Here is a 53,144-nt window from a genome sequence, read left to right on the forward strand (position 1 = left end):
TGCTGGGCGGCGGCCACTTCGTGGTGATGCTTTTCAACCGTGACTCCCATTTCGGCAAGCACGGTCAGCATTTCAGAGCGCATGTCCTGGCAACTGTCGATCGGCGGTACCGGGAAGTAGCCGCCCTTGATGCGCGGACGATGGCCGAGGTTGCCGGTCTCGTATTCGGTGTCGTCGTTGGACGGCAGTTCGGACGAATCAAGCTTGAAGCCGGTGTTGTACGGGTCGGCCTTGTACTTCACGTCGTCGAACACGAAGAATTCTGCTTCCGGACCAACGAAGACCGTATCGCCGATGCCGGAGGCCTTGAGATAGGCTTCCGCCTTCTTCGCCGTGCCGCGCGGGTCGCGGTTGTAGGATTCGCCGGAAACCGGATCGAGAATATCGCAGAGAATGACCATGGTCGACTGAGCGAAGAATGGATCCATGTGAGCCGTTTCCGGATCGGGCATCAGCACCATGTCGGACTCGTTGATGGCCTTCCAACCGGAAATCGAGGAGCCGTCGAACATGACGCCGTCGGCGAACATGTCTTCGTCGACGCAGACGACGTCCATCGTCACATGCTGCAGCTTGCCCTTCGGGTCCGTAAAGCGAAGGTCGACGAACTTGACGTCGTTGTCCTTGATTTGCTTCAGAACTTCACTCGCAGTCGTCATTTGTTGTAAATCCCTGTTTTGAGATGACGAGGTTTGAAAAAATCGGGGCCGGACGGCCCCCCAGGATCTGATGGCGTGATTAGATGGCGTCGAGGCCGGTTTCGCCGGTGCGGATTCGAATGACTTCTTCCACATTGGACACGAAAATCTTTCCATCGCCGATGCGGCCGGTCTGCGCGGCATTGCGAATGGCCTCGATTACGGCCTCTGCGTTTTCGTCCGCCAGCACCACTTCGACCTTTACCTTCGGCAGGAAGTCCACCACATATTCGGCGCCCCTGTAGAGCTCCGTGTGTCCCTTCTGTCGTCCGAAGCCCTTGGCTTCCGTGACGGTTATCCCCTGCAGGCCGACTTCCTGAAGGGCTTCCTTCACTTCGTCGAGCTTGAAGGGTTTTATGATCGCTTCGATCTTTTTCATGAGAAAATGTCTCTCCGCTTCTCCCTTTAAAGCAGGTTCATGCCCGCTCGGCCTCCAATATGCACGTAGCGTGCCAGTTTTGTCGCGGAATAAAACCCCGGATAGTGAATTTTCACAGCTTGATTCGGAGACGGGTGGGATTGCGCCGTGCCTTCCCGGTCATTCTGCCTATTTTTTATGAAGTTTCGTGGTTTGATGCCAGTAATCGTGCTGCGTCAGGCGCCACAAGCACGTTATTTGAGCACCAATAATGTGCAAATGCATAAAAAGTACTCATTTCGTTTATTCTCGCGCCTCCTTGCTTTGGGCGCCTCGGCGCGGTTAGATCTGCTTCATGCTTGACGCGCTCCAAGACGTTCTGGTGACACCCGCCGAAATGACGGCGATCGACAAAGCGGCCGCCGATTCGGGCATCGATAGCTTCACTCTGATGCGTTCAGCCGGAATGGCGGTGTCGGCGGCGGCCTTGCGGCTCTTTCCGGAGGCGCTTCGCTTCGTCGTGCTTTGCGGACCTGGCAACAATGGCGGCGATGGCTATGTTGCCGCGTCGGCGCTCGCGGACGGCGGCGCCGATGTGGCCGTGTTTGCGCTCGGCAAGCCGGAGGCATTGAAAGGGGACGCGGCGCGAGCGCAGCGCGCCTGTCCACTCTCGGTGCAGCCGCTCATCGCTTACGAGCCGCAGCCCGGTGACGTCGTCGTCGATGCCTTGTTCGGGGCAGGGCTTGCCCGCGATCTGCCGGAAGAGGCGTATAAAACTATCGAGCGGGTGAGCGAGGGCCGAATACCGGTAATCGCGGTTGATCTGCCCTCGGGCGTGGACGGGCGCACGGGAGAGGTCCGGGGTACGAGCTTCACTGCCGCACATACGGTCACGTTCATGGCCAGGAAACCCGGCCATCTGCTGATGCCCGGGCGCGTCCGTTGCGGCGCCCTGGAGGTATTCGACATCGGTATTCCGGCGCGGCTGGTCAGCGAGAGGGCCGGCGACCTGCGGCTCAATACACCAGCCGCATGGGGATCGCACGCCAGCGCTCTGGATCCTGCCACGCACAAGTACCGGCGGGGCCATCTGGGTGTGCTTTCGGGCGGTTCGCTCTCGACTGGCGCAGCGCGCCTGTCAGCCGCCGCTGGCCTCGCAGCGGGTGCCGGTCTGGTGACGCTTGCATCGCCGGCGGAAGCGCTCGCCGTCAATGCGTCCCACCTTACGGCGGTGATGCTCAGGGAAATTCGGGACACGGAAGACCTTGCGGCATGGCTCAATGACAAGCGGGTGAACGCATTCGTGCTCGGACCGGGCTTTGGCGTCGGGAAGAAGACGAGGGACTTTGCCCTGATGCTTTGCGATCGAGCGCTGGTTCTCGATGCCGACGGAATGACGTCTTTCGAGAAGGCAAGGGCGGAACTCTTCGAACGAGCAGCCAACAGCGGGGGGCGACTGGTGATGACGCCGCACGAGGGCGAGTTCGCACGGTTGTTCCCCGAGATTGTCGCGGATGCTGCGCTGTCCAAGATTGAAAAGGCGCAAGCGGCTGCGCGACTGAGCCACGCCGTCATCGTTTACAAAGGCCCCGATACGGTTGTCGCCGCTCCATCAGGGCGTGCTATCGTCAATGCCAATGCTCCGCCATCACTCGCCACCGCGGGATCGGGTGATGTCCTTGCCGGAATTGTCGGCGCTCATCTGGCGCAGGGCATGCCGGCCTTCGAGGCTGCCGCCGCCGCGGTCTGGCGCCACGGAGAGGCCGGCACGCGCGCAGGTCGCGGCATGACGGCGGAGACACTCATCGAGAACATCCCGCCGCTTCCGTGACTTACACTCTACGCAGCATCAGCCGCGCGTGCCCTTGGCGATCGGCTCCTGATAGGTGAAGCCCATGTCCCACGGGAAATAGATCCAGGTATCCTGGCTCACCTCGGTCACGAAAGTGTCGACGAGCGGGCGTCCCTTCGGCTTGGCATAGACGGCGGCGAAATGGGCTTTAGGCAGCATTGCGCGCACTTCGGCGGCGGTCTTGCCGGTGTCCGTCAGGTCGTCGACGATCAGCACGCCTTTACCGCCGTCCCTGGCGATTTCCGGAGAGATACCCTTGAGGACCTTCATCTGTCCCTGCGTGTCGTAATCGTGATAGGAGGCGATGCAGACGGTCTCGATCATGCGGATGTTGAGTTCGCGGGAGACGATTGCCGCCGGAACGAGGCCCCCGCGGGTGATGCAGACCATCGCACGCCATTCCTGGCCGTTGTCGGCCAGCCGCCACGCGAGCGCGCGGGCGTCGCGGTGGAACTGGTCCCAGGTTACTGGAAAGGCTTTATCTGGAAGAGACATGTGCGGGCTCCGGCTTCTCGTCGAACACAGGTTGCGAAGTGCGGCGGCAGACCATGGGTTCGCAGAGCGCGCTTCGTTACGATTTGAATATGCAATACTGAAAATGAAGCCCGGAGCGCAAGGGCCGGACAGGCTTGTCCGGAAATCCGTTCCTCCGCTCGTTGGCTTTGTCGAACGCTGAACGACGGATGCCGCTAGCGGGCGCCGGTGATTGTCTCGATCATCGCCATGACATCGGCTTCGGCGGCAGCGAGCACGGCAGCATCGCGAGCACGGATGACGATATCGGTCGAGAAGCTCTTGCCGTCGAATTTGGGGTAGGAACCGATGCTCGTTTCCGGATGCCGTCTTTGAACCTCCGTCAAAGGGCCGCCAATATCGCCTTCGCCATAAGGCGAGCGGACCGTACGTGACAGCACCGGCGTGCCGGTCTGGAGGCCAGGCAGCAAGCTGTCGAGCATCGCCTGAAAGACCTGCGGCACACCGGCCATGACGTAAACATTGTCTATCCTGAAGCCGGGCGCCGTCGAAACGGGATTGGAGATATGGACGGCGCCGACCGGCATGCGCGCCATGCGCCTACGCGCATCGGTAAACTCCATGCCGCGTCGTTCATACATGGCGCCAAGCAGCGACATTGCTTCCGGGTCGTAGACGCACTCGACTCCGAACGCCCTGGAGATGGCGTCGGCGGTGATGTCATCGTGCGTCGGCCCGATGCCGCCGGATGTGAAGACATGGTCATAATGCCCACGCAAGGCGTTGACCGCGCCCACAATTGCCTCCTCGTCATCCGCGACGATGCGAACCTCCCGCAGGTCGATGCCGACCATGGTCAGCATCTCCGCCAGATGGCCGATATTCTTGTCCTTCGTCCGGCCGGAGAGGAGCTCATCGCCAATAGCGAGCATGGCGGCGGTGACGATCCTGGCAGTGGTCATGGGGGCTCCCGCGTTGTTGATGATCGTCCGGTGCGATCTCGTCACTGTTGAAGAAAGCTTGACAGTCTGTCGACCGCTGACGTGCTGGCGACGACATGCGTTTTGATAAATCCTCCCTGCGGTCACGATCAAGCTGAATTGCCGGACATCGAAGGAGTAACATAATGGCTAAGGTACTGGTCCTCTACTATTCGGCCTATGGGCATATCGAAACGATGGCCCACGCCGTCGCGGAGGGCGCCAAATCAACCGGGGCAGAGGTTGTCGTCAAGCGTGTTCCCGAGCTTGTGCCGGAAGATGTGGCGAAGGCTTCGCACTACAAGATGGATCAGGCTGCGCCGATCGCCACCGTCAGCGAACTGGCGGATTACGATGCGATCATCTTCGGTTCAGGCACGCGCTACGGCACCGTCGCGTCGCAGATGCGCAACTTCATAGACCAGACCGGCAGCCTTTGGGCACAGGGCAAGCTTGTCGGCAAGGTCGGTTCGGCCTTCACTTCCTCGGCAACTCAGCACGGCGGTCAGGAGTCAACGATACTCGGTCTGATCCCAACGTTGATGCATCTCGGCATGATCGTCGTCGGTCTTCCCTATGCATTCGAAGGCCAGATGGGGCTGGACGAAATCAAGGGCGGATCTCCCTATGGCGCCTCGACGATCACCGGTGGCGACGGTTCGCGCCAGCCATCGGCAGTCGAACTCGAAGCCGCCCGTTACCAGGGCGCGCATGTCGCGAAGATCGCTGCGAAACTTGCGTCCTGACACGTCTGGTTCGAAAACTGCTGGCGCGGTCCGGTCGGACCGCGCCTTGAAGTTCTACCAAGGCTTCAAAAGGCGGCCAAAATCATCGCAGAAGTGGCCTAGCGGCGTTTTTTTGTGCTAACATTGTACCTGTTCGGCATGCAAATGCCATTGATGAGGAGGAAGAAGCAGGACCGTGCGGCAACGGTCCGCCGGGGGCAGACACTGTCCCAGGAATCCAGGGGAGTGAAGAATGGCGCGGATCACTTATTCGATCGTTCAACACGACGGAGGCTGGGCCTATAAGGCAGCCGACGCGTATTCAGAGTCCTTTCCCAGTCGCGAGATGGCACTGGCGGCCGCAAAGGTCGCAGCGGCCGAACAGCAAGTCGGCGGCGACGACGAGGAAATCAGCTTCCAGGATGAAAAGGGAAATTGGCATTTCGAACACGCTGATGGGGGAGATCGACCTGAAGCAACCGTCGAGGATGGCTGATGATGCTTGAAGGGGCAGTTGGGTCTGAGTGTATTCGCCCCTGACGACGCCGTCCCCGTACGCGATGACTACGCGACGGAGGATTTTCAATGCATTATAACGTTCAGATCTTCACCTGGACCGCCCGCTTGGGCGTTCATCAGGTCGGATCGGTCATCGAAGTCGACGCGCCCAATCCGAAAGCAGCGGCGGTTTCGCTGCTTGGGTTGCGGCTGGACGATACCGGAATGTCGTCGAAACTAGCGGTTAGAGTCTGGCGCGGAGAAGACGGCTATAAAGCCGACTGCGATTGTTTTTACTATCACTGACCCGGGATCTCGCCTCGAAGTTTCGTGAGGTCGCGTAAGCCTGCCGCTTCCCGCCGTTCGTGCCGAGCGAATGACGGGGTATTTTGCTTGCGCCTGCGGCGCCCCGGGTTTCATTCATCCGGCGTACAGAGCCTCAGCCGATGACCGTCGGGATCAGGTGGGAAACGATCCCGATGGCCGGCGGCCGAGCAGTCGTGAATAGAATGCCGCACGTTCCGCAGGATTCTGAACATACAGGAGAGGGAGATTGGGCTTCAGCATCATCGTCTCCTTTTCCGATGGCAGGATTATAGGAGTCGCTGCTGTCAGTTTGTGTGAGCATTCTGTGGCCGAGGCAAAACGATCCAGGCGAACTGCTCGCCTACGAAACCTCTATCTCGTTTGCGAGAATAATCACGCAACATATTGATGAGCTGAGATATCAGTCCTTGAAAACGGCATCGATCCCGGCCGAGGATTTACGATTTCTTGCCGAGAACAGGGTCTTCCAGATCGGGTGCCGACCAAGCGTTTGTTGATGATGCAATTCCGCCTGGCGTGCCGCAATAGCGCTTGCAAAGGCTTCCTTCATCGCATCGATGCGACGGCGCTTTTCGTCCCATTCGTCGCGGTTGTGCCGGGCTTCCGCCATCACACGGTACTCCTGGCCTCGCGGGATCTCACGAACGAGCGGCCGGCCATGAGAAGATGGAGCTCATTTGTGGTTCCAGCCTGATAGGCTTCGATGAGCATTCTGCCGTATCTTTGCGCGGGGGCACTGTCGCGCGACCATCGGTGCTCGTTGCAGAGACGGTCGAACACGCGCTGAAGCGTATCCAGGTCTTCTGGAAACAAAGGCACGTCAGATGACGCTTGCAGTGGACGCACGCCGTTACCCTCTGTCAGCGATGCAAGGACAAATTTTCGAGGCAATTCAGCTTGCCAGCAACGGGCGCCGATTGAACCCCTGGCGAATCAGGGGTTCGTATATTTTTTCGCTCGAGATGATGATGCGGTATTCGCCGGGCGTTAACGACTCGCACAGAGGAGTCTCTGCTGCGCCGACGTGGCCACTGCGCTGAAAAACATTTCCTTGACTGAATCCCCTAAGTGTTTGATCTAGGCCGCAGGCGGACGTGGCGAAACTGGTAGACGCAAGGGACTTAAAATCCCTCGGTTAACACCGTACGGGTTCGATTCCCGTCGTCCGCACCAACTTCCCCCGCGGCCGAGCCGCCATCAGCCTGCAATTTTGCGCAGTACCGTCTCAAGCTGACCGAGCTCTGCGATTTCGTGAAAACGCGGATGGTCTTCCGGTTTCTCGTGATGTTCGAACGACCAGGTGAGGGCGTGCGGGACGTAGACGCCCCAGCTTCCGGCTGCGAGGGCAGGGACGATGTCGGACTTCAGCGAATTACCGACCATGAGGCTCCGTGACGGTCCGTCGCCGTGTTGGGAGAATATCCGCTCATAGGTCGACATGGTCTTGTCGCTGACGATCTCGATGGCGGCGAAGAAGTCGCCGAGGCCGGAGGCGGCAAGCTTTCGCTCCTGATCGAAGAGGTCGCCCTTGGTGATCATGATCAGGCGAAAGCGTCCGGCGAGAGCTTCGAGTGTCTCCTGGACATTTGGCAGCGGTTCGACAGGATGGCCAAGCATTTCCCGTCCGGCGGCCAGGATTTCGGCAATGACGGATGGCGGCAGGTTGCCGCCGGTTACCTCGAGCGCCGTCTCGATCATCGATAGGGTGAAACCCTTGATGCCGAAGCCGTAGAGGCCCAGATTGCGCTTTTCGGCTGCCAGCAATCTCGCGGGCAACTCCTCCGGGTCGGTGTGGTCCCGCAGCAATTCGACGAAGCGCGTTTCTGTCACGCGATAGAACCGTTCGTTCTGCCACAGCGTATCGTCGGCATCGAAACCGATTGTCGTAATTCTGTTCGGCATGGGCCTATTGTGCGGCGATCTTGAAGGGCTGGTCGACGGTTGCACTCTTGCCGCTGTTGATATCATTGAAATGGAAGCGCAGCACATAATCGCCGGCCGGAGCGCCGGTGACGTCGATGGTCAGCGTCGAGTAGATCTCCTGATTGCGCAGGTAACCGGTGAACGTGAAATCGCCGAATGCCTTCTGACTGGCGAGAACCTCGCCCTTTGGGTTGAGGATATCGAAATCCACCGTGAAACGCGTCTGGATCTTGCCCTTGACGCTCGCTTCCTTCCAGGTGAGTCCAACCGGCTCGACATAGGAGACGATTGGTTCTCCGGCCTTGAAGGTCGGATCGGCCTTGGGTTCGTACATGGCGTAGCCAGCCGGCTCGGCGGTGACGAAGACCGCTTTACCGATCGCGAACGGCAGCGTTTGGGAAAAGTCGCCCACCGCCTGGCGCAGCGTTTCCCGGGCACCCGCCGCGTCACCAGAGGTCGCCTGCTGTTCCGCTTTCGTTGCCGCATCGGAAAGCGGACCGGCCCGAACTGCCCCTTCGGTCGTGGCCACGATTGCGGCTGTCACTGTTGCAAGCAGGAGCAGGTGTTTCGACATCGCATTCCCCCCATGCCCATTGCGCAAGACTTTCGGTATTTGGCACGCCAAGTCAAGGCACTGGTAGGTCACGACACTCAGTGCTTCCAGAAGATCGGGGTCAGGATGACGAGGACAGTCAGGACTTCGAGACGTCCGAGTAGCATCATCAGCGACAAAAGGTAGAGCTCGGGGTCATCGAGCGTCGAGAAGTTGCCAACCGGACCGATAATGCTGCCGAGGCCGGGACCGACATTGGAGAGGCAGGTGATGACAGCGGACACCGCCGTGACCAAATCATAGCCGAGCGCCCCCATCATCAGACTGCCGAAAACCCAGAGCAGGATATAAGTTATGAAAAACAGGAAGATGGCGCGCTGCGTATCCGCATCGACGGTGTTGTTGCCGTAGCGCACCGCGTAGATTGCATTGGGATAGACGAGCCTGTTCAATCCGGAGCGGATCGCGTTAAAGAGCACGACGAAGCGATAGGCCTTGATGCCGCCGGCGGTCGAACCGGAACAACCACCCATGAAGGTGGCGATAAACGCGGTCATGACGACGAAGGGACCCCAGAGACTATAGTCTTCACTGGCGTAGCCAGTAGTCGAAAGGAGCGAGGTAATGTTGAAGAAGGCGTGTGCCAGCGCCAGATGAAATTCGACGCCGTTTGCAAGCCGATGATAGACGGCGACGGCCACCGAAAACGCGGTGAGATAGCCGAGAAAGACGGTGATCTGCGGATCGCGGAGTGCATCGAGGCGCCCGCGGACGACAAGCACGATCAGGATCGAGAAGGGCAGACTGCAGAGCGTCATGAAGAAGGTGCTGGTCCACAGAAGTGGAATGCTGCCGAAATAGGCAAATGACGCATCGTGGGTTGAAAAGCCACCGGTGGCGACGGTCGTCATCGCGTGGTTGATCGCGTCGAAGCGGTTCATGCCGGTCACGCTGTAGCCGATCGCGCAGAGCAGCGTGATCGTCACATAGATGGCGAGGAAGGCGCGGCTGAAGCTTGCGATGCGGGCGAATGGCTTGTCGCCCGTGTCGGAGGACTCCATCTTGAAGAAGGACATGCCGCCGACGCGCAAGTACGGAATGATAAAGAGGCCGAGAACGACGATGCCGATGCCGCCCAGCCAGCAAAGAAGCGAGCGCCAGAGCAGCAGGCCCGGTGGTGCGTTGTCGAGCCCGACAATGACGGTCGAACCGGTGGTCGTAACCGCGGAAACGGATTCGAAGAGCGCCTGGGCGAAATCGAGATCGAGCGAGGAAAGCCAGAGCGGGATTGCGCCGACGACCGAGAAGACGGACCAGAGCAGGTTGACCAGAAGGAAGCCGAATTTTTTCGAGAACGGCGGAGGTCCCGCGCGGGTCGCCATGAAGGTCGCCGCAGAGAGGCCGCCAGTCAGGAAGGCCGTTACGGCGAAGATCTCCCAGTCCGGATGTCCGTAGTATAGGTCGACGAGAGCGGGGACCAACATCGCGGCGGAAAGATAGAGGCCGAGGATCGCCGCAATGTGGACAGCGTGCCGGAACAGGGTTGCATTCAAGCTTCGATTTCCCGGAAACAATTGTCGAACCGGCCGATGGTCGCCCGGTGCGGCTGCCATAGTGGCTTGCTCGATCGATTCGTGTCAAATCGATGGCCTCGCGCAATGCAATGTGCCATAGCGTCATGCATCGGCAAACGCAACGGATAACCCTACGTGATGAAGCAGGATGTTGAAAATGCAGCGCTCGCGCTCCGTGAAATCTTTCCGGCGACGCCGCTGCAACTCAACGATCACCTCAGTGCCCGCTACGGCGCGAGTGTCTTCCTGAAGCGCGAGGATCTCTCGCCCGTACGCTCCTACAAAATCCGCGGCGCCTTCAATTTCTTTCGCAAGGCGCTTGCCGCAGGAGCGGTCGGGAAGACCTTCGTCTGCGCCTCCGCTGGAAATCATGCGCAGGGCTTTGCTTTCGTCTGCCGTCACTTCGGCGTTCCAGGCGTCGTCTTCATGCCGGTGACCACACCACAGCAGAAGATAGACAAGACCCGCATGTTCGGTGGCGAGTTCATCACGATCCGCCTCGTGGGCGATATTTTCGATCAGTGCTATCAGGCGGCGCGCGACCACGTCGACGCGATCGGCGGCGTCATGGTGCCTCCCTTCGACCATGCGGACATTATCGAAGGGCAGGCGACTGTTGCAGCTGAAATTGCCGAGCAACTGCCGGGGGGCGTCGTTCCCGATCTCGTTGCTCTGCCGGTCGGCGGCGGCGGATTATCCGCCGGCGTCACGGGCTATTTCGCCGACACGCTTTCTGCTGATCGTTTCGTATTTTGCGAGCCGGCGGGAGCGCCTAGTCTCAAGCGGAGCCTGGAGACCGGTGGCGTGGTCACGCTCGACCAGGTGGACAACTTCGTCGATGGAGCGGCTGTCGCGCGCGTTGGCGATCTGAACTTCGCCGCGCTGCGCGCTTTTTCGCCTGAGCAAGTGATGTTGCTGCCGGAGAACGCGATCTGCCTGACGATCATAGACATGTTGAACGTCGAGGGTGTGGTTCTGGAGCCAGCCGGCGCGCTTTCCATCACAGCGCTGGAGATCCTCGGGCGCGAGCGGCTGGAAGGTAAGACAGTGGTTGCCGTCGTATCCGGAGGCAATTTCGACTTCGAGCGCCTTCCCGACGTCAAGGAGCGGGCGATGCGGCATGCGGGGCTCAAGAAATATTTCATCCTGCGCATGGCCCAGCGCCCCGGTGCGCTGCGCGATTTCCTCAATTTGCTCGGCGATGAGGATGATATCGCGCGGTTCGAGTATTTGAAGAAGTCGGCGCGCAACTTCGGTTCGGTTCTCATCGGAATAGAGACCAGGCACGCCGAGAATTTCCCGGCTCTAAAAACCCGGTTCGATGCGGCTGGTCTGCGCTACCAGGACATTACCGAGAACGAGATTCTTGCCAATCTCGTCATTTGATCTGCGCGTCGAACAGGTGGACGGCATCGCCGCGCACTTAGTCTTTGACAGCGCCTGCGGCCACGGCTAACTGTGGAGCATGGCATCGTTTTTCTCGAAATTGTTCGGCCTCGCCGGTGGCTCCGATAAGCAGACGGAACAGGCCGCTGGCAAAACGGAATCCTACGGAGATTGCTTGATCCGCGCGACTCCCATGCGGGAGGGCCCTCAATTTCGCTTGGCAGGCAGCATCGAAAGGACAATTCCTGATGCCGGCTTGAAGGTGCGCACCTTCATTCGCGCCGATCTCTTCGCCTCCGAACAGGATGCGATCGATGCGGCCCTGCGGAAGGGAAGGCAGATCATAGACGAGCAACGCTCCTCGCTTTTCAGCGACGACTCGCCATCCAGGCCGGTGTAACGCCAGGGCCGCATAGTCCCACTCCATCGGTGAATATCCGCGTATAGCGCCGGTTAGAGAGCTTTTCTCTGAGTTTGGAGTAGCTTTCGGCTTCCGGCAACAAGACATGGCGCGCGAGATAGGGCCGGCTTCCTCGCGATGAAGAGCGTGTCCGGCCCGTCTCCACGTTCAGTGTCTCAAAGCCTGATGCGGAATCGAGCGAAACCCTCGGTGCCGTCGCCGGCTTCTTCGATGGTCACGGCTTTCACCTGCGACAGGAACTGTCTTGCCTTGGGGCTGCTGTCGAAAACCACGCTCGTGTCCTTGAGTGGCGCAAAGCTCCAATTCGTGTCTGCCGACGGGTTGATCGTTCCCTGCTCGACGATATAGCGGACGATAACGTCGCGGTTGGTGTCGGGCGCGACGAAGATCACTTTGTCGGAGGCGATATCCGGGAAGTTGCCGCCACCGCCGGCACGATAGTTGTTGGTCACCACCACGAATTTCTGCGCAGGATCGATCGGCTTGCCATCGAATTGCAGGTTCTGAATGCGGCTTGCCGCGGCGTCTACAAGCTTGCCGTCCTTATCGAACTTCGCCGGCTGCGAGAGGTCGATCTGATACGTGACGCCGTCGATCACGTCGAAGTTATAGGACGGGAAGCCCGCGTTGACCAGTTCTGCATCGACGGATCCGGGTGTAACCTGATTGAACATACCAGCCGACATTTCAAGCCAATTGCGTACTTGGTCGCCATTGATGACGACGGCCTGAACCGTGTTTGGATAGAGATAGAGATCGGCAACGTTCTTGATGGCGATGTCGCCCGCCGGCACATCGGTATAGTAGTCGGCACCACCGCGACCGCCTGCTTTGAAGGGAGCCGCCGCCGACAACACCGGCAGATCCTTGTGCTCCGTATCTTTGAGCATATCACGGATGTACCAGGTCTGCGCCTGACTGACGATCTGGACCGACGGGTCGTCGGCGACAAGGGCGAAGTAGGAATAGAGCGGTGCCGAGGTCTTGCCGACCGGCGTGCGGATATAGGCGAGCGTCGCCTCGTGGTCTTTTTGGGCTGCCGCCAGAACCTCTGCCTTGTCGCCGACTTCGGCGATTACTTTTTTCTCTTCCCTGCGATAGATCGGGCGCGCCTCGCTGGTCGAACTGATCACGCGCCAGCGGCCGCCGTCACGCTCGATGAGCAGGTCGATCAGGCCGAGATGCGAGCCCCAGAAGCCGCCCATGACACCCGGCTTGCCGGAAATCAGCCCTTTCGCATTGTCGACACCGGCGAAGCCCTCGAATTTCGGTCCGGGAAAATCGAGGTGGCTGTGACCGGTCACGATGGCATCGATGCCGTCGATCGCAGCCAGGGGCACTGATGCGTTCTCAAGGTTTTCGGCATAGTTCTGTTGACCGATTCCGGAGTGAGAAAGCGCGACGACGATGTCGGCACCTTCCTCGCGCATCTGGGGAACCCAGGCCTCCGCCGCCTTGACGATGTCGCGTGTGTTCGCCTTGCCTTCGAGGTTCTTCGCATCCCAGGTCATGATCTGCGGTGGGACGAACCCGATCAGGCCGATACGAATTGCATGTTCCTGGCCGGCACCATCCTTCACCTTGCGGTCGAGAATGACATAAGGCTTGAGGAAGAGCGCATCCTGACCGGCGTTGGCCGCAAGCGCGCCCTTGGTCAGGTTGGCACAGACGATCGGAAAATTGGCGCCGTTCAGCACGTTGAACATGAAGTCCAGGCCGTAGTTGAACTCGTGGTTGCCAAGCGTGCCGCAATCGTAGCCGAGCACGTTCATTGCGGCGATGATCGGATGCACGTCGCCTTCCTTCATGCCGCGCTTATAGGCGATGTAATCGCCCATCGGATTCCCCTGAAGGAAGTCGCCGTTGTCCACGAGAATGGCGTTCGTCGCCTCGGCGCGGATCGTATCGATGATGGAGGCCGTGCGTGCAAGGCCCACCGTGTCGTTCGGCTTGTCGCCGTAATAGTCATAGGGAAAAACGTGCACGTGCAGGTCGGTCGTTTCCATGATGCGCAGATGCGCCTGGTTGGCTGCGGCTTGGGCGGAAAAGGGATGAAGCATCGCGAGAGCGGAGGTCGCGGCCAGTCCGCCGAGCAAGGAACGGCGTGAAATTGAGTGAAGAGCGGTCATCGATGGCATCGCGGTCTCCATGTTGAAAGAGGTCTTCGGGCGCGCAGTGGCAAGCAGTAGCAACATGCCGTTTTGCAGGCGACTATGGCGGAAGGCGCCCGCAAGGCAAAGCGGCGGATTCTTGCATATTGGCCACGGAGTTGGCGGGCATGAGTAAAGTTTTCTTCAAAGTTTCTTCCTAAGAGACTGGCGAGCGAAAACGGAAATCTCGTGCGCATGCCAAACGCCAATCTTATTCTCTTTGTCGGCGAGGCGCTGGTCTATGTAGCGGCAATGATCTGGCTGCTGCACTTGCGCGGGCGCCTGGGGCTCGGCGTTTTCGTGGCGGCGCTCGGCGTCATGCATTTCATCGAGACCTATCTCGCCGCCGTCTTCTATGTTCAACTTCCGTTCGGAGTGATCTCCCCCGGCTCCGCCGTGTTCTTTTCCGGCAAGCTCATGATGATCCTGCTCCTCTATGTGAAGGAGGATGCGGCGACGGTCCGCCAGCCTATATACGGATTGCTCGCCGGCAATTTTCTGACGGTGGCGTTAAGCTTGCTGCTCAGGCTGCATGACACTGTTGCCGTCGTGCCCAATCGCGTCGCCGACATCGCTTTCATCGACGAAATGGGATGGCTGATGGTATGGGGCACCACGCTTCTCTATTTCGACTCCTTGGTTATCATCCTGCTTTACGAGAGGCTCGGGCGCTGGCTTCGCCGATTTGTCACCGTCCGCTTCCTGATCTGCGGCGTCGTAGTCCTGACGCTCGATCAACTGGGATTTTATGCGGCGCTGCATTGGGTGAACGATGCGCCGGCGGACGTGTTCTGGGGCGGCTGGATGGCGAAGATGTTGGCCGCGCCGTTCTATGCGATTGCCATCGGTCTTTACCTGAATGCATCGCGCCACCCGTTTCTTGCGATCTCCGATCGGCCGCTTGGCGATGTCTTCAATGATCTGACATTCCGGGAGCGCTACGAGGATCTCCTGTCGCGCTCCGGCCAGGACACGTTGACCGGTGCACTCGATCGAAGCCGCTTCGAGGCCGAGGGCCAGCAAATGCTGCGCGACGCTGCCGCGAAGAACACGCCGGTCAGCCTGATGATCATCGATGTCGATCACTTCAAGAGCGTTAATGATCGCTTCGGACACATCGAGGGTGATCAAGTGCTGCAGAATCTGGTCGCAACTGTAAAGGCGACTATCAGGCCGACCGATCGCCTGTTCCGCTACGGCGGCGAAGAATTCGTCGTCCTGTGCCCCGGGCTCGCCTATCCGGACGCGCTTTCGCGCGCCGAGGACATACGGCTCGCGGTTTCCGGCCGCGTGACGACGCCGAATGGTGATCCGGTGACCGCCAGCATCGGCTTGTCATCGGCATTCGGTGACGGAAACGGCATTCGCGAGTTGTTGTCGCAGGCGGACTTGCGCCTCTATGCCGCCAAGAGTGGTGGCCGCAACCGAGTGATCGGACGATAGTCGGGCAGCGAGTGGCGCCGAAGACTTCAAATGCCGACATTCGGCCGGTCGATAACCTCGCGAAGCGAGAAGCTGGAATTGATCTTCACTACATGCGGCAGGGCCGACAGCCAGTCGCGGTGGATCCGCTCGTAATCCTCCAGGTCTTTTGCCGCGACGCGCAGGATATAGTCGTATTCTCCCGACATCAGATAACAGACCAGCACATTGGGGCAGAGTTTTACGGCCGCCTCGAATTCGGCAAGCGTCTTGGCGAACTGGCCCGAAAGCGAGATGTGCACGATGACCATGATCTTGTAGTCGAGTGCCTTGTGCGCGATCCGGGCGTGATAGCCGCTGATCGTGCCCGATTTTTCGAGGATGTCGACGCGCCGGGAGCAGGCAGAAGGGGAAAGGCCGACTTTCGCCGCGAGATCCGCATTGGATATCCTGCCATTCTGCTGAAGGATCCGCAGAATCGCATGATCAATGGTGTCGAGCTGGCTCATTCGGGATTTCCTTCATGATTTTGCTTAAGCGCGCAATAATATTCGAAAGCAATGCGCTGTCAGACATCTCTTTGCAAGGACATTCGCCACACCATCTGTTTTGCTGGGCCCATCATCAATGCGGCGCAAAGCCCACAAACAGGAGAGGAACGCTAGATGCGTGTCGGTTGCCCGAAGGAAATCAAAAACCATGAATACCGTGTAGGTCTGACGCCCGGATCGGTACGGGAATATGTCGCCCACGGTCACGAGGTGATTGTCGAAACCAAGGCCGGGGCAGGGATCGGGGCAGACGACGACACCTACCGCGCTGCAGGAGCGCGGATCGTTTCGACGGCCAAGGAAGTGTTCGAAAAGTCGGACATGATCGTCAAGGTCAAAGAACCGCAGCCTTCCGAATGGGCCCAACTGCGCGAGGGCCAAATTCTCTACACATATTTGCATCTGGCGCCGGATCCCGAGCAGACCAAAGGCTTGCTGAACTCGGGCGTTACCGCAGTCGCCTACGAGACGGTGACCGATGAGCGCGGCGGATTGCCGCTGCTTGCACCGATGTCGGAGGTGGCTGGACGGCTTGCCATCCAGGCCGGCGCTACCTCGCTTCAAAAGGCGAATGGCGGCCGTGGTATTCTCCTTGGCGGTGTGCCTGGCGTGCTCCCGGCCAAGGTCGCGATCATCGGCGGTGGGGTTGTCGGCCTGCACGCCGCAAAGATGGCCGCCGGTCTCGGTGCAGATGTTTCGATCCTCGATCGCTCCATTCCGCGCCTCCGTCAGCTCGACGACATCTTCAACGGCCGCGTTCACACCCGCTTCTCAACGATCGATGCGCTCGAGGACGAAGTCTTTTCCGCCGATCTGGTCATCGGCGCCGTGCTCATCCCCGGCGCTGCCGCCCCCAAGCTCGTCACACGCGAAATGCTTTCCGGTATGAAGAAGGGCGCAGTTATCGTCGACGTCGCCATCGATCAGGGCGGTTGCTTCGAGACGTCGCATGCGACGACGCATTCCGATCCGACTTATGAGGTCGATGGCGTCGTGCATTATTGCGTCGCGAACATGCCGGGCGCGGTGCCGGTGACCTCGGCACAGGCATTGAACAATGCCACGCTCTACTACGGATTGCAGCTCGCCGACCGTGGTCTCAAGGCAATCGCCGAAGACCGCCACCTGCGTGCCGGTCTCAACGTCCACAAGGGCCGCGTGACGAACAGGCCAGTGGCAGAGGCGCTTGGCTACGATGCCTACGCGCCCGAGGCCGTTCTCAACGTCGCTTGATGCGATTATTGTTCTTTACCCCGGCGTTCAAAGGCGCCGGGCTCTTTTATCAAACGGTTTCGACACGACATTGATAACAGTTGTACTTGGCGGAACGCACATGCACGTAGGCAACGTCCGCCAGGGCCAACAACTCTTCGGCGCGCTCTGCCAGCCTTTCCACCGCAATGACGCCGCCAGTACCGTAGACGATGCGGTCGTCGCTCCCATATCCCCGCAGCAAATAGTCCTTGCTGGATGCGAGGATCGGCGGCAGCGAGTTTTCGTCATGTGCCGGGCATTCGTCGGCATGCAGAAAGATCGGTCCGGTTTCCGCGTAAGCTTGCACTGACGGGAAGGGTCGATACGCGAGAACAAGGTAGGGCTGGCCGCGATCGACGTTACGCAGACAATGCCGGCAGGGAACACCAGTCCCATCCGAAATGCGTCGCTCGGGCGGGTTGCCGTAAGCATCCGGGCCATTGCCACGCAGTCGTTCTGCATCGTCGTCAGGCATCGGGATGTAGCGCAGGGCCATGCCGGTTCTCCTTGTCCGAAAAAATTCTGGAGGAGATGGAATGCGCCGTTTCGCGCCGTTTCGACACCCGAAACTTGCCTGCTGCATGTCTCTTAAGCGGCTCGCTTCACGAAGAAACATGCAGCAATTCACCTGGAAAGACGCACGGCGCTCTCGCCGTCAGAGCTTTCTTGCCAAGGCAAGCAGTTCGGCGTCAGTCAACGGTTCGACAGTTGCCTCCCGCGTCGCGACCGGAGAAAAACCGAACTGCTGATAGAGCTGGAGGGCGCGCGGATGATCGAGATTGTTCGTCGTCACCTTGACCTTGCGCGGGTTCATCGCCCAGGCTGCCAGCAATGTCTGCAGCAGGAACCATTTGCCGAGACCGAGGCCGAGCGCGTGTTCCATGAGGCCGAAATGCGTGAGTTCGATGACCTCGTCTTCGCGTTCGTGCAGCTCGAAGAAGCCGGCCGGTGCACCGTCGACGTAGAGTACGGTGACCGTTGTTGACTTGTTGTGGAGCAATCCCGCCAGTTCCTCGTCGCTCATCCGCAGGCGCTCCGTCCAATGCCAGCGCTTGCCGACGCGAAGGTAGAGGAAGCGGTAATAGGCGAGCGGGATTTCCGATACGCGCAACATGGCCGTGTGTATGTTGACCGGCATCGGCAGGCTTTGTTTCGGCGGTGACGTCATTTCGAGTTCGGTCACATGCGCCGTGATGGCTGCAGGTTTCGATCCTTGCATGGCACTTACTCTCTGCCGGTCGCTACGGGCGTATCGGGCCGTCCGCCCCATTCCGACCAGGAGCCATCATAGAGCGTATTGTCCGTATGCCCCAGCGATTGAAGGGCGAGTGTTATGATCGCCGCCGTGACGCCGGAGCCGCAAGTGGTGACGACCGGTTTCGTCAGGTCAACGCCGGCCCCCGCAAAGGTCTGGCGCAAGGCATCAAGGTCCTTGAGCTTGCCCCCCTCGGAAAAGACGCCGGACGGCAGGCTCTTCGCTCCTGGCATATGTCCCGAACGCAGGCCGGCGCGCGGCTCCGGCTCCTCGCCCGTGAAGCGGCCTGCGCCGCGCGCGTCGGCAATTTGAGCGAGCCGCGTCTCCACGATTGCCTTCATACTCTCGAAGGAAGTGACGGCGGCCGCGTTGAACGTGGCGTTGAAAACGCGTGGCGTCGGGCTGGGGATCTCCCTGGTCGTCGGCCGTCCCTCTGCCTTCCAGCCGTCCATCCCGCCATCGAGAACGAAGACGCGCTTTGCGCCCATGATCCGGAACATCCACCAGACACGCGGTGCGGTGAGGATGCCCGGCCCGTCGTAAACGACGATCGTGTCGTTCTCACCAATGCCCATGGCACCGACAGCTTGCGCGAAAACTTGCGGCGAGGGGAGGGTATGTGGCAGTCCGCTCGAATGATCGGCGATTGCGTCTTGGTCGAAGAATATGGCGCCAGGGATGTGCGCCGCTTCGTATTCTGCCTTCGGGTCGCGGTTCTGCGCCGGCAGGTACCAGGCTGCGTCGAGGATCTTCACCGATGGGTCGCCGAGACGCTGTTGGAGCCAGTCGGCGGAAACGACAAAAGCACTCTTGTTCTCGTTGTTGTTCATTGTCGTCACTCCAGAGATTCAAACAGCCGCACGATCTTCGGGCGTTCCGAAGCGTATCCGAAAACGCCGATTCTCCTTACCCTTCTTTTCAATCTTGGCGATGTGAATCGCTCCTACTTCCTGGGTCTCGGACACGTGCGTGCCGCCGCAGGGCTGGCTGTCGACGGCTGAATCCTTGCCAATGCAGACAAGGCTCACTCGTCCGAGGCCCATCGGCGGACGGACATTCTTCGATTTGACGATGCCCGGATTGGCGGCGAGCTCCTCGTCCGTGATCCATTGCACGTAAACGGGATGGTTCTCCTCGACCAGTTTCATGAGCGCAGCCGTCACCTGATCCTTGTCGATCGTTTCGCTCATGTCGAAGTCGACGCGGCTTTCGTCCTCGCCGACGGCGGCGCCCGTAATCGGGAACGGGCAGACGACGGACAGCAGGTGGCAGGCGGTATGCATGCGCATTAATCGGTACCGCCGCGGCCAATCGATATGCAGGACGAGCTTTTCCCCGATCGCCGGCGAAGGCTGGCCCTCCGCCGGGACATGGACGATCATGTCCTTGGTGGCGCCGTGCCGGGTGCCCGTAATCGCGATTCGGCTTCCGTCGTTACGCTCGAGAAAGCCGGTATCGCCCGGCTGTCCGCCGGAGGTGGCGTAGAAGCAGGTCTGGTCAAGCTCGATCCCGCCGTCCTCGAGAATTCCGGTCACGCTTGCTTCGCAGGTCGAGAGGTAGAAATCTTCACGGAAGAGATCGGTAACGAACTTGGTCATCGCGAATCTTATCCAACTGGCTCGTATGGCACGGTTATGTTCGAAGCGGTCTTCAGCCAGGTTGGGACCGGCAGTCCCTTGGAAGTCAGAAAGTCCGGGTTGAAGAGCTTGGACTGATAGCGGTTACCATAGTCGCAAAGAATCGTCACGATCGTGTGGCCGGGACCGAGCTCCTTGGCGAGCCGGACCGCGCCGGCAATGTTGATGCCGGTGGAACCGCCGACACAAATCCCCTCCTTTTCGATCAGGTCGAAGACATAGGGCACGGCTTCCGAATCGGGAATCTGGTAGGCGAAGTCCGGCGTGAATCCTTCAAGGTTGGCAGTGATGCGGCCCTGGCCGATGCCCTCGGTGATAGAGCTTCCGCTCGCCTTGAGCTCGCCATGCGCATAGTAATTGTAAAGTGCGGCCCCTTCCGGATCGGCAATACCGATCTTGATCGCGGGATTTTTGGCACGCAACCCTTGAGCCACGCCGGCGAGCGTGCCTCCGGAGCCTACCGCGCAGATGAAACCGTCGACCTTGCCGTCTGTGTCACGCCAGATCTCGGGCGCGGTCGTTTCCACATGCGCATCGCGGTTCGCGACGTTGTCGAACTGGTTCGCCCAGATCGCACCGTTCGGTTCCGTCTTGGCAAGTTCGGCGGCCAGCCGGCCCGAAATCTTCACGTAGTTGTTTGGATTTTTGTACGGCACCGCCGGAACTTCGACCAGTTCGGCACCCATCAGTCGCAACGCGTCCTTCTTTTCCTGGCTCTGCGTTTCGGGAATGACGATGACCGTGCGGTATCCGAGCGCGCTGCCGACGACTGCAAGACCGATCCCGGTGTTGCCGGCCGTGCCTTCGACGATGACGCCACCGGGCTTCAATTGTCCGGACTTTTCCGCCTGGCGGATAATCCACAGGGCAGCGCGGTCCTTCACCGATTGGCCCGGATTGAGAAATTCCGCTTTGCCGAGGATGGTGCAGCCGGTGGCTTCGGAAACGGCCTTGAGCCGGATCAACGGTGTGTTGCCGATCGCTTCGAGCACGGACGGAAGAACGGTCATTTTGAGAACCTCACGCTGGACGGAACGGACGCCAGGCCTGAGCCAGGCATTACCTCTGATGGACGACGATCCGATAAACATTTGGTTTACAGGCAAGATCGCCGAAATATTGGCGTGTTTTCGGCTCAGCCTGTGCACTAGGCAAGAAATAGCGTTTCGCAGCTTACCTGTCCCGGGCAAAATTCGTCTCGGCCGTCAAAAACGCTGAGGAAAGTAAAAAGTTCGGGACAAGCGTTGCCGTTGGAGAGGTACTAGGCCCGGGCAGGGGGAGACAGCCACGGGCCTCGGAAGGGGAGGCCCTTCCCGGTCAACGCGAGGACGAAATGACGACCGTATTTACAGCCCGACCCGAGCATGGATTGGTGTGGATAACCGGCGCGAGTTCGGGCATCGGACGCGCTGTGGCGCTCAGGCTGGTCGAGGAGGGTTATTCGGTCGTTGTGACGGCGCGCAGCCACGAGAAGCTAGTCGCGCTTCAGCATGAGGCATCCGGCCCCGGGCGGATCGTCGTTCTCGATGGCGATGTCACCGATCAGCGCGACATGGAGCGGTTGCTCGCGGCCATCGAATATGAACACGGGCGGGTCAGCTTGGCCATTCTCAATGCGGGCGTGGCGATTCCGGTGCGCGGCGATGATCTCAGCCGGGAGGCCTTTGACAAGAGCTTTGCCGTCAACCTTCACGGCATGGTCAATTGCCTTGTGCCTGTTATCGAGCACATGAAGGCGAACGGGCATGGCCAGATTGCCATCATGTCGTCCGTGGCCGGCTACAGCGGCCTACCCATGAGTGCCGCTTACGGCGCGACCAAGGCGGCTCTCATCAACATGGCAGAAAGCCTGAAATTCGACCTCGATCGCATCGGCATACGCCTGCAACTGATCTGCCCGGGCTTCATCGATACGGCCAGTTCGGCCAGAAGCAAGTTTCCACGACCGGCTCTGGTGAGCGTGGACGAGGCGGCGGAACGCATATGTCTCGGGCTGAAATCCGGACGCTTCGAGATCACGTTTCCCAGGCGCTTCACCTACGCGGTCAAACTGCTGCGTTTCCTGCCGTACGGCGCCTACTTCGCGCTTCTCGACTGGCTCGTGCCCGGGCGCGCGGCTGCGACCGCTGCCAAAAAGGACCAAGCGGGTTCAAAAGGTCGGCCGCGTCAGGCGGTGTGAAGCACCAGAACCGCGCCGAAAACCAGTGAGAGGCCGAGCCAGCCGACGGGATTCAGCTTCTGACCGAAGAAAAGGCGCCCGCAGATAGCGGTGCCGAAGATGCCGGTTGCGCCCAGCACCGCATAGGCGATGGCAAGTTCCATACCCTTGACAGCTTCCGCAAGCAGCGCGAATGCGGCAAGTACCAGGAGGATCGACAGAACGCCCCAGCCGCGCCGCGCAAAGCCGTTCGACTTCGTGGAGGCGAGGTTCGCAGCAACGTCGAGGACGCCGGCCATGACCGCGAAAGCGAAATAGAAGCCATCAGCGCTCATTGGGCTGCTTCTCCGGTCACTTGCTTGTCCTTTGCCTCGCCGGCATTGACAAGCAGCATCCCGGCAACGGCCATCGACAGGCCCAGCATCTCACGGCCGCTCAGCACGTGGCCAAAGAAGAACACGGAGACGAGCGTGATGAGGGCGACACCGGACCCTTCCCAGATGGCATAGGCAACGCCGACGGAAATCGTCTTCACGGCCTTCGCAAGGAACACATAAGAAAGTGCGATCGATGCATACATGATTGCATGCCCGGCATAGGAGCCGGACGCGGAGACAGCCTTCATCACGGTGAGGCCGGCGACCTCGGTTGTGATCGCAAGGACCAGGAAAAACCATGCAACACGCATGAGGAACCTTCAGAGGTCTGACTATACCGACGAACAAAAAGAGCCATTCGGGCGTTTGCCGCGAATGGCTCTTTGAAACTGGCTCCCCGGGCCGGATTCGAACCGGCGACCTATCGATTAACAGTCGAGTGCTCTACCGCTGAGCTACCAGGGATCATCTGCGCCGCAGAAGTGAGGCTGCTAATACAAATGCTTTTTCGATTTGCCAAGCGGTTTTTCAAAAAAAATGACGATGCCGGTTGCGAGGCTGTGGAGAAGGCCCCAATTTTGGGAGACGAGCATGAAAGACGGATAATGACGAACGGCAAGAAAGAACGGCATTTCGGTATCGATCCACGAACGCGCGAGATCGTTCTCGGAAAATGGCGTATCGGCTTGCCCGACTCGCCGGTGTTGCGGATTCTGGTTGGCACGCTCCTTATCGTAGGCGGTGTGTTGGGTTTTCTGCCGGTCCTGGGGTTCTGGATGATTCCGCTGGGGCTGCTCGTGCTTTCCCATGACATACCGGCGATCCGCCGCCGCCGCCGCAAGCTGGCGGTCTGGTGGGCGCGCTGGCGCGGCACGCAAAATTCCGGCAAATCCTGACGCGGGCGGGCTTGCGAAACGCGATTGCCTGAGGGCGTAGCCACGCCAATTCGATAGCGAATGCTCGCATGCGGTTCTCGCGATGCTTTGTCGGGGGGCCGTGGCTGCCCGGTAGCATTGTAGACATGCAAAACTGTCGGCAGAGCCGAAATCGCTCCGGGCGAGACCGCGGTTGGAGGCCGCTGGGGAGAACGTGGACGACCTCGCGTCGTCCCGCCTTTTTCGAACCATTCCCCCTTGCACTCCTCATAGATTCGTTCTAAACGCCGGCCATCGCTTGATCGATCGAGCGTGAGAGGCCTCGTGGCGGAGTGGTGACGCAGAGGACTGCAAATCCTTGTACCCCGGTTCAATTCCGGGCGAGGCCTCCAAAGCCACATCTATCCACTTGAATGCACAAATTTTCACGCGGAATCGCGTCATCTGCCACTTGCGGGCAGGTGTGGCAGTCTGTTCCTGCTTTCGCCATTGCTCGATGTCAACAACTTGCCGGCGGCGCCGCCCCAATTGATGCGGGCGATGGCGCATCTGCAAGGCGCGCGCTTTCGGAAGAGGTGGAGGCGGACGGGAAGGAATTCTTCCCCGTCGCTTGCGAGCATGGCTCGAAGCATCCCGAAACGACCGGTGTCAAAGATCTCATCCCGGCGCCGAGACGTTCGTGATCGTAGGATATGAGCCGTCCACCATATCGGGCCGCGATCCGTCACCTGCCGCTGGCGGCGTGCAAGGGGCGATAGCCTCCTTTACAGGTCTTGAGCAACCGGCTGCAGTCATCGGGAATCGGTGAAGCTGTGCGAGTTGTTCGACGAAATCAGGACCGACACCGGCAACGTCGCTGAGGCAAAAGGGCGCGATCTCAATGCAGCCCGCTTGTCGCCGAAGTCGAACATCGCACGTGGACGGATGGTTGAAAGCGCCAGCACCCTTCGTTCAGGCGCATCAAGAAGCGGGCGGATGACGCAGGCATATTTGAGTTTGCTATTTCGCCCGCTCAGGCGGTAACGCGCCTCGCATGCCTCCGCCGGGGATCATTGGTTGTCCCAGGGAACAGTTTCGAGCATCCACGGTTTGGGCGGGAAGCGCGTGAGCATCCGGGAGGAATATGTCAATGAGCGAACCTGTCGCCGTTCATCACGCCCGTGAGACCGATTACGTCTCCGATCTTTCGGCGAGCGCCGCCGTCAACCAAATTTCTTGGGGAGCGGTATTTGCCGGCGTGGCGCTCGCGCTTGCGGTGCAGTTTCTACTGAACCTCTTGGGTGTGGGAATTGGAGCCGCGGTGATTGATCCGGCAACCGCCGACAACCCGAACGCGAGTACGTTTTCGATTGCAGGAGGTCTCTGGTTCGTTATCTCGGGCATCGTCGCGGCCTTCGTCGGCGGATATGTCGCAAGCAGGGTTTCAGGCCGTCCCAGCAGGGCGACAGGAAGTTACCATGGACTGACCAGTTGGGCCGTCACGACACTGGTCGTTCTCTATCTGCTGACGACCTCGGTCGGCGCTGTGGTCGGCGGCGCCTTCAGCGGTTTGAGTGGCATCATTGGGGGCGTCGGAAGGACTGCCGCCATAGCCACGACTGCTGCGGCACCTGCCGTCGCGACATCCGTCGATCCAATGGCCGATATCGAACGGCAGATCAGAAGCGCGACCGGCGGCAACGATCCCGCAGCCCTTCGCGACGCTGCAGTCGCTGCCGTGCGTGCGGCCGTCACTGGCGACGAAGCGACCGCGGAAGAAGCCCGGAACCGCGCTGCCGACGCGATCGCGAGGGCGCAGAGCATTCCGGTGGACCAAGCGCGCACCCAGGTTCAAGAGTACGAGGAAAGCTACAAGGCTTCGGTGGCACGCGCCAAGCAGCAGGCGACCGAAGCCGCCGACACGGCCGCCACCGTCGTTTCCAGTGGAGCGCTCCTGGGCTTCCTATCGCTTGTTGTAGGCGCCCTCGCTGCCTGGTTCGGTGGCGCAGCCGGAACGACACGCACCGTAGCGACGACGGACGCCACCCGCCGGGTCGGCTAGGTGTGACGCCTCAAGAGGTTGCCGTCGGTCATGCCGAGCCTGCCGATTGGCGAGTGCGGTTACCGGTGATCCGGTGGCCGACGCGATCGAAGCGCCTGAGCTTCTTAATGTCGATGTGGATCATCTCGCCGGGCTTTTCGCGTTCGTAGCGGCGCATCGGCTCGGCCGGCTCGATATCCTTCAGCCGCGCAAGACCCATCCGCCTGAGCGCCCGGCTTACTGTCGCCGCCGACACGTCGGTCTCTACGGCAATGTGTCTGCCCGTCAGCCGCCGACGGCGAAGCGTGGCAATTCCCTCTGCAATGCTTTCGGGGGTCGCCATGCCGCGCATTGGGCGATTGACGTGATGCCGCAGGCAGAGCGGTCGCCAAGCGACTGGCTGTCCTCAACTAGTGATAACGGCGAATAAGCCCGACGAGTTTGCCCTGGATCTTGACGCGGTCCGGTCCGAATATCCGCGTCTCATAGGCCGGGTTGGCGGCCTCGAGCGCAATCGATGCGCCCTTCCTACGGAACCGCTTGAGCGTTGCCTCTTCATCGTCGACGAGTGCCACGATGATGTCGCCGGGATTGGCCGTGCTTGTGTTGCGAATGATCACGGTATCGCCGTCGAAGATACCCGCTTCGATCATCGAGTCGCCCTTGATCTCGAGCGCGTAATGTTCGCCGTTGCCGATCATCTCTACCGGCACGGAAATATCATGCGTGTTGTTCTGGATCGCAGAAATCGGAACACCGGCTGCGATTCGTCCCATGACCGGCACCGACACCGTTGCAGAATCACTCGGTGGCGCCGACTTCGCAGTGGCCGCAGGCGCCGCGGGTGGCTTACCGAGGCTGCCTTCGATCACGCTTGGCGAGAAGCCACGCCGAGGCTGCGCACTCGTCGCATAGGCTTCAGGCAGCTTGATGACTTCGAGTGCTCGCGCCCGGTTGGGAAGACGGCGAATGAAACCGCGTTCTTCAAGCGCGGTGATTAACCGATGGATGCCTGACTTGGAGGCGAGGTCCAGTGCGTCTTTCATCTCGTCGAAGGACGGCGGCACCCCGGATTCCTTCATCCGTTCGTGAATGAACAGAAGCAATTCCTGTTGCTTGCGGGTTAGCATGGCGCGTCACTCCAGAGTCGCGAAACAAATCAAGAACAGACACTATCTGTTCCATATGTGTTCCGCAAGTACCTAAAATTCCGTGAATTTTCGCGACTTTGCTCCAGGGACGTCGAATGTTGCAGATCATGAACGTCTGCGGGACTATGATGGTACGTGGTGGTAATAGGTGAATCTCATGAAGGCACGGATCAAATGGGTTGAAGGCCGGACGTTCCTTGGCGAGTCCGGGAGTGGGCACAAGGTTGTGCTTGGGACAGCATTCGGGACGGAGGGAAAAACACCTGGTCCGAGCCCGATGGAGATGGTGCTGATCGGCACTGGGGGTTGCTCGGCCTACGATGTCGTTCACATCCTCGAAAAGGGCCGCGAGGCGATCGAGGACTGCGTCGTCGAGATCGACGCGGAGCGTGCTGCGCAGGATCCGAAAGTGTTCACTCGCATTCATCTCCACTTCGTGGTCAAGGGGCGCAGCCTGGCCGCGAACAAGGTCGAGCGAGCCATTGCGCTGTCCATCGAGAAATATTGCTCGGCGTCGGCGATGCTCGCCAGGACGGCCAAGATCACCCACGACTTTGAGGTCGTCGACACTGCCACGACGACCGTCGCTTAGCCGTAACGACCGGAGCCCCCTCGGATCGTCAGGGGGCGGGGCATCGCTAGTCGATGCCGTGCTCTATCTCCATGAGCCTGGTGAGAGCCTCGGAACTCGCGCGCGTGGCTGCTGTTATTTCCTGGATCAGGACTTGGCTCGCTACGGGAATCGAGACGTCGGGGATCAGTCCCACTTTTTGCGGCGGCACGAGCTCGTGGATATCAAGTTGGCCGGATATATAGATCTTGACGAGCGAACCTGTCTCGAGTTCGATGCGTACTGCCGCACAAGTCCGATGAACTCGCTCATCTAGGCTATAATCCTCCATCACTCTCCTGGATAGGCCTACGAGCGAATGGCAACACTCGGTGGTAAACGGGGCGCGGTTATTCATCAAGCCGACAACGCGGCGCGCAGTTTGCGCCCGACTTCACTTTCCGCATCACGCTGCTCGTACTATCGTGAAGGCCTTGGGGTGGAGATTTAGCAGCATGGCAAAGCTTGTCTTCGGAATGAACCAGTCCTTGGACGGTTACGTCGACCACCTGGAACTGCGGACAGGTCCCGCGCTCTTTCGTCACTGGATAGAGCACGTGCGCGACCTGACCGGCAGTGTGTACGGCCGTCGCATGTACGAGACCATGCGTTACTGGGACGAAGACCGTCCTGAATGGAGTGAGGAGCAACACGAGTTCGCGGCGGTGTGGCGGCGCCAACCGAAGTGGGTCGTATCGCGCTCGTTGAAGTCAGTCGGGCCCAACGCCACACTTGTCGATGATGACATCGAGGCGGTGATACGTGGTCTGAAGGTTCGGCTTGTTGGGGAGATTGCCGTTTCCGGACCAGACCTGGCACGAAGCCTGACCGACCTTGGTCTTATCGATGAGTACCGACTCTACTTCCAACCCATCGTGCTTGGCCGCGGCAAGCCGTTCTTTGCCGGCCCGCGGCCGCCGCTCCGCCTTGTTTCCACCGATCCCGTTGGCGAGGACACGATTAGGCTGACATACGTTCCTGCTTAACGCACGACTCGCCCAACGGACTGCGCCGACAGGTCAGATCCGTTTCGGGGTCGTAAGCTGCCTGATTGCGCTGAACTAGTCTCGAAGACACATCGCGCTATAGCGTAGAATCGGCAGTTCTCCAGAATGCGGTGATCGGCGGCAATATCGAGCTATAGACGGCAATCGGCGACAGCTGGCGGAGGAGGTGGGATTCGAACCCACGGTACGCTTTCACGCACGCCGGTTTTCAAGACCGGTGCCTTAAACCGCTCGGCCACTCCTCCAGTCGATTGAAAATCCAACAATCGTTGGTTTCCTGAAAACGGCAGCTGCTACCGCTTGCTACCCAATCACTCGACGGCTGGCTTTTTAGCAGCTTTGATCGCCGCGTCAACGTGCTCGGCGGCGTTCGCTCGCATGCCCTGCATTACCTGCGATTAGAGGTCCAGCGTGATGCCGATGAGTTTCGCTGAGGCGAGCAGGCGGGTCGCATTTGCGATCATTGGAAGGGATGGCCATAATAAAGCTAAAAGTTGTTCAGTTTGCCATAAATTCTACGCAAGGACAGGCACGCAGCGCTCTGATATTCTGGCGCATCCGGGGGGTGTGCCATGCCAAATCCCAATGCGATTGTTTCGACCCGCATAGATTTCGATCCTCCGCTTGATCGGCCCACTGCCGAGCTGCTGCGCGAGGGGCTTTGGGTCGAACTCGAAGGCGGGCGCCGCGCCCGGCTTGACGCGAGCGACGCCCGATCGAGCGGCTTGGTCCAAGTGCTTGACGGGCTCGCGAGGCGCAAGGCGCCGGTCTATCTGGAGATCGATCCTAACAGCGCGGCAATCACACGGCTGCTCATCCCGCACGTGACGCGCCCGATGAGCATGCTTCCGAGCGACCAGGGCTATGAGGTCATGCTCGAAAGGTCGCACGCCCGCCACGCCCTGAGGCGCGACAATCCCGATTTCGCGACGCTCGAGCCGTTGCTGCGCGCCGCGCTCGACTCGGGGCAGCTGCTTATCATCACCGAGGATGATGCGCACAACATCATTGATATTCGCGCCTACACGCCCGGCCCCGATGACGCGCCGCTGCCGCCTTGGCCCAAACCCGATTCGCTGCCGTTCGAACGGCCGTGGTGGAAGCGTCTGCTCGACTGGATCTGGCGCTGGCCGTTCTGGCCCTGGTGGTGGTTTCGCTGCGTTTCGAAAGCGACCGCCCAGCAGATCTTCGATGCGATGAGCGCGAAGTCTTGCCCGCCGCTCACGGTGCCAGCGCCCTGCATCCCTTTTCTCTATCCCGATGACGGCTGCTGGGGCCGCGCGCACGAGATGTGCCGGCTGATGATCAATATGGGACGCAAGCCGCGCAAGGTGTGGATACAGGGGAGCTTGCACGTCGCCACAAAAAACAATCCCAACTGCTTCGTGAACTGGGGTTGGCATGTCGCGCCGACGCTATGCGTGCGCCAGGGCTGGTTCTGGACACAGCAGATGGTGATCGATCCCTCGCTCTTCGCCACGCCCGTGACGCAGGCAACGTGGAAGGGAGTTCAGGGCGATCCGAGCGCCACGCTGACGCCGAGCGACGCGTCGATCTTCTATCTCTGGGGCAACGTGACTGACCCCACCTATGTCGAGACCAACAAGGTGCTCGCCGATTATCGTCTCCAGCTTCAGAACCGCGCGATCCAGCACGGCCCGCCGCCCTATGCAAATTGTCCGTAGCGGAGCCAGGAATATGAAAAGAGGCTGCACGGCAATTCGGCCGGCCCCCCGCTTGGCGTGGTCGGCGGTCGGAAGTCGCAGCCCACTCGCCTTTCACAGCCGACGAGACGGCTATACCAGCCTTGACGCTGGGTTGAACGGCAAATCTCGCAGTCTTTGCAAGTTTTAACGTGCCCGGCGCTCGGGAAAATTTTTGGTCTTCCGGGAGGAGACCTAGGCTGCGCGAGAGAGGCTCGCGCATGGGTTTATACGATTTGTAAACCATAGCGGAAGATTTTTGCCGCGCCTCAGGCTCCTGTTCGCAATTTTGCCGTCTTGCTGACATGATTAATCGACTGTCTCGTTTCGAGACGCCGAGCTTTCCGCGGGGGCTAGAGCGGAATGTTTTCGAAATACGGCTTTGCGAACGATATTGGGGACAGATGATTTTTAGAAGAGATGCGGCACTTCTTTCGAGGGGATTACGTGTTGCTGCGGTTCCGTTGCTTTGCGCGACGCTTGCCGCCTGCGGATCGGCTTCGAGTGTCAAGACAAGCAAGGCGCGGAGCAAGGAATACTTTGCCGAGTCGGTCTATGGCGTCAAAGCCAGCCCGCGGGTCGCGACCGGGACAAACATCCCGAAGGGTGGTGGGCGTTACCAGGTCGGAAAGGCCTATCAGGTCAAGGGCAAGTGGTATCAGCCGAAGGAGGATTTCGGCTACAACAAGTTAGGCGTCGCGTCCTGGTACGGTTCCGCCTTTCACGGGCGGCTGACGGCGAACGGCGAAGTCTACGACAAGTATCACCTGTCCGCCGCGCATCCGACTTTCCCCCTGCCCAGCTATGCACGCGTCACCAATCTGGAAAATGGCACATCGGTCATCGTTCGCGTGAACGATCGGGGCCCATACGAGTACGGCCGCATCATCGATGTCTCCTCGAAGACAGCCGACATGCTGGACATCAAGGGCAAGGGCAGTGCCAAGGTGCGCGTGCAATATGTCGGCCGCGCGCCGCTCGAGGGCAACGATATGCCCTATCTGATGGCCTCCTACGTCAAGAAGGGTGACCGTAGTCCCGGCGTGATGCCGGAAGGACAGATCGCGACAGGTGTCATGGTTGCGTCGAACGAGCCGTTCCGCAACCAGGTGCCGGATCTCGCCAGCGTGCCGGTCCCTCGCAACGCGACGCTGGATACGGGCGTTCCGATGACCGCGCTCGCCGAGCCGGCGGCGCAAGCCGCCATGCCGCAATCTCTCGGCGAATTTGTCACGCTACCGGAGATCGGGCCGATCCCCACCGTGCGGCCGGAGTTGATCCCGATGCCCGACGGAAACATGGCTTATGCCGCCGCCTATGTCGAAGTGCGCGTCAGCGATAAGGCGTCGCCCTTCGAGGCAATTATGGTCGATTCGAACCCGCTTACGGCCGATTCCATCATCGCCTATGCAAAGCGCCAGAACAGGGATGGTGTTTAGCGCTAGCTTCGGTTGAACAGCTTTGTTCGCGCTGCTATGCCCATGATGAAGCCGGAGTTTCTCATGCGCATAAAGTTGCTCGCGGTCGTGGCCCTTCTTGCGGCGACCGTCTCGACAAATGCGGTCGCCCAGGCGCCCGCGTTCGACACCAAGGCGAAACAAATCTATCTCGTCGATGGGGAGACCGGCACAGTGCTCTTCGCTCGCGGCGAAGACGAGCCCGTGCCGCCGGCATCGCTTGCCAAGCTGATGGCGATGGAGGTGGTCTTCGAGGCGTTGGACAAGGGCGAACTGAGTCCTGAGACGACCTACGAGGTCTCCGAGCACGCCTGGCGGACCGGAGGCGCACCGTCCGGCACCTCGACGATGTTTGCCGCAATCAAGTCGAGGATCCGCGTTGCGGACCTTATTCAAGGCGCAATCGTGCAACTGGCGAACGATGCCTGTATCATCCTCGCGGAAGGCATGAACGGCAGCGAAGCTGCTTTTGCCGAGCGTATGACGGCGCGGGCGCGCGAACTCGGCATGCCCGTCGCGGTTTTCAACAACGCCACCGGTCTTCCTCATCCTGCGAACAAGGTGACGATGCGGGAGCTGGTGACGCTGGCGCGGCATCTGCGCGAGGCTCACCCGGATTTCTATCGGCTCTATTCCCGAGCCGAATTTGAGTGGAACAAGATCCGCCAGCGCAATCGCAATCCGCTGATTGCCGCCAATGTCGGCGTCGACGGGCTGGCGACGGGGTTCGCGGAAGGTTTCGGCTTTTCGCTTGCCGCGTCGATGCAGCGCGGAGACCGCCGCGTCTATCTTGCCATGGGCGGGCTCGAAAGCGACAAGGAGCGCACGGACGAAAGCCGCAGGGTGCTCGATTGGGCGATGACGGCGTTCGAGAAACGGCGCATCTTCGCCGATGGGGAGGCCATCGGCGAAGCAAGCGTCTATGGTGGCGCGACATCGCGCGTCCCTCTTGTCGCGGCCGGGCCGATCGATGTCCTGCTCCCGGTCAACAATCCTGAACGGCTAACCGCGCGCATCGTTTACAAATGGCCGCTGACGGCACCGGTCGCGGCGGGTCAGGAAGTCGGCGTCGTCAAGCTTTGGAACGGCGAGCGATTGTTGCGGGAAGTGCCGGTGAGGACCGGCAGCGCGGTCGAGATTGGCACGCTTACCAGCCGCGCACTCGATGCGCTCCAGGAGCTTCTCTTCTTCTGGCTGTAACAAATGCGCACGCGCCCGTTTCTTCTGGCGAACCAATCGGCTAAACAGGGCCGATAGCTACAGCGCCGCGCGTCTTGTCAGACGCGCAAAGCGCGCTGTAGCACGTTGAATTGCTGCATGTTTTTATCCTTAAATCGGCTACGATTTAAGGAAACATGCAGGCGGCCGATTTGGGAACGCATGTCGCTGACGAAGGGTTTGTTCGTAACGTTTGAGGGCGGGGAAGGGGCCGGCAAGTCGACCCAGATGCGCCTGCTGGCCGATTCGCTGCGTGCTCGCGGCTATAATGTGCTCACCACGCGAGAGCCTGGCGGCTCCGTCGGTGCCGAGGCAGTTCGCCACGTGCTGCTCTCGGGGGCGGCGGAATCTTTCGGCGTTCGCATGGAGGCGATACTCTTTGCGGCCGCGCGCAGCGACCACGTCGAAGAAGTGATCCGGCCGGCGCTTCAGAAGGGTACCATCGTCCTCTGCGATCGTTTTATGGATTCCTCGCGCGTTTACCAGGGCATCACCGGCAATCTCGAACCGGCCTTCGTGGAAACGCTCGAACGCGTGGCCGTCAATGGTGTGATTCCGGACCGAACGATCATCTTCGACCTGCCTGCCGCGCTTGGGCTTGAACGCGCGCGCCATCGCGCCGCCGATGGCAATCCCGACCGTTTCGAGAAGGAACAGCTGGAAACGCACGAGAAACGGCGCGAAGCCTTCCTCGACATCGCGGAAGCTGACCCTCGGCGTTGTCGTGTCGTCGATGCAGCACGGCCGCCGGACGTCGTCGCCGCCGAGGTCCGGGAGATCATGGATGCATTGCTACCAGACGGTGACCAGCCGCAGTCGTCAAGCGCGGAAGCTGCATCATGACGATAGAGCGTCCTGGTGTGTTGGAGGGGGCTGTGGCCCCGGCGGAAAACGCGAAGCTCTTTGGCCATCTTCAGGCGGAAGCTTTTCTTGCCCAGAGCTACAAGTCCGGCAAAGCGCACCATGCGATCCTCATCGAAGGACCGGAAGGCATCGGCAAGGCGACGCTTGCCTTCCGCTTCGCGTACCATATCTTGAACCACCCAGAGCCGACGACAGCACCCGATCAGCTCGCCGATCCGGATCCCGCCTCCATCGTCACACGGCAGCTCGCATCCGGGGCATCACATAACCTGCTTCATCTCACCCGCCCTGTGGACGAGAAAACGGGCAGGGCCAAAGGGGCAATTACCGTGGATGAGGTGCGGCGCGCCGGAAAATTCTTCGGCCAGACGTCCGGCACGGGGAACTGGCGCATCGTCATCATCGACCCGGCGGACGATCTCAACCGCAATGCGGCCAACGCCATCCTCAAGATACTCGAGGAACCGCCGCGCCGGTCGCTTTTTCTCGTGCTCACGCACGCGCCCGGAAAACTGCTGCCGACCATCCGCTCGCGCTGCCTTCCGTTGCGGCTGAAGCCGCTGGACGACGAGTCCATGCGCCAGGCGCTTGCCCAACTCGGCTTCGATCTGACGGGGCCGAACGTCGAGCGCATCCTCGCCGCGGCGAACGGCAGTGTCTCCGAGGCGCTGAAGCTCATCAATTACGGCGGTCTCGATATCGCCGCCGCCTTCGAAGATATTTTGGCGGGGCAGGGACCAGCTGTCCGAAGGCAGATACACAAGCTCGCGGATATTCTGTCGGCACGGGATAGTGAAACGATCTACGATTTCTTCTCGTCTCTGTTGGCCGGACGCGTCATGCAGCAGGCGCGGGACGCGGCACTCGCCGGTGATATCGGCAGGGCCGAGCGCCTTGCGAGGCTCTCCAGCACTTTCGCCGAGCGGCTGACAGTGAGCGACGCCTATAATCTCGATCGCAAGCAGACGATCCTGTCGCTACTCGAAGATCTGAAGGGCGCTTTATAGGTCGGGCTTGAACTTCCATTTCCGCTCGATCGACGAGGCAAGGTCGATGTCGTTGCGATAAGCGAAAAGCAGAACATGGCCGAGGAGGTCCGCTGTTTCGTCGGCAAGAGATTGGCGCAATTCACCCGGCGTCTTCCCGCCGTTGCGTCCCCGTCCGCTGAGCTTGTTCCACGCCTGCGTCAGTTCACCCATTTCTTCCTGCAGTTTCAGAACGTACCAGTCCGGGTCGCGCAAGACGGAATGTTCGGCGGCATAGGCGGCCGAGGCTTCCTCGAATTTTCGCTTAAGCTCGTCGAACATCCCGCTTCCCTTGTTTGTTCCCCTTTTGTTCTAATTTGTGGCATGTGTCAACCGGCTGCCTGCTTTATGGCGCCGCGCTTGGCGTCAAATGGGCTTTTTCTGGGCCCAGCGGTTCCCTACCTGAAGGCGATGCGCTAATAGCTGCCACTAGTTCCTGATCCGAGATATATCGAAGCCCATCATGAGAGATACCTCCCCCTTCTACATCACCACCGCGATTTCCTATCCGAACGGCAGGCCGCATATCGGCCACGCCTACGAGTTGATCGCGACCGATGCGATGGCGCGCTATCAGCGACTGGACGGGCGCGAGGTTTTCTTCCTGACCGGGACGGACGAGCACGGCCAGAAGATGCAGCAGACGGCGAAGAAGGAAGGTATTTCCGCGCAGGAGCTTGCCGACCGCAACTCGGCCGAATTCCAGAAGATGGCCGTGCTTCTCAACGCCTCCAACGACGATTTCATCCGCACGACCGAGAAACGTCACCACGAGGCCTCGCAGGAAATCTGGACCCGCATGGGAGAGGCGGGTGATCTCTACAAGGATTCCTATGCCGGATGGTATTCCGTCCGCGATGAGGCCTATTATCAGGAAAACGAGACGGAGCTGCGCGACGACGGCGTGCGTTATGGGCCGCAGGGTACCCCCGTCGAGTGGGTGGAGGAGGAGAGCTATTTCTTCCGCCTCTCCGCCTATCAGGAGAAACTCCTCAAGCACTACGAAGAGAACCCGGAATTCATCGGCCCGGCCGAGCGGCGAAACGAAGTCATTTCGTTCGTCAAGTCGGGCCTGAAGGATCTCTCTGTTTCGCGCACGACCTTCGACTGGGGCATCAAGGTCCCGAACGATCCGGCCCACGTCATGTATGTCTGGGTGGACGCGTTGACGAACTATATCACCGCGACGGGCTATCTGACCGATCCGACCGGGCCGCGTGCAAAATTCTGGCCGGCGAATATCCATGTCATCGGCAAGGACATCATCCGCTTCCATGCCGTCTACTGGCCGGCCTTCCTGATGTCCGCCGGCCTGCCGCTCCCGAAGCGGGTCTTCGCTCATGGCTTTCTGCTCAACAAGGGCGAGAAGATGTCGAAGTCGCTCGGCAACGTCGTGGATCCGTTCAATCTGGTGGAGCACTTCGGCCTCGACCAGATACGCTACTTCTTCCTGCGCGAAGTCTCTTTCGGCCAGGACGGCAGCTATAGCGAGGAGGGGATAGCGACACGCATCAACTCCGATCTCGCAAATGGCATCGGCAATCTCGCCAGCCGTTCGCTGTCGATGATCGTGAAGAACTGCGACGGCCAGGTTCCGGTTTGCGGGCCGCTCTCTGACGAGGACAAGGCCATGTTGGCCTCTGCCGATGCCCTGCTCGAAACGACGCGTGATGATATGGGCAAGCAGCTTATCCATCGCGCGCTCGCCGCGATCATCGCTGTGGTTTCCGAAACCGATCGCTATTTCGCGGGTCAGGAGCCTTGGGCACTGAAGAAGACGGATCCGGAGCGGATGGCGACGGTGCTTTACGTCACCGCCGAAGTCGTGCGGCAGATTGCGATCCTGCTGCAGCCCTTCATGCCGGAATCGGCAGGCAAGCTTCTCGACCTCGTGGCCGTACCGGCCGACAAGCGTGATTTCGCTCATCTCGGCGACGCCGGACGCCTCGTCTCCGGAACGCCGCTCGAGGCACCGAAGCCGGTCTTCCCACGTTACGTGGCGCCGGAAGCGTAAGCGAGTGCAAACGAATGTTGATCGACACCCATTGCCATCTGGACTTCCCGGACTTCGAGGCTGAGCGCGACGCGATCATCGAGCGCGCAAGTGCGGCCGGCGTGACGCAAATGGTGACGATTTCGACGCGCGTGAAGCGGTTCGACACGATCCTCGCGATCGCCGAAGCCTATCGGAACGTCTTTTGCTCCGTCGGGACCCATCCACACAACGCCGACGAGGAGCTCGACATCACCACGGAAGATCTCGTTCGGCTCTCGGCGCATCCGAAGGTGGTTGCGATCGGAGAGGCGGGGCTCGACTATTTCTACGACAACGCACCGCGCGACGCTCAGGCTGAAGGGCTGCGGCGGCACATTGCGGCAGCGCGCGAAACCGGGCTGCCGCTGGTGATCCACAGCCGCTCGGCCGACGAAGACATGGCCGAGATCCTGACCGAAGAAAGCGGGAAGGGGACCTTCCCTTTCCTTCTCCACTGCTTCTCGTCCGGTCCGGAGCTTGCGCGAGTCGGCGTCGAGCTTGGCGGATACGTGTCCTTTTCCGGCATCCTGACCTTCCCGAAATCGCAAGAAATCAGAGACATCGCGAAGACGATCCCGCACGACCGGATGATCGTCGAAACGGACGCGCCGTATCTCGCGCCGAAGCCGTTCCGCGGCAAGCGCAACGAACCGGCCTTTGTCGCGCATACGGCGGAGGTCCTGGCGGAAACGATCGGCGTTTCGACGGAGGAGATTGCGCAAATTACGACGGAGAACGCCTTGCGCATCTTCTCAAAAATGCCGAGGCTCTGACGTGGCGTTTCGGCGGGTTTTCACAATCCTCGGATGCGGTTCCTCACCAGGGGTACCGCGTATCACCGGTGATTGGGGGGCCTGCGATCCGTCAAATCCGCGCAACCGCCGCCTGCGAGCGGCGCTGCTGGTCGAGCAGTTCGCGCCGGATGGCGGCAAGACGACCGTGGTTGTCGATACCGGTCCGGACTTCCGCACCCAGATGGTTGCCGCCGATGTTCGCCACATCGACGCGGTGCTTTACACGCATGCTCATGCCGATCATCTGCACGGGATCGACGATCTCCGTGGCTTCGTAATCGAAAATCGCAGGTGTGTGCCGATCTGGGCGGACGCTTTCACGATGAGCGCAATCCGCGAGAGATTTCGTTATTGCGTGGAATCGCCGCCAGGAAGCGGCTATCCGCCGATCGTGGAGCCGCATCTCATCACCGAAGATCTTACGCAGGTTACCGTTCACGGCGCCGGCGGGCCGATTTCGTTCATGCCGTTGATGCAGTTTCACGGCAATACCCATTCGCTCGGTTTTCGCATTGGCGATTTTGCCTATTGCAGCGATGTGAGCGATTTTCCGCCGGAAACTGTCGGAAAGCTGGAGGATCTCGATCTGCTGGTCCTCGACACGTTGCAATACAAATTCCATCCAAGTCATCTGTCGTTGGTGCAGTCGCTTGGCTGGATCGCAAGGCTTCAGCCGAAGCGTGCCGTGCTGACGCACATGCATGTGCCATTGGACTATGAAACGGTGCTGAACGAGACGCCGGAGCACGTAGAGCCGGCCTACGACATGATGCGGCTTGAGTTCACCATCGCCATGCCGTCCGCTGAAGAAGCGTAAAGTCAGATATTAGAGAACGGCCTCAAGGCATTGATTTTGTGAGGATCGGCGCATGCTTCTAGTTCCATAATCTATCTTATGCGATAAATGTATGTAGTGGGGTGGGTTCAAGGATGAAGTGCGACTTGCGATAGATACCAATGGGTTATCACGCGCAAGGAATGGCTCATGAGACGCACCTACTCCCAGATCGATATGGATGAACGTCGCAGGATCGCTCGCTGGCGATCGGCCGGCCTCAGCGCCACCGTCATCGCCGAGAAGCTCGGCCGGCATCGTTCGACGATTCCGCGAGCTCAGGCGCAATGCTTTTGAGGATCCGCAGATGCCGGATCTGAGCGGCTACTATTGCGTCACCGCCAACGAGATGGCACGTGAGCGCAGAGCCAAGCTGCGCAAGCTCGCCCGGTTCTCCCATGTGCGCCAATCGATCATCGAGCGGATCATGCATGGCTGGTCGCCACAGCAGATCGCCGGTCGCATGCGGCTGGAGCGCCATCCGATCTGCGTCAGTTACGAGACGATCTACAAGTTCGCCTATTCCGCAGACGGCCAGGCCATCAAACTGTGGCGGCACCTGCCGGAGCGTCGTGCGAGGCGCAGGCCGCGGCATGCCCGACGGCGTCACGGTCGCCGCTTCAGCCCCGAACTCAACATTCTTCACCGTCCTGACACTGTCGCCGAACGCAAGCAGTTCGGGCATTGGGAGTGCGATCTCATTCAGTTTCGCAAGAAGTTCGGCAAGGCCAACGTGACGTCACTGGTCGAGCGGGTCAGCCGCTTTGCGGTCTTCCTGCGCAACAACGACCGGCAATCGAAACCGATCATGGACGGGCTGATTGAGGTGCTCCAGCCCCTGCCCCACGCTGCGCGACGCTCGATCACCTTCGACCGTGGCACTGAGTTCAGCGAATGGCCCTATCTTCAGGCTGGCATCGGAACGCAGCCATGGTTCTGCGACCCGCAGTCACCCTGGCAGAAAGGCACGGTCGAGAACACCAATGGCCGGGTTCGCAAATGGCTTTCGAGAGAGGTGGAGCCCCTGTCGATCAGCGACGGCGAGTTGAAGGACATCTGCGATCGGCTCAACTCGACACCGCGGAAGTGCCTGGGCTACCGAACGCCGGCGGAAGTCTTCCGCAAGAAACTGCTCGCGCAAATGCGGCGTGTCGGCTAGCATTACACGCGTAGGTCGCAGTTCGGCATGAACTCACATGGCAGTTTAGAGATGCGACACTCTCGCCTCTCGACGCGCTGGTCAACGTCAACGTTGGGAGCAAGGATGACGACCTTCAGCCTGGCGGAGACCATGAGCGTTGGGAGTCGTCATGCCTTGTTTGATCGTCATGTCGCATCGCAACTCGCAGCTCGCAGCTCACCCTTCCTGATCGCCGACGCTTGCACAAACTCATAGAACGCAAGCATCCGGTGCTGAGATCGCCCGGCAACTCGGTCCGCATCAGTCGACGATCTATTGCGAGCTGAAGCGCGATACCTTTCATGATGCCGAATTTCGAAATGCAGCGGCTATTACGACGGCATCGCCGACGACAAGCAAGGAGCGTCGTCGGCGGCCGCGTAAGCTCAGATGGCGACCATCGCCAATATGGAAGAACGAGGCGCCCCCGCCTGCGGCGGGCAATTGCGATTACAGTCCTGTTCGTTGTAAAAATTCCGCCCGCTTGAATTAGAGGAGACTCAGCATGGACCGATTCACGGGCGGTTGCCTCTGCGGCAATGTCCGAATTGTGGCGTCGGGACGCCCAAACCGGGTTGGCCTCTGTCACTGTCTCGACTGCCGCAAGCATCATGGGGCGCTTTTTCACGCTTCCGCGATATTCCCTCAGGATGCGGTGACGATCGATGGCGAAACACGCGACTACGCCGGGCGGTTTTTCTGTCCCCGCTGCGGCTCGCCTGTTTTCGCACGCGCCGCAGACGAAATCGAAGTGAACCTGGGATCCTTGGATGCTCCCGACCAACTGAGGCCAACCTATGAACTCTGGACGATCCGTCGCGAGTCCTGGTTGCCGCCGTTTCCGCTCTCAAGACGATATGACGGTGATCGTGACGCCACGAGTCGCTTTGAGGAGTAGGTCATGTGACGGTGCCGTTACGAGATGACACCGGCGCGTCACTCCGGAAGACCGGCCTTGCGGTAGCCATCAACGAAATGCTCAAGGGTCGCAGCGTCGCGGAATGGCTCGGTCGTGGCCCAGTGGCGGGTTGTGAAATGCGGGTTGCCGACAAGGAATAGTTCGACCTCTGCGCGCGCCTCGTCGAGCCGGCCGAGTTGCGCAAGGCTTGCCGCCAGGAACCGGCGTGAGCTTGTACGATAAGTCTCGTCCCTGCGCAGCGTCTCGACAGCGGCTTCGTATTCGCCGGCCGCATATTGCGCCTGGCCAAGCGTCAGATAGTACCAACTTGCCGGAAACGGGTTCAGCCGGAACGCCTTGCGAATGTGCTCCATGCCCTCCTCCACCCGCCCGGCCAAGACCGTGATGTCGGATAATGTCGCCCAGGTGTCGGCCTCGTTCGGATCGAGCTCGATCGCCCTGGCGAATTCCGCATCCGCCTCGGCGAAGTTGCGCTCATATGCAAGCAGGTTAGCCAGGACCCAGCGGCAGCCAGCATCGTTCGGATCGATCGCTACGGCTTTCCGCGCCAGTTCCAAAGCAACGCTGCGGTTACTTTCAATTGGTTCGCCCCAATGCACCCATCGCATCCAGTGGTTCATGGCAAGCCAGCGATAGGCCTCGGCATATCCCGGATCGAGCGAAACCGCGCGCGTAAGCATCAGATGCGCTTCCCGCGCCGTCTGTGGCGAATCGTCGATCAGCTTGCGCGCCCTCACGCAGAGATCGTAAGCCTCGAGATCTTTGGGCCGATTGCGCGGCGGCGGTGCGCGCAGCCGGCCAAGCAACGCCTCCACGATCTTGCCGGTGACTTCGTCCTGAACGGCAAAAATATCTTCCAGGCTGCGATCGAAGCGCTCCGCCCATAGATGCTCGCCGCTTACGGCGTCGACCAGTTGGGCGTTGATGCGCACGCGCCCCGCGGCGCGTCTTGCGCTGCCCTCCAGCAGGTAGCGCACGCCAAGGTCCTGTGCGATCCCGCGCACGTCCATCGCCTTTCCTTTGTAGGCAAAGGCGGAATTGCGCGCGATGACAAACAGGCCGGACGTCCTCGACAGGTCGGTAATCAGGTCTTCGGTCAACCCATCCGCGAAGGATTCCTGCTCGGGGTCATTGCTGAAATTAACGAAGGGCAGCACAGCCATCGACGGTTTGCTGGGCAGCGGCAAAGGTTCTCGTTTCGCGCCGCCGAGGCGTTCGATGGCGCCCATGAAGCGGTAGCCGACGCGCGGAACCGTGGAGATCCACTCGCCGCCGTCGGCGGCCGGACCAAGCAGCTTCCTAAGCTGCGCGATCTGGACGGTGAGATTGCCTTCCTCGACGGCCGTGCCCGGCCACGCCGCGTCCATCAACTCGGCCTTGCTCAGGATTTCGCCGGGCCGTCCGACGAGCGCCGCAAGAAGCTTCAGCCCGCGGTAGCCAACGGCAACGGGATCATCGTTCCGAAGGAGCGTTCCCGCACCGGAATCAAGCACGAACGGACCAAAGGCAAAGCGCGATCCCTGCATACGGCGATCTATAGCCCTTTTGGAAGTTTTTGAGAACTTTTTGGGAGAGCTTAATTACGACGCTGTTCGTGTCCTGCAGAATTCATCCTCTTTCAGGTCGAGGGCCTTCGGCCCCTCAAACCATATGGAGGTTGCCATGAACGATACTCCGACCCTTGCGTTGGCCTCGCATAAGGCAGCGCGGCCGGGAACGCCGCGTCGGCACTACAGCCTGGCCACCCTGCGAAGCATTGTCGCGACCTGGAGCGAGCGGATACGCTTTCGTTGGGAACTTGAGCAAAAGTTGAAGCACGACCCCCATTTGATCGACGATATCGGTCTGACAAGACAGCAGGTCGAGGCAGAGATCGCCAAGCCCTTCTGGCAAGTATCAAACCCTTTATAAGGCGAATGCTCCAATGACACCGGATCGCCAGTTTCCGCGTGCGGCAGTGGTTATCCGGCGCTTGCGTAGCACGACATCACCGCGGGAGGGCCGGATCCCCTGTGGCGCAATGGCGGGCATCATCGCGACCGTCACGGCGTTCGCCGTGGCACAGGGGCTGACCTATCCGCTGCTCAGCTTCATCCTGGAGCGGCAGCGGACGGCGCCCGGCCTGATCGGCTTGTCGGCGGCGATGACGCCGCTGGGCTTCGTTGTATCCGCGCCCTTTATCCCGGCGCTCGTGCGGCGCGCGGGCGGCGGGCGGCTCGCAATCCTGTGTTCGATCCTGGCAGCGCTCACCCTGGTCGCGATTGCCTCGAGACAGGAAGTCTGGACCTGGATGCCGCTGCGTTTCCTGCTCGGCTTCTTCGCCAATCCGCTTTACGTGATCAGCGAAACCTGGCTGATCTCGATCACGCCCGCGCCGCGGCGGGGCCGCATCATGGGCCTCTATTCATCGATCGTTTCGGGTGGCTTCGCCATCGGCCCGTTGTCGCTCGGCCTGGTCGGCACGCAGGGTTGGCCGCCCTTCATGGTCGGCATCGTGGCCTTCCTTCTCTGCGGCCTGATCGTGCTTGCGGTCGTGCCGCGCCTGCCGAAGATGCCGCATGAAGGCGAGGCAACATCGGTCGGCGACTTTTTCGCACTGGCGCCGCTCCTGTTGTTTGCGGTTTTCACCGCTGCCGCTTTCGAGCAGATCCTGCTTTCCTTGCTCACGGTCTATGGCGCCGCGCTCGGCAGCGCCGAGGAGCGCATCGCTTCGCTCATCACCTGTTTCATCGCCGGCAATGCCGTGCTGCAGATCTTGCTCGGACGCGTGGCCGAACGGTTTGGCTCGACGCGGACCATGTTATCCTGTGCGCTCGCGTCACTGGCCGGCTGCCTGCTGCTGCCGTCGGTCTTCAACTTGTGGCTCATCTGGCCCGTCGTGTTCCTCTGGGGCGGCGTCTCGTTCGGGATCTACACCATGTCGCTGATCCAACTCGGCGAGCGTTTTACTGGTCAAGTCTTGATCGCCGGAAACGCGGCCTTCGCATTCGTATGGGGCATCGGCGGCATCGTGGGCTCGCCCGCGACAGGATTGGCGATGCAACTGACCGGGCATCAGGGGCTGCCATCGTGCCTTGCCCTGCTGTGCTGCGTGTTGGGGGCGTTTCTGGTGGCGGAGAGACGGCGATCTCATCAACGCGCTTCGTGTTGCATCACGAAGTTATGATATCTACTGTCTTGGTTTAAGATGATGTTGTATCGATTTGAAATAATGTATATATTTACATATTAGCGAAAAGCAATTCGGCGGCTTTACGGCCGCATGCACTTACCGGCGTGAGCATGAGGGCTATCCTTGGTTTGGCGACCAAGGGCGGATGGAGGCCTGTGATGGTCAGGATCGTTTTTGTTGCACTCTGTCTCACGTTCTCAATCTGTTTGGGTGCTGCTTTCGCCATGAACCTGTAGATACAGTGCAATCCGTTATACGCGCTCAGATCAAGGCATTCCTGGAAGATGATGCCGATACGGCCTACTCCTTCGCCTCGCCGGCCATCCGGACAAAATTCCCGGACAAGGTCGTCTTCTTCGAGATGGTCAAGCGCAGCTACCAGCATCTCTACCGCCCGGGCAACTTCGCCTTCGGCCGGTCGAAGGTGCTTGGCGACGAGGTGTTCCAGGAGGTGCTGATTTCGGGATCGGACGGAAAGGACTGGACGGCGATCTACGATCTCGTCGAGCAGCCGGATGGCAGCTACAAGATCAATGGCGTCATGATGCTGCAGACCGCGTCGGGTCCCCAACTCTGATATGACGACAGACGAGGGATCAGACGGGCGGCAAGTCGCCACGCTTCCAGCATTCCTGGGTCTCCGCCATGAAGTCGGCGTAACGCCCCTCCTCGATCGCCTGGCGGATGCCCGCCATCAGTTCCTGGTAATAGGCCAGGTTGTTCCAGCTGAGCAGCATGCCGCCGAGCGATTCGTTCGCGCGGATCAAATGGTGCAGATAGGCCCGCGAATAGTCGCGCGTTGCCGGGCAGGACGATTGCTCGTCGAGCGGGCGCGTATCTTCGGCGTGCCGCGCGTTTCTCAGGTTAATTCGGCCGTAGCGGGTGAAGGCCAGGCCATGCCGTCCGGAACGGGTCGGCATGACGCAGTCGAACATGTCGATGCCGTGCGCGACGGATTTCAGGATGTCGTCGGGCGTGCCGACGCCCATCAGGTAACGCGGCTTCTCGGCGGGCAGTGCCGGGCATGTGACGTCGAGCATGTCGAGCATGACGTCCTGCGGTTCGCCAACGGCCAGGCCGCCGACGGCGTAGCCTTTGAGGTCAAGGTCCTTTAGAGCAAGAGCCGAGCGCTCGCGCAGTTTCGGAATGTCCCCGCCCTGCACGATGCCGAACATCGCCTTGCCCGGCTGATCTCCGAACGCCACTTTGCACCGCTCGGCCCAGCGTAGCGACATTTCCATCGCCCGTTCGATTTCGTTGGGTTCGGCGGGCAGCGCCACGCACTCGTCGAGCTGCATCTGGATATCGCTGTCGAGCAGCCCCTGGATCTCGATCGAACGTTCCGGTGACATGTGGTAGAGCGCGCCGTCCACATGGCTCTTGAAGGTTACGCCCTTCTCGTCGAGCTTGCGCAGGCTGGAGAGCGACATGACCTGAAAGCCGCCGCTGTCCGTCAGGATCGGCCGTTCCCAGCGGATGAAGTTGTGCAGTCCGCCGAGCCGCGCAACGCGCTCCGCGCCGGGACGCAGCATCAGATGATAGGTGTTGCCGAGGATGATGTCGGCACCGAGTTCGCGCACCTGGTCGAGATACATGGCCTTGACCGTGCCAACGGTTCCGACTGGCATGAATGCAGGCGTGCGGATCGTTCCGCGCGGCATCGAAACCTCGCCTCGGCGCGCCTTGCCGTCGGTTGCCAGCAGCTTGAATTGGAACGTCTCGGTCATCTAGTCTTTCCGGAAAAGCAGGCTTGAATCGCCATAGGAATAGAAGCGGTAGCCGGTGGCGATCGCATGCGCGTACGCGGCGCGCATCGTATCGAGCCCGGCGAAGGCCGAAACGAGCATGAAGAGCGTCGATTTCGGCAGATGGAAATTGGTCATCAGCATATCGACCGCGCGGAAGCGATAGCCCGGGGTGATGAAGATGCCCGTCGGACCCGACCAGGGCCGGATCTCGCCTTCTTTGGTTACCGCGCTTTCGATCAGTCGAAGCGACGTCGTGCCGACGCAGACGATGCGCCCGCCCCTCGCCCGCACCGCATTGAGGCTTCTCGCAGTCGCCGCACTCACATGACCGATTTCCTCATGCATCACGTGATCGTCGGTGTCATCAGTCTTGACCGGCAGGAAGGTCCCCGCACCCACATGCAGAGTTACGAAGTGGCGCTCGACGCCAACCTCGTCGAGCTTTGCGAAAAGGCGTTCGGTAAAATGCAGTCCTGCAGTCGGGGCGGCGACTGCGCCTTCTTCCCGCGCATAGACTGTCTGATAGTCGGTTCGGTCCCGCGCGTCGTCCGGTCGTTTGGATGCGATGTAGGGAGGCAGCGGGATGTGGCCCACGGCCATGATCGCCTCATCGAGCGCCGGCCCCGAGAGGTCGAAGCGAAGTATGACCTCGCCCGCGTCGGCCTTTTCCTCGACCGTCGCATCAAGCGCCCCGAGCAGGCAGCTGTTTCCGCCGTGGCCGAAGGAGATCCGATCACCGGGTTTCAGTCGGCGTGCAGGTCGCGCGAAAGCCTTCCAACGGTCGGGTGCGACCCGCATATGCAGCGTCAGCGAGACTTGTGTCACGATCTCTTCGCCGCGTCTGCGGATGCCTTCGAGCTGCGCCGGTATCACCTTGGTGTCATTGAAAACCAGTGCGTCCCCGGGCCGCAGGAAGGACGGCAGGTCGAGAACGCCGTGATCGCTGAGGACCGGCTCGCCGTCCGGCCGCACGAGAAGCATGCGGGCGCTGTCGCGCGGGTTTGCGGGCCGCAGCGCGATGGAAGTTTCCGGCAGGTCGAAATCAAACAGGTCTACGCGCATCGATCGTGTCAGACAAAAGCAAACCCGCCCCGGCGCCTTTTCACGCGACGGGGCGGGTCTGTGCATTAGCGCAAATCAGGCGTCGGCGGCAACCCGCATCGATACGATCGTATCGGGATCACGCACCGGCTCGCCGCGCTTGATCTTGTCGACGTTCTCCATGCCTTCGATCACCTGGCCCCAGATCGAGTACTGCTTGTTGAGCCAGGGAGCATCGGTGAAGCAGATGAAGAACTGGGAGTTCGCCGAGTTCGGCATCTGGCTGCGGGCCATCGAGCACGTGCCACGCACGTGGCTCTTGTCGGAGAACTCGGCCTTCAGGTCGGGCTTGGAAGAGCCGCCCATGCCTGCGCGGCCCGGATTGAAGTGTTCGCCGCCGGTCTTGCCGTACTGCACGTCGCCGGTCTGCGCCATGAAGTCCTCGATCACTCGATGGAACACGACCCCATCATAGGCGCCCTCGCGCGTCAGCTCCTTGATACGAGCGACATGACCCGGAGCGACGTCCGGCAGAAGCTCGATCACGACCCTGCCCTTCGTGGTCTCCATGATGATCGTGTTTTCCGGATCCTTGATCTCGGCCATGGTTTTTCTCCTTCTGTTTGACTTTTACTTGCCGACCTTGACGCTGATCATACGGTCTGGATCGGCGACGGCGCCGTTGTTGGCATCATCCCCGAGCTTGATCTTGTCGACATTCTCCATGCCTTCGACCACCTTGCCGACGACCGTATATTGGCCGTTGAGGAAGTCGCCCGGCGCGAACATGATAAAGAACTGCGAGTTGGCGCTATTCGGATCCTGCGAGCGCGCCATGCCGACTGTACCACGTTCGAACGGCACATCGGAGAATTCGGCCGGCAGGTCGGGTTTGGACGATCCGCCCGTTCCCGCCAGTTCGGCCTGGAAGCCCTGCTCCATATCGCCATACTGCACGTCGCCGGTCTGGGCCATGAAGCCCTTGATCACGCGATGAAAGGCAACGTTGTCGTATTCGCCTGCGGCAGCGAGCGCTTTGATCTGCTCGACGTGCTTCGGTGCGATGTCCGGGCGCAACTCAACCACGACCGGGCCGTCCTTGAGCTGAATTGTAATCACATTGTCGCCGGACTGCGCAAAGGCAGCCCCCGTCAACGTGGCGAGCGCCAGGGCGCCGGCAAAAGCGAATTGGAGGATTTTCATGGGTTCTCCCTGAGTGGTGTGAGCTGTCCGCGCGTTCAGGCCTTGCGCTTCGCCTGCAGCGCCTCATGAACCGCATTGGGCACGAACGCACTGACATCGCCGCCCATCGACGCGATCTGGCGGACCAATGTGGCTGTAATGGGCCGCGATGCGGTCCCCGCCGGTAAAAACAGTGTCTGGATGTCCGGAGCCATCTGCCGGTTCATGCCCGCCATCTGCATCTCGTAATCAAGGTCCGTGCCGTCGCGAAGGCCGCGCACGAGCAGGGTCGCGCCGTGACGGCGGGCCGCATCGACTACCAGATCATCGAACGAAACAATGGCAACATCACCTGCCCTTTCAGGCAGAGATTCGTTCAGCGAGCGACGGATGAGGTCGGCGCGCTCTTCAAAGGAAAAGAGCGGCGTTTTTCCCGGATGAATGCCGATCGCCACGATGACCTTTGCGGCAACGTTCAGTGCTTGCACAAGCACATCAAGATGCCCGTTCGTCATCGGATCGAAGGAGCCGGGATAGAAAGCCGTGGTCATCTTACCTGTTCCATTTGGTGAAGCCTTTTGTCACGGACCGCCGCTGACCGCAAGGGTGACGCAACCCGCCTTTTCGCCTGTTCCCTCGGAAACAGCATGGAGGAAAGAATGAATGCTAGATGAATGCAGTGTTCAAGATGGTTTCACACCGGAAGTTGTACCGTGAGGCAAGAATGAACGGAACTTTTTTTGGAGACATGCCGTTTCTACGAAACTGAAAGGAGTGCGGCCATGGGACTTGCCCTGTTTTCGATGACGATGTTTTTCGCGATGTCTGTCGCTGCGATCCAGGCGCTTCGCAACGAGGCCCATGACCGGCGCAAGCAAGAGAGCGGCTTTTAAACTGTAAATGCCTCCAGGAGCTTCTTCGGGAAGTTCGATGATAAGCGGCCTCATATCTTCCCCTGATGAGGTCGCTCTTGTAAGCCGGACGGCCTCCCCTGCCCGTCCGGCTTTTTCTTGTCATCGTGCGACCGGAGGTCTCAAGCTGAGACATCCACCGGTTCGTGACGGCAGCACGATCAGGGCGCCAGCGGCATAAAGGGCAGTAACATAGCCGGCCTTATCGGAGGCCAGAACGGCGAAATAGCGTCCCCATTTCAGGATCGAGACGCCCGGCGGCAGCCCGTTCGGCGAGAGACCATGGGCCGGGAGCAGGACAATCGCCGCCTTGCCCTCTTCACGAACGGCAAAGAGGACGGCAGATGCCGCATACCATGACAATAGGATGGCAGCCGCCGTCAGAAGGAACGCCCTGGCTTTAGTAATCGAAAACATGTTCGAGGCCCGGGTCGTCGGTCGGCGTCTGCCGGAGGAGGTCCGCGAGCTGCTCGACCTTCAGGCCGAGCAGGAGCCGCTCCGTCGCGAAACCGCCGCGCTTGACCCGGGCGATCGCCTCCCCCATCGCGAAGGCCGGTGTCTCTCCGGCGGGGACCGTCACTGAGACCATGATATCGTCATTGCCGGCGATTTCGCGGATCGTTCCGCCCCTTTGCGCAATGTCTGTCAGAATCTTCGTGAAGAGCGCATAGCGCGGCGTCTCGATCTCCACGCCATCGCCGGATTCACCGACGACCTTGACCCAGGGAATGTCCGACAGTGTGTCGGCTGGCAGACCGGATATGATGCTGCGGATCTCCAGCTTCGCCGTCGCGGTCGCCGCTACCGCGCTTTCGATCATTCTGGCGTAGGCGACCTTTGCGCGCCACTCCCCGCCCAGCGCCAGGCGGCGTTCCCAGCCCCGAACCGGATCGGTAATCGGTGCATCCCAGAGTTTGCCGATCTCACGATCGAAGGAATAGCGATACCACGGCGTCTGCCGCAGGAAGGCTGCGTAGTCGGCCGCCATGCCGGCCGCGACCTGATCCTGCGGCGTTTTCTTTTCACCTCGAAGCAAAGCCGTAACACGGCCGATCGTCTCCTCGTAGGCGGCTTTCAGCGCCATTTCGAGGTTGAAGCTGATGCCGATCGTGTAGATCATCATGCGCGTCTGGCTGTCTGCGCCGCCGTGTTCGTCGGCGATCCGCGTGAGCGCGCAGGTCGATGTCCAAAAGTCCTTGACGCTCGAAAAATAGTCGAAGGCATGTTCGTCGCCGGTCTTCAACGCTTCCGCGAGGCCGTCATAGGCATAGACGATATGCCATTCCGGATAGGTCAGATAGGTGTTGGCTTCATGCCGCCTGAAGGCGGGGTCGCTGATCAATGGCGTGTACGCGTCCTCCACCGGCTCGCCGTGACAGAAGCCCTCGATATAGGCCACGGGACTTGCGATCAGGATCACAAGCAGCAACAGCGCGAGGATGCTCCATTTAAGGCTTTTCCAGACGATCCTCATCACCGCGCCTCGTGCGCAAAGGCGAAACTGGAGGCGACGGCAAAGCCACCGAGTGCGATATGCGGAAGATTGGCGAGTATCTTGAAGGAAAACGGCAGGTCCTGGATGCCGTAAGTCAGAATGCCGAGGTCCAGATAGCCGGATCCGGTCAGAAGCCCGAGCAGGCCGTCCGAGAGATAGAGGACGCCGAAATAAAGCAGAAAGTTGCGTGCTGCATGCTTTGAAAGGAAGGCGGCAATGCCCGCCCAGGCGGCGGAGGCGATGTGCAGCAGATCATCATAGATATCGAGAGCGAATATGCCGAAGGCCCTCCCTTGGCTGTCGGTAAGGCCGGGGACGTAATTGAGCGATGCGGCAGCGAGCAGCGCGACCGTGTAGCCCAAGGCGATCCAGCGAAGCTTACCCATCATGATCCTTTCAGAGCTCTGCGAAATACTGGTCCCAGAGGTTGTTGCGGAAGACGCAATCTGCGTCAAATTCCCGTTTCCTGGCCGCGAATGCGCCCGCCCTCGGATAGGCGCGCAACAGCTGGTCGATCGAGGCATGCGGCCGGTAGGGCAGATAGTAGCTGCCGCCGATCGCGATGACGCGCTCGATCAAGTCGCGCGTCATGCGCGCCATATCGGCCTCCGCCCGCGCGGTTTTTTCCTGGGAGAAGAGCATCACGGCGGCGATCCGCGGCTCGCTCGCATAGGCAAGCACGCTATCGCGATCCGTGTCGACGAAGCGCATCGTGATGTTGAGGAGCTGCTGATAGGAGGCGGGAATTATCTCCCGGCATGCCGCGACAAATTCCGCGAAGCGCGCCGGCGAAACGAAATATTCGTGCAGGATATCGGTGCGTGCCGGATCGCGGTCGTCGAGCGTCATCACTGGTTCGTTCATCAGGCTGTTTCGTGTCGCCGTTGCAGCAATCCACGGATTAATGCTGGCCTCGGTCCACCAACGCAGATGCTTGATGCCGTCGGAACCGACCTGGGCACGGAAGATTTCGCGCGAGACATGGCTGATGAAGCCGGAGCCGGCGGCAATGGGGATGACGCTCTGATCCGTGGTCGGCCGATAGCTGATCAGCAGCCCCTCGTCGAAAAAACGGTCGAGCGAGACATCCATACGGCCATAGGCCATCTGCACAGTCGCGTCCGATCTCACCAACGCGGCGAAGCGGGTTCCGATTTCGCTCGCCGGCATACGCTCGAATGTCGGTTCGAGCAGCGCATTCGGGACCATGTCGAGCTCGACTTCCGTGATCACGCCGAAGAGGCCATAGCCACCCATGGCATGGTTGAAGAGGTCGGCATTCTCGATGCGCGAGCAGTGGACATCACTGCCGTCGGCCAACAGCATTCTGAAAGAGCGCACGGTGCTGCCGCAGCCGCTGAAGGGCACGGGCCAGCCATGCGCGTTGACCGAAAACGTGCTGGCGACGCCGAAGTCATTGTTTGACTGCATGACCGCGGGTGAAAAGCCGAAGGCGTCCAGTTTGGCGATGACTGTCGACCATCGCGTCCCAGCGGCCACACGGTATGTCCTCGCTGCCGTGTCTGCCTCCAGCCAGTGCTGGTCGAGCGTCAGCGCCGTGCCGTCTCTCGCGAGGCTTTGTCCGCCCATCGAATGACGCGCAGTGCTTGCCACAACCGCCCTGCCCTCGCTGCGTGCCTCCGCGATCAGTCCTCTGATCCGCTCCACGACGGCGGCCTTCGGATCGTCATCGACGACAATGTGGCGGGCCACGGCGGTTGGCGATAATTCGCTGGCGTCGTTGAGTACCACGGTGCCCCCGTGGGATTCGGTCCCGTTGGGCGGATAAGCCGGTCCGGCGTGGCTAGATGACCGCCATAGCTGATGGCTTGCGACCGCGCCGGCGCCGGCTGAAGCGCCGATCAGCAGGCCGCGACGTGTGAATCTCCGCATCCAGAATCCCCGAATCTGCTACCGCGGCGAGAGAATCAGCCGCATCCGTCACGCCGACGGTGCTGCAGGATTCCCGCCTTTCAGCGCAAAGACAACCGCTGGTTTACGCGAGCCTTTTCTGCATCGAACGAAGCAGATGGAAGAAGCGCCAATTCAGGGACACAGCTGCCGCCGCCAGCCCGAGGACAAAACCGAACCAGACGCCGATGCCGCCGAAGTTCAACGGGAAAGCGAATGCCCAGGCGCAGAGGAAGCCGATCGCCCAATAGGAGATCATCGCGAGAATCATTGGTATCGTCGTATCCTTGAGACCACGCAGCATGCCCGCGGCAATCGCCTGCAACCCGTCGACCAACTGGAATGCGCCGGCGATGACGATCAACGGACCGGCGAAGGCGAGGACCTCCGCCGCATCCGCCCGGCTCGTGTCGAGATAAAGCGCGGCGAGTTGATGGGGAAAAAGAGCAAAGATCGTGCTGCCGACGGCGGCAAAGGCGCAGCCGAGGACGAGTACGGCGATGGCAGCCCGCTTGACACCCAGCATGTCGCCGGCTCCGTAGGCCAGGCCCACGCGCACTGTGCCAGCCTGCGCAAGACCGAGCGGAATCATGAATGCGATCGAGGCAAACTGGAGCGCGATGCCATGAGCGGCCAACTCCTTCGTGCCGATATTGCCCATGAGCAGCGATGCGGCCGTAAACAGGCTCACTTCGGCAAGGATCGTCAAGGCGATCGGAACGCCGAGATAGATGACCTCGCGGAAAGCCGGCCAGTCCGGTCGCCAGAAGCGCACGAAGAGTTCGTATTGGTTCAGCTCCGGGCGGCTGCGGATGTAAGCGATCGCGAGTGCGGCGCCGAGCAAGGCGACGCCGAGGGCCGCGAGGGCGGCGCCGAAGATGCCGAGCGCCGGAAAGCCGAAATGCCCGTAGATCAGCACGTAGCAAAGCAGCGCATTGAGAACGAGTGTTACAAGCGTCACGTAGAGAATTATACCCGCCCGCTCCAAACCGCTCAGGAACGCCCTCAGCACCATGAAGATGAGGCTCGGAAAAATAGCCCACTGCGCGATATGCAGGTATTCCCCGGCGAGCTTCGCGACTTCCGGCTTTTGGCCGGCAAAGAGAAGAATAGGTTCCGCCATCCAGAGGAGCGGCGCTGTGAGGGCGCCGTAGAGCAGCACGACCCACATCCCCATCCTCACCGAGCGGCGGACGGAAACCTTGTCGCCGCGGCCCTGTGCCTGCGCGGCCATCGGTACCACGGCGTTGGCAAAGCCGCTGCCAAAGATGAAGACCGTGAAGAAGGCCTGGGTCGCAAGGATGATCGCGGCGAGCTCGGTAGCGCCCAGCTTCCCGACCATCAGCACATCGGTCGTATTGATCGCCAGTTGCGCAAGCTGCGCGCCGATGAAGGGCACCCCGAGATAGAAGCTCGCA

General features: G+C 60.4%; 57 protein-coding genes, 4 tRNA genes and 3 pseudogenes (2 of these 64 only partly in view). 29 read left to right on the plus strand and 35 right to left on the minus strand.

Annotated elements, in window-relative coordinates:
* Positions 1-659, minus strand: the 5' portion of a protein-coding gene (glnA, locus tag ILFOPFJJ_RS23380; protein WP_173512932.1) for a type I glutamate--ammonia ligase. It extends 751 nt beyond the left edge of the window; 659 of the gene's 1,410 nt are visible here — the first part of the coding sequence; its start codon is at positions 657-659; the stop codon falls past the left edge of the window.
* 79 nt (positions 660-738) lie between these two features.
* Positions 739-1,077 carry a P-II family nitrogen regulator gene (locus ILFOPFJJ_RS23385; protein ID WP_003528058.1) on the minus strand — a complete coding sequence of 113 codons (339 nt, stop codon included), beginning with the start codon at positions 1,075-1,077 and terminating at the stop codon, positions 739-741.
* Between the two features lie 334 nt (positions 1,078-1,411).
* Here ILFOPFJJ_RS23385 and ILFOPFJJ_RS23390 point away from each other — a divergent pair, with 334 nt between their 5' ends.
* A complete protein-coding gene (locus tag ILFOPFJJ_RS23390) occupies positions 1,412-2,887 on the plus strand; it encodes an NAD(P)H-hydrate dehydratase (RefSeq protein WP_173512933.1) in 1,476 nt (491 codons plus the stop codon).
* Positions 2,888-2,905: 18 nt separating this feature from the next.
* Here the strand turns inward: ILFOPFJJ_RS23390 and gpt are convergent, their stop codons facing one another.
* Both gpt and ILFOPFJJ_RS23400 read right to left on the minus strand, forming a co-directional pair.
* Positions 2,906-3,403, minus strand: a complete 498-nt coding sequence (gene gpt, locus ILFOPFJJ_RS23395; RefSeq protein ID WP_173512934.1) for a xanthine phosphoribosyltransferase — start codon at positions 3,401-3,403, stop codon at positions 2,906-2,908.
* Between the two features lie 194 nt (positions 3,404-3,597).
* On the minus strand, positions 3,598-4,344 hold the full coding sequence (locus ILFOPFJJ_RS23400; protein WP_173512935.1) for a competence/damage-inducible protein A: 747 nt from the start codon (positions 4,342-4,344) through the stop codon (positions 3,598-3,600).
* Positions 4,345-4,508: 164 nt separating this feature from the next.
* On the opposite strand from ILFOPFJJ_RS23400, the gene wrbA reads away from it, so the two are divergent.
* The 3 genes from wrbA to ILFOPFJJ_RS23415 all read left to right on the plus strand — a co-directional run bounded on the left by wrbA (position 4,509) and on the right by ILFOPFJJ_RS23415 (position 5,891).
* Positions 4,509-5,108, plus strand: coding sequence for an NAD(P)H:quinone oxidoreductase type IV (wrbA, locus tag ILFOPFJJ_RS23405; protein WP_173512936.1), 600 nt, complete (start codon positions 4,509-4,511; stop codon positions 5,106-5,108).
* A 232-nt stretch (positions 5,109-5,340) separates the two neighbouring features.
* Complete coding sequence (locus ILFOPFJJ_RS23410; protein ID WP_173512937.1) at positions 5,341-5,583, plus strand: DUF2188 domain-containing protein; 243 nt, start codon at positions 5,341-5,343, stop codon at positions 5,581-5,583.
* Between the two features lie 89 nt (positions 5,584-5,672).
* Positions 5,673-5,891 (plus strand): hypothetical protein, encoded by a 219-nt coding sequence (locus ILFOPFJJ_RS23415; protein ID WP_173512938.1) that lies wholly within the window; start codon positions 5,673-5,675, stop codon positions 5,889-5,891.
* Between the two features lie 421 nt (positions 5,892-6,312).
* Here the strand turns inward: ILFOPFJJ_RS23415 and ILFOPFJJ_RS23420 are convergent, their stop codons facing one another.
* Both ILFOPFJJ_RS23420 and ILFOPFJJ_RS36250 read right to left on the minus strand, forming a co-directional pair.
* Positions 6,313-6,522: a hypothetical protein gene (locus tag ILFOPFJJ_RS23420; protein WP_173512523.1), complete on the minus strand. Its 210-nt coding sequence runs from the start codon at positions 6,520-6,522 to the stop codon at positions 6,313-6,315.
* On the minus strand, positions 6,522-6,758 hold the full coding sequence (locus ILFOPFJJ_RS36250) for a hypothetical protein (protein WP_312032733.1): 237 nt from the start codon (positions 6,756-6,758) through the stop codon (positions 6,522-6,524). Before ILFOPFJJ_RS36250 ends, ILFOPFJJ_RS23420 begins: the two co-directional genes overlap by 1 nt.
* 242 nt (positions 6,759-7,000) lie before the next feature.
* Between ILFOPFJJ_RS36250 and ILFOPFJJ_RS23425 the strand changes: the two genes are divergently transcribed.
* Positions 7,001-7,085 (plus strand) — tRNA-Leu (locus tag ILFOPFJJ_RS23425).
* A gap of 24 nt (positions 7,086-7,109) precedes the next feature.
* Here ILFOPFJJ_RS23425 and ILFOPFJJ_RS23430 read toward each other — a convergent pair.
* The 3 genes from ILFOPFJJ_RS23430 to ILFOPFJJ_RS23440 form a co-directional block, all read right to left on the minus strand.
* Positions 7,110-7,814, minus strand: coding sequence for an HAD family hydrolase (locus tag ILFOPFJJ_RS23430; RefSeq protein ID WP_173512939.1), 705 nt, complete (start codon positions 7,812-7,814; stop codon positions 7,110-7,112).
* 4 nt (positions 7,815-7,818) lie between these two features.
* Positions 7,819-8,409 (minus strand): hypothetical protein, encoded by a 591-nt coding sequence (locus ILFOPFJJ_RS23435; RefSeq protein WP_173512940.1) that lies wholly within the window; start codon positions 8,407-8,409, stop codon positions 7,819-7,821.
* Between the two features lie 77 nt (positions 8,410-8,486).
* A complete protein-coding gene (locus tag ILFOPFJJ_RS23440; protein WP_173512941.1) occupies positions 8,487-9,941 on the minus strand; it encodes a TrkH family potassium uptake protein in 1,455 nt (484 codons plus the stop codon).
* Between the two features lie 159 nt (positions 9,942-10,100).
* Between ILFOPFJJ_RS23440 and ilvA the strand changes: the two genes are divergently transcribed.
* Positions 10,101-11,348, plus strand: a complete 1,248-nt coding sequence (gene ilvA / locus ILFOPFJJ_RS23445; protein WP_173512942.1) for a threonine ammonia-lyase — start codon at positions 10,101-10,103, stop codon at positions 11,346-11,348.
* 79 nt (positions 11,349-11,427) lie between these two features.
* Positions 11,428-11,748, plus strand: a complete 321-nt coding sequence (locus tag ILFOPFJJ_RS23450; protein WP_173512943.1) for an HlyU family transcriptional regulator — start codon at positions 11,428-11,430, stop codon at positions 11,746-11,748.
* Positions 11,749-11,924: 176 nt separating this feature from the next.
* On the opposite strand, the gene ILFOPFJJ_RS23455 is transcribed toward ILFOPFJJ_RS23450, so the two are convergent.
* The gene (locus tag ILFOPFJJ_RS23455) at positions 11,925-13,898 is read right to left on the minus strand and encodes a bifunctional 2',3'-cyclic-nucleotide 2'-phosphodiesterase/3'-nucleotidase (RefSeq protein WP_173513341.1); all 1,974 of its coding nucleotides are present in this window, start codon (positions 13,896-13,898) and stop codon (positions 11,925-11,927) included.
* A 216-nt stretch (positions 13,899-14,114) separates the two neighbouring features.
* On the opposite strand from ILFOPFJJ_RS23455, the gene ILFOPFJJ_RS23460 reads away from it, so the two are divergent.
* Positions 14,115-15,362, plus strand: coding sequence for a GGDEF domain-containing protein (locus tag ILFOPFJJ_RS23460; protein WP_173512944.1), 1,248 nt, complete (start codon positions 14,115-14,117; stop codon positions 15,360-15,362).
* A 26-nt stretch (positions 15,363-15,388) separates the two neighbouring features.
* Here the strand turns inward: ILFOPFJJ_RS23460 and ILFOPFJJ_RS23465 are convergent, their stop codons facing one another.
* A complete protein-coding gene (locus tag ILFOPFJJ_RS23465; protein ID WP_173512945.1) occupies positions 15,389-15,850 on the minus strand; it encodes an Lrp/AsnC family transcriptional regulator in 462 nt (153 codons plus the stop codon).
* A 156-nt stretch (positions 15,851-16,006) separates the two neighbouring features.
* Between ILFOPFJJ_RS23465 and ald the strand changes: the two genes are divergently transcribed.
* Entirely contained in the window at positions 16,007-17,125 is a 1,119-nt protein-coding gene (gene ald / locus ILFOPFJJ_RS23470; RefSeq protein WP_173512946.1) for an alanine dehydrogenase, read from the plus strand.
* 49 nt (positions 17,126-17,174) lie between these two features.
* Here the strand turns inward: ald and ILFOPFJJ_RS23475 are convergent, their stop codons facing one another.
* The 5 genes from ILFOPFJJ_RS23475 to ILFOPFJJ_RS23495 all read right to left on the minus strand — a co-directional run bounded on the left by ILFOPFJJ_RS23475 (position 17,175) and on the right by ILFOPFJJ_RS23495 (position 21,048).
* Entirely contained in the window at positions 17,175-17,642 is a 468-nt protein-coding gene (locus tag ILFOPFJJ_RS23475) for a DUF1203 domain-containing protein (protein ID WP_173512947.1), read from the minus strand.
* A gap of 159 nt (positions 17,643-17,801) precedes the next feature.
* Positions 17,802-18,365, minus strand: coding sequence for a GNAT family N-acetyltransferase (locus ILFOPFJJ_RS23480; protein WP_173512948.1), 564 nt, complete (start codon positions 18,363-18,365; stop codon positions 17,802-17,804).
* Between the two features lie 5 nt (positions 18,366-18,370).
* On the minus strand, positions 18,371-19,231 hold the full coding sequence (gene sseA / locus ILFOPFJJ_RS23485) for a 3-mercaptopyruvate sulfurtransferase (protein WP_173512949.1): 861 nt from the start codon (positions 19,229-19,231) through the stop codon (positions 18,371-18,373).
* Between the two features lie 18 nt (positions 19,232-19,249).
* A complete protein-coding gene (locus tag ILFOPFJJ_RS23490; RefSeq protein WP_173512950.1) occupies positions 19,250-19,999 on the minus strand; it encodes an alanyl-tRNA editing protein in 750 nt (249 codons plus the stop codon).
* 8 nt (positions 20,000-20,007) lie between these two features.
* Positions 20,008-21,048: a cysteine synthase A gene (locus ILFOPFJJ_RS23495; protein WP_173512951.1), complete on the minus strand. Its 1,041-nt coding sequence runs from the start codon at positions 21,046-21,048 to the stop codon at positions 20,008-20,010.
* Between the two features lie 323 nt (positions 21,049-21,371).
* Between ILFOPFJJ_RS23495 and ILFOPFJJ_RS23500 the strand changes: the two genes are divergently transcribed.
* Entirely contained in the window at positions 21,372-22,217 is an 846-nt protein-coding gene (locus ILFOPFJJ_RS23500; RefSeq protein WP_173512952.1) for an SDR family NAD(P)-dependent oxidoreductase, read from the plus strand.
* Here the strand turns inward: ILFOPFJJ_RS23500 and ILFOPFJJ_RS23505 are convergent.
* The 3 genes from ILFOPFJJ_RS23505 to ILFOPFJJ_RS23515 form a co-directional block, all read right to left on the minus strand.
* Entirely contained in the window at positions 22,205-22,531 is a 327-nt protein-coding gene (locus tag ILFOPFJJ_RS23505) for an SMR family transporter (RefSeq protein ID WP_173512953.1), read from the minus strand. The genes ILFOPFJJ_RS23500 and ILFOPFJJ_RS23505 overlap by 13 nt on opposite strands.
* A complete protein-coding gene (locus ILFOPFJJ_RS23510; protein ID WP_173512954.1) occupies positions 22,528-22,884 on the minus strand; it encodes an SMR family transporter in 357 nt (118 codons plus the stop codon). The genes ILFOPFJJ_RS23505 and ILFOPFJJ_RS23510 overlap by 4 nt, the downstream gene beginning before the upstream one ends.
* 79 nt (positions 22,885-22,963) lie before the next feature.
* Positions 22,964-23,038: transfer RNA gene (locus ILFOPFJJ_RS23515), tRNA-Asn, on the minus strand.
* Positions 23,039-23,175: 137 nt separating this feature from the next.
* On the opposite strand from ILFOPFJJ_RS23515, the gene ILFOPFJJ_RS23520 reads away from it, so the two are divergent.
* The 3 genes from ILFOPFJJ_RS23520 (at position 23,176) to ILFOPFJJ_RS23530 (ending at position 25,489) form a co-directional block, all read left to right on the plus strand.
* Positions 23,176-23,469, plus strand: a complete 294-nt coding sequence (locus tag ILFOPFJJ_RS23520) for a hypothetical protein (protein ID WP_173513342.1) — start codon at positions 23,176-23,178, stop codon at positions 23,467-23,469.
* 297 nt (positions 23,470-23,766) lie between these two features.
* Positions 23,767-23,840, plus strand: a tRNA-Cys gene (locus tag ILFOPFJJ_RS23525).
* A gap of 737 nt (positions 23,841-24,577) precedes the next feature.
* Entirely contained in the window at positions 24,578-25,489 is a 912-nt protein-coding gene (locus ILFOPFJJ_RS23530; protein ID WP_173512955.1) for a PhnA-like protein, read from the plus strand.
* Between the two features lie 43 nt (positions 25,490-25,532).
* On the opposite strand, the pseudogene ILFOPFJJ_RS23535 reads toward ILFOPFJJ_RS23530, so the two are convergent.
* Together ILFOPFJJ_RS23535 and lexA are read right to left on the minus strand one after the other, a co-directional pair.
* A pseudogene (locus ILFOPFJJ_RS23535) lies at positions 25,533-25,790 on the minus strand (IS481 family transposase); the annotation flags it as partial.
* An 88-nt stretch (positions 25,791-25,878) separates the two neighbouring features.
* Positions 25,879-26,598 carry a transcriptional repressor LexA gene (gene lexA / locus ILFOPFJJ_RS23540; RefSeq protein WP_173512956.1) on the minus strand — a complete coding sequence of 240 codons (720 nt, stop codon included), beginning with the start codon at positions 26,596-26,598 and terminating at the stop codon, positions 25,879-25,881.
* A gap of 178 nt (positions 26,599-26,776) precedes the next feature.
* On the opposite strand from lexA, the gene ILFOPFJJ_RS23545 reads away from it, so the two are divergent.
* Positions 26,777-27,211, plus strand: coding sequence for an OsmC family protein (locus tag ILFOPFJJ_RS23545; protein WP_173512957.1), 435 nt, complete (start codon positions 26,777-26,779; stop codon positions 27,209-27,211).
* Positions 27,212-27,257: 46 nt separating this feature from the next.
* Here the strand turns inward: ILFOPFJJ_RS23545 and ILFOPFJJ_RS23550 are convergent, their stop codons facing one another.
* A complete protein-coding gene (locus ILFOPFJJ_RS23550) occupies positions 27,258-27,521 on the minus strand; it encodes a hypothetical protein (RefSeq protein ID WP_173512958.1) in 264 nt (87 codons plus the stop codon).
* Positions 27,522-27,684: 163 nt separating this feature from the next.
* On the opposite strand from ILFOPFJJ_RS23550, the gene ILFOPFJJ_RS23555 reads away from it, so the two are divergent.
* Positions 27,685-28,215 (plus strand): dihydrofolate reductase family protein, encoded by a 531-nt coding sequence (locus tag ILFOPFJJ_RS23555; protein WP_173512959.1) that lies wholly within the window; start codon positions 27,685-27,687, stop codon positions 28,213-28,215.
* Positions 28,216-28,391: 176 nt separating this feature from the next.
* Here the strand turns inward: ILFOPFJJ_RS23555 and ILFOPFJJ_RS23560 are convergent.
* A tRNA-Ser gene (locus ILFOPFJJ_RS23560) sits at positions 28,392-28,481 on the minus strand.
* A gap of 327 nt (positions 28,482-28,808) precedes the next feature.
* Between ILFOPFJJ_RS23560 and ILFOPFJJ_RS23565 the strand changes: the two genes are divergently transcribed.
* The 5 genes from ILFOPFJJ_RS23565 (at position 28,809) to ILFOPFJJ_RS23585 (ending at position 34,485) form a co-directional block, all read left to right on the plus strand.
* Complete coding sequence (locus ILFOPFJJ_RS23565; RefSeq protein ID WP_173512960.1) at positions 28,809-29,921, plus strand: protein-glutamine glutaminase family protein; 1,113 nt, start codon at positions 28,809-28,811, stop codon at positions 29,919-29,921.
* Between the two features lie 422 nt (positions 29,922-30,343).
* Complete coding sequence (locus ILFOPFJJ_RS23570; protein ID WP_173512961.1) at positions 30,344-31,378, plus strand: septal ring lytic transglycosylase RlpA family protein; 1,035 nt, start codon at positions 30,344-30,346, stop codon at positions 31,376-31,378.
* 63 nt (positions 31,379-31,441) lie between these two features.
* The gene (locus ILFOPFJJ_RS23575; protein ID WP_173512962.1) at positions 31,442-32,596 is read left to right on the plus strand and encodes a D-alanyl-D-alanine carboxypeptidase family protein; all 1,155 of its coding nucleotides are present in this window, start codon (positions 31,442-31,444) and stop codon (positions 32,594-32,596) included.
* Between the two features lie 180 nt (positions 32,597-32,776).
* Positions 32,777-33,457 (plus strand): dTMP kinase, encoded by a 681-nt coding sequence (gene tmk / locus ILFOPFJJ_RS23580; protein ID WP_173512963.1) that lies wholly within the window; start codon positions 32,777-32,779, stop codon positions 33,455-33,457.
* The gene (locus tag ILFOPFJJ_RS23585) at positions 33,454-34,485 is read left to right on the plus strand and encodes a DNA polymerase III subunit delta' (protein ID WP_173512964.1); all 1,032 of its coding nucleotides are present in this window, start codon (positions 33,454-33,456) and stop codon (positions 34,483-34,485) included. Before tmk ends, ILFOPFJJ_RS23585 begins: the two co-directional genes overlap by 4 nt.
* Here the strand turns inward: ILFOPFJJ_RS23585 and ILFOPFJJ_RS23590 are convergent.
* Positions 34,480-34,785 (minus strand): nucleoside triphosphate pyrophosphohydrolase family protein, encoded by a 306-nt coding sequence (locus ILFOPFJJ_RS23590; RefSeq protein WP_173512965.1) that lies wholly within the window; start codon positions 34,783-34,785, stop codon positions 34,480-34,482. The two genes, ILFOPFJJ_RS23585 and ILFOPFJJ_RS23590, sit on opposite strands and share 6 nt — an antisense overlap.
* Positions 34,786-34,966: 181 nt before the next feature.
* Here ILFOPFJJ_RS23590 and metG point away from each other — a divergent pair, with 181 nt between their 5' ends.
* The 6 genes and pseudogenes from metG to ILFOPFJJ_RS23615 all read left to right on the plus strand — a co-directional run bounded on the left by metG (position 34,967) and on the right by ILFOPFJJ_RS23615 (position 40,245).
* A complete protein-coding gene (gene metG, locus ILFOPFJJ_RS23595; RefSeq protein WP_173512966.1) occupies positions 34,967-36,517 on the plus strand; it encodes a methionine--tRNA ligase in 1,551 nt (516 codons plus the stop codon).
* A gap of 14 nt (positions 36,518-36,531) precedes the next feature.
* The gene (locus tag ILFOPFJJ_RS23600; protein WP_173512967.1) at positions 36,532-37,311 is read left to right on the plus strand and encodes a TatD family hydrolase; all 780 of its coding nucleotides are present in this window, start codon (positions 36,532-36,534) and stop codon (positions 37,309-37,311) included.
* Position 37,312: 1 nt separating this feature from the next.
* A complete protein-coding gene (locus ILFOPFJJ_RS23605; protein ID WP_173512968.1) occupies positions 37,313-38,149 on the plus strand; it encodes an MBL fold metallo-hydrolase in 837 nt (278 codons plus the stop codon).
* Between the two features lie 168 nt (positions 38,150-38,317).
* Positions 38,318-39,326: pseudogene (locus tag ILFOPFJJ_RS23610) on the plus strand (IS30 family transposase).
* A gap of 176 nt (positions 39,327-39,502) precedes the next feature.
* Positions 39,503-39,747: pseudogene (locus tag ILFOPFJJ_RS36785) on the plus strand (helix-turn-helix domain-containing protein); the annotation flags it as partial.
* Between the two features lie 105 nt (positions 39,748-39,852).
* Complete coding sequence (locus tag ILFOPFJJ_RS23615) at positions 39,853-40,245, plus strand: GFA family protein (RefSeq protein WP_173512969.1); 393 nt, start codon at positions 39,853-39,855, stop codon at positions 40,243-40,245.
* Positions 40,246-40,283: 38 nt separating this feature from the next.
* Here the strand turns inward: ILFOPFJJ_RS23615 and ILFOPFJJ_RS23620 are convergent, their stop codons facing one another.
* On the minus strand, positions 40,284-41,792 hold the full coding sequence (locus tag ILFOPFJJ_RS23620) for a winged helix-turn-helix domain-containing tetratricopeptide repeat protein (RefSeq protein ID WP_173512970.1): 1,509 nt from the start codon (positions 41,790-41,792) through the stop codon (positions 40,284-40,286).
* A 136-nt stretch (positions 41,793-41,928) separates the two neighbouring features.
* Between ILFOPFJJ_RS23620 and ILFOPFJJ_RS23625 the strand changes: the two genes are divergently transcribed.
* The 3 genes from ILFOPFJJ_RS23625 to ILFOPFJJ_RS23635 all read left to right on the plus strand — a co-directional run bounded on the left by ILFOPFJJ_RS23625 (position 41,929) and on the right by ILFOPFJJ_RS23635 (position 44,015).
* Positions 41,929-42,177, plus strand: a complete 249-nt coding sequence (locus tag ILFOPFJJ_RS23625; protein WP_173512971.1) for a DUF1127 domain-containing protein — start codon at positions 41,929-41,931, stop codon at positions 42,175-42,177.
* A gap of 13 nt (positions 42,178-42,190) precedes the next feature.
* Positions 42,191-43,432 carry an MFS transporter gene (locus ILFOPFJJ_RS23630; RefSeq protein WP_173512972.1) on the plus strand — a complete coding sequence of 414 codons (1,242 nt, stop codon included), beginning with the start codon at positions 42,191-42,193 and terminating at the stop codon, positions 43,430-43,432.
* 247 nt (positions 43,433-43,679) lie between these two features.
* The gene (locus ILFOPFJJ_RS23635; RefSeq protein WP_376741445.1) at positions 43,680-44,015 is read left to right on the plus strand and encodes a DUF4864 domain-containing protein; all 336 of its coding nucleotides are present in this window, start codon (positions 43,680-43,682) and stop codon (positions 44,013-44,015) included.
* A 19-nt stretch (positions 44,016-44,034) separates the two neighbouring features.
* Here ILFOPFJJ_RS23635 and tgt read toward each other — a convergent pair whose 3' ends face one another.
* The 10 genes from tgt to ILFOPFJJ_RS23685 all read right to left on the minus strand — a co-directional run.
* Positions 44,035-45,165, minus strand: coding sequence for a tRNA guanosine(34) transglycosylase Tgt (gene tgt / locus ILFOPFJJ_RS23640; RefSeq protein ID WP_173512973.1), 1,131 nt, complete (start codon positions 45,163-45,165; stop codon positions 44,035-44,037).
* Positions 45,166-46,248: a tRNA preQ1(34) S-adenosylmethionine ribosyltransferase-isomerase QueA gene (gene queA / locus ILFOPFJJ_RS23645; protein WP_173512974.1), complete on the minus strand. Its 1,083-nt coding sequence runs from the start codon at positions 46,246-46,248 to the stop codon at positions 45,166-45,168. It lies immediately after the preceding gene.
* Positions 46,249-46,323: 75 nt separating this feature from the next.
* The gene (locus ILFOPFJJ_RS23650) at positions 46,324-46,833 is read right to left on the minus strand and encodes a peptidylprolyl isomerase (protein WP_173512975.1); all 510 of its coding nucleotides are present in this window, start codon (positions 46,831-46,833) and stop codon (positions 46,324-46,326) included.
* A gap of 24 nt (positions 46,834-46,857) precedes the next feature.
* Positions 46,858-47,430, minus strand: a complete 573-nt coding sequence (locus ILFOPFJJ_RS23655) for a peptidylprolyl isomerase (RefSeq protein WP_173512976.1) — start codon at positions 47,428-47,430, stop codon at positions 46,858-46,860.
* Between the two features lie 35 nt (positions 47,431-47,465).
* Positions 47,466-47,960 carry a pantetheine-phosphate adenylyltransferase gene (gene coaD, locus ILFOPFJJ_RS23660; protein WP_173512977.1) on the minus strand — a complete coding sequence of 165 codons (495 nt, stop codon included), beginning with the start codon at positions 47,958-47,960 and terminating at the stop codon, positions 47,466-47,468.
* 462 nt (positions 47,961-48,422) lie between these two features.
* The gene (locus ILFOPFJJ_RS23665) at positions 48,423-48,737 is read right to left on the minus strand and encodes a hypothetical protein (RefSeq protein WP_173512978.1); all 315 of its coding nucleotides are present in this window, start codon (positions 48,735-48,737) and stop codon (positions 48,423-48,425) included.
* Entirely contained in the window at positions 48,721-49,794 is a 1,074-nt protein-coding gene (locus ILFOPFJJ_RS23670) for a hypothetical protein (RefSeq protein ID WP_173512979.1), read from the minus strand. Before ILFOPFJJ_RS23670 ends, ILFOPFJJ_RS23665 begins: the two co-directional genes overlap by 17 nt.
* Positions 49,794-50,201: a DUF4383 domain-containing protein gene (locus ILFOPFJJ_RS23675; protein ID WP_173513343.1), complete on the minus strand. Its 408-nt coding sequence runs from the start codon at positions 50,199-50,201 to the stop codon at positions 49,794-49,796. Before ILFOPFJJ_RS23675 ends, ILFOPFJJ_RS23670 begins: the two co-directional genes overlap by 1 nt.
* A 10-nt stretch (positions 50,202-50,211) precedes the next feature.
* Positions 50,212-51,708: an FAD-binding oxidoreductase gene (locus ILFOPFJJ_RS23680; protein WP_173512980.1), complete on the minus strand. Its 1,497-nt coding sequence runs from the start codon at positions 51,706-51,708 to the stop codon at positions 50,212-50,214.
* A 103-nt stretch (positions 51,709-51,811) separates the two neighbouring features.
* Positions 51,812-53,144, minus strand: the 3' portion of a protein-coding gene (locus tag ILFOPFJJ_RS23685) for an MATE family efflux transporter (RefSeq protein WP_173512981.1). The gene runs 65 nt beyond the window's last position; 1,333 of the gene's 1,398 nt are visible here — the last part of the coding sequence; the start codon falls outside the window, past its right edge; it ends in the stop codon at positions 51,812-51,814.

Origin of the sequence: Sinorhizobium psoraleae (genome assembly GCF_013283645.1) — a bacterium.
Classification (GTDB): Bacteria; Pseudomonadota; Alphaproteobacteria; order Rhizobiales; family Rhizobiaceae; genus Sinorhizobium; species Sinorhizobium psoraleae.

What these genes read in the sequence shown, in the direction of transcription:
- ILFOPFJJ_RS23450 (WP_173512943.1), top strand. Translation starts at nt 11,428, where the DNA reads ATGGCATCGTTTTTCTCGAAATTGTTCGGCCTCGCCGGTGGCTCCGAT.
- ILFOPFJJ_RS23680 (WP_173512980.1), bottom strand. Translation starts at nt 51,708, where the DNA reads ATGCGGAGATTCACACGTCGCGGCCTGCTGATCGGCGCTTCAGCCGGC.
- queA (WP_173512974.1), bottom strand. Translation starts at nt 46,248, where the DNA reads ATGCGCGTAGACCTGTTTGATTTCGACCTGCCGGAAACTTCCATCGCG.
- ILFOPFJJ_RS23390 (WP_173512933.1), top strand. Translation starts at nt 1,412, where the DNA reads ATGCTTGACGCGCTCCAAGACGTTCTGGTGACACCCGCCGAAATGACG.
- ILFOPFJJ_RS23630 (WP_173512972.1), top strand. Translation starts at nt 42,191, where the DNA reads ATGACACCGGATCGCCAGTTTCCGCGTGCGGCAGTGGTTATCCGGCGC.
- gpt (WP_173512934.1), bottom strand. Translation starts at nt 3,403, where the DNA reads ATGTCTCTTCCAGATAAAGCCTTTCCAGTAACCTGGGACCAGTTCCAC.
- ILFOPFJJ_RS23615 (WP_173512969.1), top strand. Translation starts at nt 39,853, where the DNA reads ATGGACCGATTCACGGGCGGTTGCCTCTGCGGCAATGTCCGAATTGTG.
- ILFOPFJJ_RS23410 (WP_173512937.1), top strand. Translation starts at nt 5,341, where the DNA reads ATGGCGCGGATCACTTATTCGATCGTTCAACACGACGGAGGCTGGGCC.
- ILFOPFJJ_RS23420 (WP_173512523.1), bottom strand. Translation starts at nt 6,522, where the DNA reads ATGGCGGAAGCCCGGCACAACCGCGACGAATGGGACGAAAAGCGCCGT.
- lexA (WP_173512956.1), bottom strand. Translation starts at nt 26,598, where the DNA reads ATGCTAACCCGCAAGCAACAGGAATTGCTTCTGTTCATTCACGAACGG.
- ILFOPFJJ_RS23670 (WP_173512979.1), bottom strand. Translation starts at nt 49,794, where the DNA reads ATGAGGATCGTCTGGAAAAGCCTTAAATGGAGCATCCTCGCGCTGTTG.
- ILFOPFJJ_RS23495 (WP_173512951.1), bottom strand. Translation starts at nt 21,048, where the DNA reads ATGACCGTTCTTCCGTCCGTGCTCGAAGCGATCGGCAACACACCGTTG.
- ILFOPFJJ_RS23625 (WP_173512971.1), top strand. Translation starts at nt 41,929, where the DNA reads ATGAACGATACTCCGACCCTTGCGTTGGCCTCGCATAAGGCAGCGCGG.
- ILFOPFJJ_RS23655 (WP_173512976.1), bottom strand. Translation starts at nt 47,430, where the DNA reads ATGAAAATCCTCCAATTCGCTTTTGCCGGCGCCCTGGCGCTCGCCACG.
- ILFOPFJJ_RS23480 (WP_173512948.1), bottom strand. Translation starts at nt 18,365, where the DNA reads ATGCAAGGATCGAAACCTGCAGCCATCACGGCGCATGTGACCGAACTC.
- ILFOPFJJ_RS23620 (WP_173512970.1), bottom strand. Translation starts at nt 41,792, where the DNA reads ATGCAGGGATCGCGCTTTGCCTTTGGTCCGTTCGTGCTTGATTCCGGT.
- ILFOPFJJ_RS23650 (WP_173512975.1), bottom strand. Translation starts at nt 46,833, where the DNA reads ATGGCCGAGATCAAGGATCCGGAAAACACGATCATCATGGAGACCACG.
- ILFOPFJJ_RS23465 (WP_173512945.1), bottom strand. Translation starts at nt 15,850, where the DNA reads ATGAGCCAGCTCGACACCATTGATCATGCGATTCTGCGGATCCTTCAG.
- wrbA (WP_173512936.1), top strand. Translation starts at nt 4,509, where the DNA reads ATGGCTAAGGTACTGGTCCTCTACTATTCGGCCTATGGGCATATCGAA.
- tgt (WP_173512973.1), bottom strand. Translation starts at nt 45,165, where the DNA reads ATGACCGAGACGTTCCAATTCAAGCTGCTGGCAACCGACGGCAAGGCG.
- ilvA (WP_173512942.1), top strand. Translation starts at nt 10,101, where the DNA reads ATGAAGCAGGATGTTGAAAATGCAGCGCTCGCGCTCCGTGAAATCTTT.
- ILFOPFJJ_RS23510 (WP_173512954.1), bottom strand. Translation starts at nt 22,884, where the DNA reads ATGCGTGTTGCATGGTTTTTCCTGGTCCTTGCGATCACAACCGAGGTC.
- ILFOPFJJ_RS23505 (WP_173512953.1), bottom strand. Translation starts at nt 22,531, where the DNA reads ATGAGCGCTGATGGCTTCTATTTCGCTTTCGCGGTCATGGCCGGCGTC.
- ILFOPFJJ_RS23555 (WP_173512959.1), top strand. Translation starts at nt 27,685, where the DNA reads ATGGCAAAGCTTGTCTTCGGAATGAACCAGTCCTTGGACGGTTACGTC.
- ILFOPFJJ_RS23490 (WP_173512950.1), bottom strand. Translation starts at nt 19,999, where the DNA reads ATGACCAAGTTCGTTACCGATCTCTTCCGTGAAGATTTCTACCTCTCG.
- ILFOPFJJ_RS23415 (WP_173512938.1), top strand. Translation starts at nt 5,673, where the DNA reads ATGCATTATAACGTTCAGATCTTCACCTGGACCGCCCGCTTGGGCGTT.
- coaD (WP_173512977.1), bottom strand. Translation starts at nt 47,960, where the DNA reads ATGACCACGGCTTTCTATCCCGGCTCCTTCGATCCGATGACGAACGGG.
- ILFOPFJJ_RS23455 (WP_173513341.1), bottom strand. Translation starts at nt 13,898, where the DNA reads ATGACCGCTCTTCACTCAATTTCACGCCGTTCCTTGCTCGGCGGACTG.
- ILFOPFJJ_RS23570 (WP_173512961.1), top strand. Translation starts at nt 30,344, where the DNA reads ATGATTTTTAGAAGAGATGCGGCACTTCTTTCGAGGGGATTACGTGTT.
- ILFOPFJJ_RS23600 (WP_173512967.1), top strand. Translation starts at nt 36,532, where the DNA reads ATGTTGATCGACACCCATTGCCATCTGGACTTCCCGGACTTCGAGGCT.
- ILFOPFJJ_RS23385 (WP_003528058.1), bottom strand. Translation starts at nt 1,077, where the DNA reads ATGAAAAAGATCGAAGCGATCATAAAACCCTTCAAGCTCGACGAAGTG.
- ILFOPFJJ_RS23665 (WP_173512978.1), bottom strand. Translation starts at nt 48,737, where the DNA reads ATGTTTTCGATTACTAAAGCCAGGGCGTTCCTTCTGACGGCGGCTGCC.
- sseA (WP_173512949.1), bottom strand. Translation starts at nt 19,231, where the DNA reads ATGAACAACAACGAGAACAAGAGTGCTTTTGTCGTTTCCGCCGACTGG.
- metG (WP_173512966.1), top strand. Translation starts at nt 34,967, where the DNA reads ATGAGAGATACCTCCCCCTTCTACATCACCACCGCGATTTCCTATCCG.
- ILFOPFJJ_RS23590 (WP_173512965.1), bottom strand. Translation starts at nt 34,785, where the DNA reads ATGTTCGACGAGCTTAAGCGAAAATTCGAGGAAGCCTCGGCCGCCTAT.
- ILFOPFJJ_RS23585 (WP_173512964.1), top strand. Translation starts at nt 33,454, where the DNA reads ATGACGATAGAGCGTCCTGGTGTGTTGGAGGGGGCTGTGGCCCCGGCG.
- ILFOPFJJ_RS23550 (WP_173512958.1), bottom strand. Translation starts at nt 27,521, where the DNA reads ATGGAGGATTATAGCCTAGATGAGCGAGTTCATCGGACTTGTGCGGCA.
- ILFOPFJJ_RS23565 (WP_173512960.1), top strand. Translation starts at nt 28,809, where the DNA reads ATGCCAAATCCCAATGCGATTGTTTCGACCCGCATAGATTTCGATCCT.
- ILFOPFJJ_RS23435 (WP_173512940.1), bottom strand. Translation starts at nt 8,409, where the DNA reads ATGTCGAAACACCTGCTCCTGCTTGCAACAGTGACAGCCGCAATCGTG.
- ILFOPFJJ_RS23430 (WP_173512939.1), bottom strand. Translation starts at nt 7,814, where the DNA reads ATGCCGAACAGAATTACGACAATCGGTTTCGATGCCGACGATACGCTG.
- ILFOPFJJ_RS23400 (WP_173512935.1), bottom strand. Translation starts at nt 4,344, where the DNA reads ATGACCACTGCCAGGATCGTCACCGCCGCCATGCTCGCTATTGGCGAT.
- ILFOPFJJ_RS23675 (WP_173513343.1), bottom strand. Translation starts at nt 50,201, where the DNA reads ATGGGTAAGCTTCGCTGGATCGCCTTGGGCTACACGGTCGCGCTGCTC.
- ILFOPFJJ_RS23500 (WP_173512952.1), top strand. Translation starts at nt 21,372, where the DNA reads ATGACGACCGTATTTACAGCCCGACCCGAGCATGGATTGGTGTGGATA.
- ILFOPFJJ_RS23575 (WP_173512962.1), top strand. Translation starts at nt 31,442, where the DNA reads ATGCGCATAAAGTTGCTCGCGGTCGTGGCCCTTCTTGCGGCGACCGTC.
- ILFOPFJJ_RS23545 (WP_173512957.1), top strand. Translation starts at nt 26,777, where the DNA reads ATGAAGGCACGGATCAAATGGGTTGAAGGCCGGACGTTCCTTGGCGAG.
- ald (WP_173512946.1), top strand. Translation starts at nt 16,007, where the DNA reads ATGCGTGTCGGTTGCCCGAAGGAAATCAAAAACCATGAATACCGTGTA.
- ILFOPFJJ_RS23460 (WP_173512944.1), top strand. Translation starts at nt 14,115, where the DNA reads ATGCCAAACGCCAATCTTATTCTCTTTGTCGGCGAGGCGCTGGTCTAT.
- ILFOPFJJ_RS23530 (WP_173512955.1), top strand. Translation starts at nt 24,578, where the DNA reads ATGAGCGAACCTGTCGCCGTTCATCACGCCCGTGAGACCGATTACGTC.
- ILFOPFJJ_RS23475 (WP_173512947.1), bottom strand. Translation starts at nt 17,642, where the DNA reads ATGGCCCTGCGCTACATCCCGATGCCTGACGACGATGCAGAACGACTG.
- tmk (WP_173512963.1), top strand. Translation starts at nt 32,777, where the DNA reads ATGTCGCTGACGAAGGGTTTGTTCGTAACGTTTGAGGGCGGGGAAGGG.